The sequence below is a fragment of the Variovorax sp. YR750 genome, from assembly GCF_900109805.1.
Taxonomy (GTDB): Bacteria; Pseudomonadota; Gammaproteobacteria; order Burkholderiales; family Burkholderiaceae_C; genus Variovorax; species Variovorax gossypii.
In genome coordinates this window covers 1-54,872 of record NZ_FOBJ01000025.1, presented here as the reverse complement: position 1 = coordinate 54,872, position 54,872 = coordinate 1, and the positions used below count along the sequence as shown (strand labels likewise).

The 54,872-nt window shown below is 65.1% G+C and carries 56 protein-coding genes (1 of these 56 running past the window's edge); 33 read left to right on the top strand and 23 right to left on the bottom strand.

Annotated elements, in window-relative coordinates; translation table 11 throughout:
• The 6 genes in view from BMY35_RS35310 to BMY35_RS35285 are tightly spaced (at most 48 nt apart) and all read right to left on the bottom strand, a layout consistent with a single transcriptional unit that may run on beyond the window.
• Window positions 1-14, bottom strand: partial view of an ABC transporter ATP-binding protein gene (locus BMY35_RS35310; RefSeq protein WP_093209487.1) — the 5' portion only. 835 nt of this gene lie to the left of the window's left edge; 14 of the gene's 849 nt are visible here — the first part of the coding sequence; the start codon lies at window positions 12-14; the stop codon falls past the left edge of the window.
• Window positions 11-829 carry an ABC transporter permease gene (locus BMY35_RS35305; RefSeq protein ID WP_093209485.1) on the bottom strand — a complete coding sequence of 273 codons (819 nt, stop codon included), beginning with the start codon at window positions 827-829 and terminating at the stop codon, window positions 11-13. The genes BMY35_RS35310 and BMY35_RS35305 overlap by 4 nt, the downstream gene beginning before the upstream one ends.
• 36 nt (window positions 830-865) lie before the next feature.
• Window positions 866-2,278, bottom strand: coding sequence for an ABC transporter substrate-binding protein (locus BMY35_RS35300; protein WP_177213787.1), 1,413 nt, complete (start codon window positions 2,276-2,278; stop codon window positions 866-868).
• Window positions 2,279-2,326: 48 nt separating this feature from the next.
• Window positions 2,327-2,560 carry a 4Fe-4S dicluster domain-containing protein gene (locus BMY35_RS35295; RefSeq protein ID WP_018904228.1) on the bottom strand — a complete coding sequence of 78 codons (234 nt, stop codon included), beginning with the start codon at window positions 2,558-2,560 and terminating at the stop codon, window positions 2,327-2,329.
• A gap of 38 nt (window positions 2,561-2,598) precedes the next feature.
• On the bottom strand, window positions 2,599-4,356 hold the full coding sequence (locus BMY35_RS35290; RefSeq protein WP_093209484.1) for a fumarate reductase/succinate dehydrogenase flavoprotein subunit: 1,758 nt from the start codon (window positions 4,354-4,356) through the stop codon (window positions 2,599-2,601).
• On the bottom strand, window positions 4,353-5,126 hold the full coding sequence (locus tag BMY35_RS35285; RefSeq protein ID WP_093209482.1) for a GntR family transcriptional regulator: 774 nt from the start codon (window positions 5,124-5,126) through the stop codon (window positions 4,353-4,355). The genes BMY35_RS35290 and BMY35_RS35285 overlap by 4 nt, the downstream gene beginning before the upstream one ends.
• Window positions 5,127-5,494: 368 nt before the next feature.
• On the opposite strand from BMY35_RS35285, the gene BMY35_RS35280 reads away from it, so the two are divergent.
• Window positions 5,495-5,734: a hypothetical protein gene (locus BMY35_RS35280; RefSeq protein ID WP_093209480.1), complete on the top strand. Its 240-nt coding sequence runs from the start codon at window positions 5,495-5,497 to the stop codon at window positions 5,732-5,734.
• A 78-nt stretch (window positions 5,735-5,812) separates the two neighbouring features.
• On the opposite strand, the gene BMY35_RS35275 is transcribed toward BMY35_RS35280, so the two are convergent.
• Window positions 5,813-7,180 (bottom strand): replication initiation protein, encoded by a 1,368-nt coding sequence (locus BMY35_RS35275; protein ID WP_093209478.1) that lies wholly within the window; start codon window positions 7,178-7,180, stop codon window positions 5,813-5,815.
• A gap of 548 nt (window positions 7,181-7,728) precedes the next feature.
• Between BMY35_RS35275 and BMY35_RS35270 the strand changes: the two genes are divergently transcribed.
• The 7 genes from BMY35_RS35270 (at window position 7,729) to BMY35_RS35240 (ending at window position 16,450) form a co-directional block, all read left to right on the top strand.
• Window positions 7,729-8,979, top strand: a complete 1,251-nt coding sequence (locus BMY35_RS35270; RefSeq protein ID WP_093209477.1) for an AAA family ATPase — start codon at window positions 7,729-7,731, stop codon at window positions 8,977-8,979.
• Window positions 8,980-9,747: 768 nt separating this feature from the next.
• Window positions 9,748-10,836 (top strand): ParB/RepB/Spo0J family partition protein, encoded by a 1,089-nt coding sequence (locus BMY35_RS35265; protein ID WP_093209476.1) that lies wholly within the window; start codon window positions 9,748-9,750, stop codon window positions 10,834-10,836.
• Between the two features lie 1,069 nt (window positions 10,837-11,905).
• Complete coding sequence (locus BMY35_RS35260) at window positions 11,906-12,115, top strand: hypothetical protein (RefSeq protein ID WP_240652217.1); 210 nt, start codon at window positions 11,906-11,908, stop codon at window positions 12,113-12,115.
• On the top strand, window positions 12,112-13,986 hold the full coding sequence (locus BMY35_RS35255; RefSeq protein WP_093209473.1) for a site-specific integrase: 1,875 nt from the start codon (window positions 12,112-12,114) through the stop codon (window positions 13,984-13,986). The genes BMY35_RS35260 and BMY35_RS35255 overlap by 4 nt, the downstream gene beginning before the upstream one ends.
• 270 nt (window positions 13,987-14,256) lie before the next feature.
• On the top strand, window positions 14,257-15,306 hold the full coding sequence (locus BMY35_RS35250) for a Bug family tripartite tricarboxylate transporter substrate binding protein (RefSeq protein WP_256230504.1): 1,050 nt from the start codon (window positions 14,257-14,259) through the stop codon (window positions 15,304-15,306).
• 11 nt (window positions 15,307-15,317) lie between these two features.
• The gene (locus BMY35_RS35245; RefSeq protein WP_256230502.1) at window positions 15,318-15,704 is read left to right on the top strand and encodes a chorismate mutase family protein; all 387 of its coding nucleotides are present in this window, start codon (window positions 15,318-15,320) and stop codon (window positions 15,702-15,704) included.
• Window positions 15,705-15,835: 131 nt separating this feature from the next.
• Window positions 15,836-16,450 (top strand): hypothetical protein, encoded by a 615-nt coding sequence (locus BMY35_RS35240; protein WP_093209471.1) that lies wholly within the window; start codon window positions 15,836-15,838, stop codon window positions 16,448-16,450.
• Between the two features lie 43 nt (window positions 16,451-16,493).
• Here BMY35_RS35240 and BMY35_RS35235 read toward each other — a convergent pair whose 3' ends face one another.
• Together BMY35_RS35235 and BMY35_RS35230 are read right to left on the bottom strand one after the other, a co-directional pair.
• Window positions 16,494-16,994, bottom strand: a complete 501-nt coding sequence (locus BMY35_RS35235; protein ID WP_143043016.1) for a hypothetical protein — start codon at window positions 16,992-16,994, stop codon at window positions 16,494-16,496.
• An 83-nt stretch (window positions 16,995-17,077) separates the two neighbouring features.
• Window positions 17,078-17,296 carry a hypothetical protein gene (locus BMY35_RS35230; protein WP_093209468.1) on the bottom strand — a complete coding sequence of 73 codons (219 nt, stop codon included), beginning with the start codon at window positions 17,294-17,296 and terminating at the stop codon, window positions 17,078-17,080.
• A 696-nt stretch (window positions 17,297-17,992) separates the two neighbouring features.
• Between BMY35_RS35230 and BMY35_RS35225 the strand changes: the two genes are divergently transcribed.
• The gene (locus BMY35_RS35225; RefSeq protein WP_093209535.1) at window positions 17,993-18,784 is read left to right on the top strand and encodes a transporter substrate-binding domain-containing protein; all 792 of its coding nucleotides are present in this window, start codon (window positions 17,993-17,995) and stop codon (window positions 18,782-18,784) included.
• Window positions 18,785-18,885: 101 nt separating this feature from the next.
• Here BMY35_RS35225 and BMY35_RS38130 read toward each other — a convergent pair whose 3' ends face one another.
• Complete coding sequence (locus BMY35_RS38130) at window positions 18,886-19,065, bottom strand: HU family DNA-binding protein (protein ID WP_093429422.1); 180 nt, start codon at window positions 19,063-19,065, stop codon at window positions 18,886-18,888.
• A 245-nt stretch (window positions 19,066-19,310) separates the two neighbouring features.
• Here BMY35_RS38130 and BMY35_RS35220 point away from each other — a divergent pair, with 245 nt between their 5' ends.
• Window positions 19,311-19,862, top strand: coding sequence for a MarR family winged helix-turn-helix transcriptional regulator (locus BMY35_RS35220; RefSeq protein ID WP_093209467.1), 552 nt, complete (start codon window positions 19,311-19,313; stop codon window positions 19,860-19,862).
• A gap of 327 nt (window positions 19,863-20,189) precedes the next feature.
• Here the strand turns inward: BMY35_RS35220 and BMY35_RS35215 are convergent, their stop codons facing one another.
• The 5 genes from BMY35_RS35215 to BMY35_RS35195 all read right to left on the bottom strand — a co-directional run bounded on the left by BMY35_RS35215 (window position 20,190) and on the right by BMY35_RS35195 (window position 27,408).
• Window positions 20,190-20,891, bottom strand: coding sequence for a methyltransferase family protein (locus BMY35_RS35215; protein WP_218153041.1), 702 nt, complete (start codon window positions 20,889-20,891; stop codon window positions 20,190-20,192).
• A gap of 175 nt (window positions 20,892-21,066) precedes the next feature.
• Window positions 21,067-21,633, bottom strand: coding sequence for a hypothetical protein (locus BMY35_RS35210; protein WP_093209465.1), 567 nt, complete (start codon window positions 21,631-21,633; stop codon window positions 21,067-21,069).
• Between the two features lie 22 nt (window positions 21,634-21,655).
• Complete coding sequence (locus BMY35_RS35205) at window positions 21,656-22,735, bottom strand: hypothetical protein (protein ID WP_093209464.1); 1,080 nt, start codon at window positions 22,733-22,735, stop codon at window positions 21,656-21,658.
• A 3-nt stretch (window positions 22,736-22,738) separates the two neighbouring features.
• On the bottom strand, window positions 22,739-22,960 hold the full coding sequence (locus BMY35_RS35200; RefSeq protein WP_093209462.1) for a hypothetical protein: 222 nt from the start codon (window positions 22,958-22,960) through the stop codon (window positions 22,739-22,741).
• Between the two features lie 11 nt (window positions 22,961-22,971).
• Window positions 22,972-27,408 carry an RHS repeat-associated core domain-containing protein gene (locus BMY35_RS35195; RefSeq protein ID WP_093209461.1) on the bottom strand — a complete coding sequence of 1,479 codons (4,437 nt, stop codon included), beginning with the start codon at window positions 27,406-27,408 and terminating at the stop codon, window positions 22,972-22,974.
• 530 nt (window positions 27,409-27,938) lie between these two features.
• Between BMY35_RS35195 and BMY35_RS35190 the strand changes: the two genes are divergently transcribed.
• From BMY35_RS35190 to BMY35_RS35155, 9 genes are all read left to right on the top strand, one after another.
• The gene (locus BMY35_RS35190) at window positions 27,939-28,577 is read left to right on the top strand and encodes a hypothetical protein (RefSeq protein WP_143080816.1); all 639 of its coding nucleotides are present in this window, start codon (window positions 27,939-27,941) and stop codon (window positions 28,575-28,577) included.
• Between the two features lie 167 nt (window positions 28,578-28,744).
• Window positions 28,745-29,212 carry a hypothetical protein gene (locus BMY35_RS35185; RefSeq protein WP_093209458.1) on the top strand — a complete coding sequence of 156 codons (468 nt, stop codon included), beginning with the start codon at window positions 28,745-28,747 and terminating at the stop codon, window positions 29,210-29,212.
• A gap of 103 nt (window positions 29,213-29,315) precedes the next feature.
• The gene (locus tag BMY35_RS35180; RefSeq protein WP_093209456.1) at window positions 29,316-29,945 is read left to right on the top strand and encodes a DUF2268 domain-containing putative Zn-dependent protease; all 630 of its coding nucleotides are present in this window, start codon (window positions 29,316-29,318) and stop codon (window positions 29,943-29,945) included.
• Between the two features lie 207 nt (window positions 29,946-30,152).
• Window positions 30,153-30,542 (top strand): hypothetical protein, encoded by a 390-nt coding sequence (locus BMY35_RS35175; RefSeq protein WP_093209455.1) that lies wholly within the window; start codon window positions 30,153-30,155, stop codon window positions 30,540-30,542.
• Between the two features lie 143 nt (window positions 30,543-30,685).
• On the top strand, window positions 30,686-31,279 hold the full coding sequence (locus BMY35_RS35170; protein ID WP_093209453.1) for a DUF4272 domain-containing protein: 594 nt from the start codon (window positions 30,686-30,688) through the stop codon (window positions 31,277-31,279).
• Between the two features lie 121 nt (window positions 31,280-31,400).
• A complete protein-coding gene (locus tag BMY35_RS35165) occupies window positions 31,401-31,781 on the top strand; it encodes an armadillo/beta-catenin-like repeat-containing protein (protein WP_093209451.1) in 381 nt (126 codons plus the stop codon).
• 136 nt (window positions 31,782-31,917) lie between these two features.
• Window positions 31,918-32,742: a ribonuclease HI gene (locus BMY35_RS35160; protein WP_177213786.1), complete on the top strand. Its 825-nt coding sequence runs from the start codon at window positions 31,918-31,920 to the stop codon at window positions 32,740-32,742.
• Between the two features lie 176 nt (window positions 32,743-32,918).
• Entirely contained in the window at window positions 32,919-33,164 is a 246-nt protein-coding gene (locus BMY35_RS38125; RefSeq protein WP_143080815.1) for a hypothetical protein, read from the top strand.
• Window positions 33,165-33,291: 127 nt separating this feature from the next.
• A complete protein-coding gene (locus tag BMY35_RS35155; protein WP_093209448.1) occupies window positions 33,292-33,675 on the top strand; it encodes a hypothetical protein in 384 nt (127 codons plus the stop codon).
• Between the two features lie 861 nt (window positions 33,676-34,536).
• Here BMY35_RS35155 and BMY35_RS35145 read toward each other — a convergent pair.
• Window positions 34,537-36,372: a sigma-54-dependent Fis family transcriptional regulator gene (locus tag BMY35_RS35145; protein ID WP_093209445.1), complete on the bottom strand. Its 1,836-nt coding sequence runs from the start codon at window positions 36,370-36,372 to the stop codon at window positions 34,537-34,539.
• A gap of 243 nt (window positions 36,373-36,615) precedes the next feature.
• Between BMY35_RS35145 and BMY35_RS35140 the strand changes: the two genes are divergently transcribed.
• The 4 genes from BMY35_RS35140 (at window position 36,616) to BMY35_RS35125 (ending at window position 40,424) form a co-directional block, all read left to right on the top strand.
• Entirely contained in the window at window positions 36,616-38,091 is a 1,476-nt protein-coding gene (locus tag BMY35_RS35140; RefSeq protein ID WP_093209443.1) for a benzaldehyde dehydrogenase, read from the top strand.
• A 37-nt stretch (window positions 38,092-38,128) separates the two neighbouring features.
• On the top strand, window positions 38,129-38,896 hold the full coding sequence (locus tag BMY35_RS35135) for a coniferyl-alcohol dehydrogenase (RefSeq protein WP_093209442.1): 768 nt from the start codon (window positions 38,129-38,131) through the stop codon (window positions 38,894-38,896).
• 6 nt (window positions 38,897-38,902) lie between these two features.
• Complete coding sequence (locus BMY35_RS35130) at window positions 38,903-39,907, top strand: alpha/beta hydrolase (RefSeq protein ID WP_093209440.1); 1,005 nt, start codon at window positions 38,903-38,905, stop codon at window positions 39,905-39,907.
• A 277-nt stretch (window positions 39,908-40,184) separates the two neighbouring features.
• On the top strand, window positions 40,185-40,424 hold the full coding sequence (locus BMY35_RS35125; RefSeq protein WP_093209439.1) for a hypothetical protein: 240 nt from the start codon (window positions 40,185-40,187) through the stop codon (window positions 40,422-40,424).
• Window positions 40,425-40,559: 135 nt separating this feature from the next.
• Here the strand turns inward: BMY35_RS35125 and BMY35_RS35120 are convergent, their stop codons facing one another.
• Together BMY35_RS35120 and BMY35_RS35115 are read right to left on the bottom strand one after the other, a co-directional pair.
• Complete coding sequence (locus tag BMY35_RS35120) at window positions 40,560-40,967, bottom strand: nuclear transport factor 2 family protein (protein ID WP_093209437.1); 408 nt, start codon at window positions 40,965-40,967, stop codon at window positions 40,560-40,562.
• A gap of 28 nt (window positions 40,968-40,995) precedes the next feature.
• Window positions 40,996-42,606: a bifunctional 3-(3-hydroxy-phenyl)propionate/3-hydroxycinnamic acid hydroxylase gene (locus tag BMY35_RS35115; RefSeq protein ID WP_093209436.1), complete on the bottom strand. Its 1,611-nt coding sequence runs from the start codon at window positions 42,604-42,606 to the stop codon at window positions 40,996-40,998.
• Window positions 42,607-42,740: 134 nt separating this feature from the next.
• Between BMY35_RS35115 and BMY35_RS35110 the strand changes: the two genes are divergently transcribed.
• The gene (locus tag BMY35_RS35110) at window positions 42,741-43,850 is read left to right on the top strand and encodes an alcohol dehydrogenase catalytic domain-containing protein (protein ID WP_093209434.1); all 1,110 of its coding nucleotides are present in this window, start codon (window positions 42,741-42,743) and stop codon (window positions 43,848-43,850) included.
• A gap of 9 nt (window positions 43,851-43,859) precedes the next feature.
• Entirely contained in the window at window positions 43,860-44,402 is a 543-nt protein-coding gene (locus BMY35_RS35105; RefSeq protein WP_093209433.1) for a cupin domain-containing protein, read from the top strand.
• Window positions 44,403-44,438: 36 nt separating this feature from the next.
• On the opposite strand, the gene BMY35_RS35100 is transcribed toward BMY35_RS35105, so the two are convergent.
• Window positions 44,439-45,026 (bottom strand): NADPH-dependent FMN reductase, encoded by a 588-nt coding sequence (locus BMY35_RS35100; RefSeq protein ID WP_093209431.1) that lies wholly within the window; start codon window positions 45,024-45,026, stop codon window positions 44,439-44,441.
• A 34-nt stretch (window positions 45,027-45,060) separates the two neighbouring features.
• On the opposite strand from BMY35_RS35100, the gene BMY35_RS35095 reads away from it, so the two are divergent.
• A complete protein-coding gene (locus BMY35_RS35095; RefSeq protein ID WP_093209430.1) occupies window positions 45,061-45,786 on the top strand; it encodes a GntR family transcriptional regulator in 726 nt (241 codons plus the stop codon).
• A gap of 62 nt (window positions 45,787-45,848) precedes the next feature.
• On the opposite strand, the gene BMY35_RS35090 is transcribed toward BMY35_RS35095, so the two are convergent.
• A complete protein-coding gene (locus tag BMY35_RS35090) occupies window positions 45,849-46,883 on the bottom strand; it encodes an alpha/beta hydrolase (RefSeq protein ID WP_093209428.1) in 1,035 nt (344 codons plus the stop codon).
• 252 nt (window positions 46,884-47,135) lie between these two features.
• Between BMY35_RS35090 and BMY35_RS35085 the strand changes: the two genes are divergently transcribed.
• From BMY35_RS35085 to BMY35_RS35060, 6 genes are all read left to right on the top strand, one after another.
• Window positions 47,136-47,996 (top strand): fumarylacetoacetate hydrolase family protein, encoded by an 861-nt coding sequence (locus tag BMY35_RS35085; protein ID WP_093209427.1) that lies wholly within the window; start codon window positions 47,136-47,138, stop codon window positions 47,994-47,996.
• 85 nt (window positions 47,997-48,081) lie between these two features.
• The gene (locus tag BMY35_RS35080; protein WP_093209425.1) at window positions 48,082-49,053 is read left to right on the top strand and encodes a tripartite tricarboxylate transporter substrate binding protein; all 972 of its coding nucleotides are present in this window, start codon (window positions 48,082-48,084) and stop codon (window positions 49,051-49,053) included.
• Between the two features lie 44 nt (window positions 49,054-49,097).
• The gene (locus tag BMY35_RS35075) at window positions 49,098-49,676 is read left to right on the top strand and encodes an amino acid synthesis family protein (RefSeq protein WP_093209424.1); all 579 of its coding nucleotides are present in this window, start codon (window positions 49,098-49,100) and stop codon (window positions 49,674-49,676) included.
• Window positions 49,677-49,678: 2 nt separating this feature from the next.
• Window positions 49,679-50,683 carry a zinc-dependent alcohol dehydrogenase family protein gene (locus BMY35_RS35070; protein ID WP_093209422.1) on the top strand — a complete coding sequence of 335 codons (1,005 nt, stop codon included), beginning with the start codon at window positions 49,679-49,681 and terminating at the stop codon, window positions 50,681-50,683.
• Window positions 50,680-51,282 (top strand): VOC family protein, encoded by a 603-nt coding sequence (locus BMY35_RS35065; RefSeq protein WP_371287237.1) that lies wholly within the window; start codon window positions 50,680-50,682, stop codon window positions 51,280-51,282. Before BMY35_RS35070 ends, BMY35_RS35065 begins: the two co-directional genes overlap by 4 nt.
• A 499-nt stretch (window positions 51,283-51,781) precedes the next feature.
• Window positions 51,782-52,258 carry a phage integrase family protein gene (locus BMY35_RS35060; RefSeq protein ID WP_256230491.1) on the top strand — a complete coding sequence of 159 codons (477 nt, stop codon included), beginning with the start codon at window positions 51,782-51,784 and terminating at the stop codon, window positions 52,256-52,258.
• A 71-nt stretch (window positions 52,259-52,329) separates the two neighbouring features.
• Here BMY35_RS35060 and BMY35_RS35055 read toward each other — a convergent pair whose 3' ends face one another.
• From BMY35_RS35055 to BMY35_RS38120, 3 genes are all read right to left on the bottom strand, one after another.
• Window positions 52,330-52,908, bottom strand: a complete 579-nt coding sequence (locus BMY35_RS35055; protein ID WP_218153040.1) for a response regulator — start codon at window positions 52,906-52,908, stop codon at window positions 52,330-52,332.
• A 673-nt stretch (window positions 52,909-53,581) separates the two neighbouring features.
• Window positions 53,582-53,803, bottom strand: coding sequence for a hypothetical protein (locus tag BMY35_RS35050; RefSeq protein ID WP_143080814.1), 222 nt, complete (start codon window positions 53,801-53,803; stop codon window positions 53,582-53,584).
• A 189-nt stretch (window positions 53,804-53,992) separates the two neighbouring features.
• Window positions 53,993-54,250, bottom strand: a complete 258-nt coding sequence (locus BMY35_RS38120) for a hypothetical protein (RefSeq protein WP_143080813.1) — start codon at window positions 54,248-54,250, stop codon at window positions 53,993-53,995.
• A 50-nt stretch (window positions 54,251-54,300) separates the two neighbouring features.
• Here BMY35_RS38120 and BMY35_RS35045 point away from each other — a divergent pair.
• On the top strand, window positions 54,301-54,872 hold a 572-nt coding region (locus tag BMY35_RS35045), incomplete at its 3' end, for a cysteine peptidase family C39 domain-containing protein (protein ID WP_256230490.1).

The following is a 54,872-nucleotide window of genomic DNA, read 5'->3' as shown; positions in this document are numbered from 1 at the left end:
ACATCCGCCTTCATCGCTTCGCCTCCTGCACAGCGCGCCAGGGCATCAACAGTTGGCCGGCACGACGCACCAGCGCACTGCTGCCCATGCCGAGCACACCGATGAAGAGCATGCCCACCACGATGTCGGCGTAGTTCTGGATCGTGTACGACATCCACGTGTAGTAGCCGATGCCGAACTGGCCCGAGATCATCTCGGCCGTGACCAGGCAGAACCATGCCGTGCCCATGCCGATCGCCAGGCCCGTGACGATGCTTGGCAGCGCGCCGGGCAGGACGACCTCGCCAAACACCGCCAGGCGGCCCGCGCCCAGGCTGCGCGCCGACGCGACGAGACGCGCGTCCACCGCCTCCACGCCGTGCACGGTGTTGAGCAACACGGGAAACAGCGCCCCCACGAAGGTGATGAACACCATCGAAGCCTCCGAGGACGGAAACATCAGGATCGCCAGCGGGATCCACGCCACCGCAGGGATCGGCCGCAGGACTTCCAGCGGCGGCAGCAGCGTGTCCTCGGCCCAGCGTGCGCGGCCGACGGCCAGGCCCAGCGCCACACCCACCACGGTGGCCAGCCCGAAGCCGATGAACACGCGGCGCAGGCTCGCTCCCAGGTGCTCCAGCACCAGCGGTGATCGCGCGAGCGCCCACGCCGACTCGGCCACCTCGCGCGGTGAAGGCACGTTGCGGAAGGTGATGAAGCCCAGATCGACGCGCTGGACGGTGGCAAGGTGCCACGCGAGCAGGCAGCCGAGCAATGCGACGGTGCGCAAGGCGGCGCGCGGCAGGCCGGCACGCAGGAGCACAAATGAGGAGACGGAGGAACTGGCCATGGTGAGCGCGCGAGGTTTCGTGCCGCCCGCGGGAGCTCAGCCGGCCAGCGCGGCGCGTACGCCAGCGAAGTCGGCCACCCTGCCGCCATGCTTCGCCGCCCAGCCTTCGGCCTGTTCCTTGAGCAAGAACGCATCGACCTCACCCTTGGCGCCGAGGACGAACCATGCGTCAGCCGCCAGCAGCTTGTTGCCGCTGTTGCGGTCCTGCGCATAGACCACACGCGCCTTCTTGCCGGCCTTCTCCAGTTTCTGCAGGTCGCCGAAAGCGTTCTCCGGCGAGGCGTAGTGCCGCACCAGCGGCTCGCCGGCCACCCAGACCTGCGCCACGCGGCCCACATCGGCGATGGGCTTGCCCGTCGCGGCGTCCTTCGCGACCAGCGGTGCACGGGCATAGTTCTTCAACTGCCTGTCGTAGTCCAGACCGGCCTCCTTGAAGGCGGCTCGGATGTAGCCGTCCTGCACGAAGGCATTGGCATCGATGTCGTTGTCGGTGCGCTTGAGCAGGCGCAGCGTGTCGAGCGAAGTCTTCACCGCCTGGCGGTACTCGGGCTTCCAGCTCAGGTCGCGCGTCTGCAGGCCGAGCGGACCGTGGAACAGGTAGTTGACCTCGGCCTCGATGCCCGTGACCTTGGCGATGAGCTCGCTGTACTTCTCGGGCTCTGCCGCCACGAGGCGGTCGGCCTCGAGCGCCGCGCGCAGGTAGGCGACGACCACCTCGGGGTACTTCTTCGCATAGTCCTCGTCGACCAGGCTGCCGTGGAAGGTGGGCGCATTCGCCTGCGAGCCGTCGTAGATCTTGCGCGCGAAGCCGCGGTACGGAAAGAGTTCGGCAAAGGGCACGAAGTCCGCGTGCGCCTCGACCTTGCCGGCCTGCAGTGCCGGGCCCGCCACCTCGGGCGCCTGGGTCGTGATGTTCACGTCCTTCAGCGGATCCCAGCCCTGGGCCTGGACGGCGCGCAGCAGCATGCCGTGCGAGGTCGACGCGAACGGCACGGAGATGGTCCGGCCCTTGAGCTCGGCGAGCGACTGCACCTTCGAGTCCTTCGGCACGACGATGCCGTTGCCGCTGCCCGTGGTGCTGCCGGACAACACGGTGATGAAGATGCTCTTGCGCCCTGCTTTCTGGAAGGCCGCGCCGTTGAAGCTGCCGGGGAAGTCGGCCATCGAGCCGAGGTCGAGCTTGCCCGCGACCATCTCGTTGGTCAGCGGTGCCCCGGAGGTGAAGTTCTTCCACTCGATCTGGTACTGCGCATCCTTGTACTTGCCGGTGCGCGGCAGGTACTTCTCGAGCAGCTTGAGCTCGCGGATCAGCAGGCCGCCGGTGGCGCAGTTGATGGTGGTGTCCTGCGTGCCGATGGCGATGCGGATGGTCTCGGCCTGTGCCGCCGGCAGCGCCAGCAGCAGGCCGAGGGTCGCGCCCCACAGGGCCAGTCTTCTCGTGGTCTTCATCGTGATAGCTCCGGTTGATGCACTTGAAAGGCGGCGACCGCAGCGCGGTCAGCGCAGCAGGTAGGGGATGTCGACGGTGACCGCTCCGGTGGGACAGTCCTTCTCGCAAGGCATGCAGTACCAGCATTCGTCGAACTTCATGTAGGCCTTGCCCTTGCTGAGGTCGATGGCGAGCACATCGAGCGGGCAGACATCCACGCAGACGGTGCAGCCCTTGTGGGCGATGCACTTGTCCTCGTCCACGCGCACGGGCACGCTGGTGGGATTGAAGGCGAGGGGCATGTGGGACTCTCTTGTTCTCTTTCTTGGGGAAGGTGGCCTCAGGCCTCGACAGGCTCGCGCGCGAGGGTGGCGCCAGGCACGCGCAGGTGCTGGTAGGCCGACATCTCGTGCGCATCGAGCGGCACGATGTAGGGGTCGACGGGCCGCTTGAAGCTCGCCATCGCCTCCCCTCGCTTCTGCAGCTGCGTGTGGCAGAACCATTCGCGGTCGTTGCGCTCGGGGAAGTCCACGCGGCGGTGATAGAGGCCCCAGCGGCTTTCGGTGCGGTAGAGCGACGCGCGCGCGGCCATCTCGGCGCAGTCGCGGATGGCATGCACCTCCATCGCGCGCATCAGTTCGTGCGGGCCGGCAGCACTCAGCCGTTGCAGGTCCTCGTGGATCTGCTCGAAGCGCGAGAGGCCGATTTCCATCTTGCGCGTCACCTTGGGCGGCTGCAGGTAGTCGTTGACCATGCGACGCAGCTTGTATTCGACCTGCGCAGGCGGCAGGCCTTCCCCGGACGGATTGCTGCCGCGAAGAAGTGGCGCGCTCACGCGTGCGTGCTCGCGTGCGACCTGCTGTGGGTCGAGGACAGGCAGTTCGTTTTCTGCGCAGTACCGCGCCGCGCTTTCTCCCGCGAGGCGCCCGTAGACGAAGGCACCGAGCATGTAGTTGTGCGGCACGCAGGCCAGGTCGCCCGCGGCATGAAGGCCAGCCACCGTGGTGCGCGCGTGCTCGTCCACCCACACACCCGAGGCCGAATGGCCGCTGCACAGACCGATCTCCGAGATGTGCATCTCCACCATCTGCGCGCGGTAGTCGGTGCCGCGCCCCGCGTGGAAGCGCCCGCGGCTCGGACGCTCGTTGGTGTGCAGGATCTGCTCGATGGTGGCGATGGTTTCCTCGGCCAGGTGGTTCAGCTTGAGGAAGACCGGTCCGTTGCCGCCTTGGAGCTCGTTGTAGAACTCCATCATCATCTGGCCGCTCCAGTAGTCGCACTCGATGAAGCGCTCGCCCCGGTTGTTGGTGGTGTGACCGCCGAAGGGGCCGGTCACATAGGCGCAGGCCGGGCCGTTGTAGTCCTTGATCAGCGGGTTGATCTGGAAGCACTCGATGCCCGACAGCTCGGCGCCCGCGTGGTAGGCCATGCTGTAGCCGTCGCCCGCGTTGGTCGGGTTCTCGTAGGTACCGAAGAGGTAGCCCGAGGCCGGCAGTCCCAGCCGTCCGGCGGCACCGGTGGCCAGCACCACGGCCTTGGCGCGGATCACGTGGAATTCGGCCGTGCGGCAATCAAAGGCCATGGCGCCCGCGATGCTGCCGTCGGCCGCGGTGAGCAGGCGCGTGACCACCAGGCGCTGCGACATCTCCACGCGCGTGCGCTTCAGGCGCCGGTACAGCACATTCTTGATGTTGTGGCCCTCGGGCATCGGCAGCACGTAGGTGCCCATGTGGTGGACCTTGCGCATCGCGTAGTCGCCGGTCTCGTCCTTCTCGAACTTCACACCCCAGCGGTCGAGCTCCTCGATCATCGAATAGCTGTTGCGCGCATAGGCCATCACGGTCTTCTGGTTGACGATGCCATCGTTGGCAGTCGTGATCTCCTTGACGTACTGCTCGGGGGTGGCGAAGCCGGGCACCACCGCGTTGTTCAGGCCGTCCATCCCCATCGAGATGGCGCCGCTGCGCTTGACGTTGGCTTTTTCCAGCAGCAGGACTTCGAGCGCCGGGTTGGCTTCCTTCGCCTTGACGGCGGCCATCGGACCGGCCGTGCCGCCGCCGATGACCAGCACATCGACGGTGCGGGTGATGATGTTCATGGGTTCACCTTGGTCGACGGGATGGCGCGGGCGATGCGAAGCCGGTGCTGGAAGGCGTCGCCGCGGAAATAGAGGTCCTCGAAATCCAGCGGCGCGCCGTCGGCCGTGTAGGTCAGGCGTTCCACGCGCAGCACGGCCGTGCCTTCGGCCACGACCAGTGCCCGCGCGAGCACCTCGTCGGCCAGCATCGCGTCGATCTGCAGGTCGGCGTGGCCGAGCGCGATGCCGTAGTCGTTCTCCAGGATCAGGAAGATGTCGCGCCCGGCCAGGTCCGCCTGGCGCAGCCGCTCGCCGATCGCATGCGGGAGGTAGGTCACCTCGTAGGACACCGGAGCGCGATTGAGGTGACGCACGCGCTTGATCTGTGCGACCGGGTTTCCCTCGGCCAGGCCCAGGCGCTGCGCCACGCGCGGCGAAGCGGGCACGGTCTTGTGGCTGGTGACCTGGTTGCGGATCTCGTAGCCCATGCGCTCCATCGCCTCGGCAAAGCCCTCGAGCTGTCCGAGATGCTGGAAGGCCTTGGGCTTGGCGACGAAGGTGCCCTTGCCCGGGATCTTGAAGATCAGGTTTTCGCGCTGCAGGTCGCTGAGCGCCTGGCGCACCGTGATGCGGCTGACCTTGAACAGCGAAACCATCTCGCTTTCCGAAGGCAATTGCGCATGCGGTGCGTAGGTGCCGTCGAGGATGCGCTCGCGCAGCGTTTCGCGCACCTGGGTGTAGAGGGGCACAGGAGAAAAGGCGACGGGTTCGAGTGCCTTGGCGGGAGACATGCGGCTGACCTGTTATGACCGGTTGAATGAGACCGGATGCTAGGCAGCGATGCATCTTTCGCTAAATAAGTAAATCGTGCATCGATATGCGGGAAATGCTCGGGCCACGTCCGCATGGGCTGCGGACCGATCACAACCACGCGCCGTCGGGTCGGCTCGCTGCTGCAGCAGGTGCTGCGGCGCCCTTCACGGAATCTCCACCCGATCCCCATGCCGCCTGCATCCTCCCGGCGCATCCTCGCGCCCCAGTCGCAGGCATCGCGGCAGCAACAACCGGAGGCAGGTTCGCGTGGCGCATCGCGAGTTCGCTGTCGACAGCCCTCGAACTTCAGCGATTTCGAGGGCCTTCCCCCTGCCCTGCCCTTGCAATGAACAGAACAGAGATCTTGGCAACCATCGTCGACATGGGGCGCGCGGGCCTGGGGTTCACGCCCGTGGACGCGCTCGATGTCATCGCCGAGCTGATCGCCAGGGAGGACCCGCGGGGCAGCTCCTACGACATCAACGTCGAGCGACTCCTGCGCCTGGGGACCACCATCTGGAGCCTGAGGCACCGGCTCTTCCTGCCGGTCGAGGGTCACACGGACACCCGCACCGATGCCCTTTGACGGCTCGGCCTGCTCGATTCGTCGTGCGGAAGCCGTGTCGAGGCATCGGGTCGGACGCGCCCTTCCCGACCGCCGCGGCTACATGCCCGCGACGCCCTGGGCCAGCGCGAAGTCGAGCAGCACGCGATCCGAGGGCTCCTCGGGCCACGTGACCTGTGCCAGCCAGCGGTGGAAGGTGGTCGCCGCGATGCGGCTGGCGGGCCCGTCGCGGCGCCAGGCCCGGGCGATGGGCGCGGCGATCTGCCCGAGCCGATCTGCCTCGAAGCGCGACCGCATCTCGGCCTGCATGGCTTCGGGCATCTCCTGGTAGAGCAACTTGGCCTTCTGCATGCGATCGTTATCCCAGAGCTCCCGGATGCGATGCATGCGGTCCGCGCCGCTGGATGCGGTCACGGGCCGGGCGTGGCCCAGCGCGGGCGCTGTCTCGGGGATTTCGATCGTCCCCTTCACGCCGGCGTATCCCTTCTTCAGCGCATCCTTGAAATAGGCTGCCGGCGACTTGAGCGTCGGCAGGGACTGGCTGCGAAGCCGCTGCTCGACGTGCTCGAGCGTGCCGCGCAACTGGCCTTCGTCGGTGGTCGCATACAGGTCTTGCGCCTCGTCCTGTTTGAGGCCCAGTGCGATCAGCTTGCCCACGAGCTCGAGGTCGAAGACGTTGCGGCTGGGGTCATCGGCAGCGCCCAGGCGCTGCTGAAGCTTGGGAAGGACACGGAACTGGATTTCCTCGATGCGCCGGCCTCGCTTGTGCTCGATGAGTTCGAGGCTGAAGTCCTCGCAGAGGGCGTCGATCTCGGCCAACGCCTTGCTGATCACGTCGCGCTTGAGGAAGCGGTAGTCGACTTCCGTGATGTCGCTTCGCCCGGTCAGTACAGCGGCCCACCACAGCACGTCCTCGCGCATGGACAGCCGGCTCGGCGAGGAGAGGTAACGAGCCCCTATCTCGTAGAGGACGGCAGCGGGGTAACTGCGCATCTGGCCGCTGATTTCCAGCAACACACGGGTGTACTGGTGCGGCTTGACCAGGCGCTCGCGGATTTCCTCCGGGTAGCGCCAGGTGATCGTGCAGGGCCGGCCCCTGCCCTGCTCTTCGAGCGTGACGGTGCCCAGCAGCTGGGAGGAGACCCAGCGCTTGAGGCCTGCGCCGCTGGTGGACCATTCGATGGTGGTCGCCTGCATGTCGCGCAGGTGGGACTTCAGCAGTTCGGTGTTGTTGGAATTGAAGCGGGCGTCGCCGATGAGCTCGCTGAGGGCGAGCTTGTAGACGGGCTCGTCCACACCCTGACGCTGCGAGTGGTAGAGCAACGCGTTGTAGATGCGGCGCGACAGCAGCGTTAGGCGACCGCGCTTGGGACGGATCGCGATGGCTTCGTTGGCCTTCGCGACGCTTTGCTCGTCGGGGGCCGGGGATGGCTTGGGCGGCTGTCGCGGAACTTCGCCGTCTTCCATGTGGCCTCTTTCAGGGATCTGTAGTTTCACATGATGCCGATGTTTTGTGAAATGGTCAATTTACAAATCCACGAAGCATCCCTTGAGACTTTGAAAGGAAACACTTGGAGAGATTGAAGAATTGACGGAGCACTTTTTCGAAGCCTGACAAGGACTTGCAGAAGATTCTGTGAGGACCTCTGGGATTTGATGTGAGAAGGTTTGGGATTGAGTGTGAGATCGAATGGGATTTGAAGGCGTTGGACGTGTGAGTGGTTGGGATTTGAGGTGAGTGGACTGGGGATGCGTCGTGCGGCTGGGGGTGCGGCGGCGGTGCAAGGTGCCGAAATGCGTGTCGCAGGGGCGCCGAACGCCATCGACAGGTCCGTTCGACATCCATTTCGGGCATCCCGAGCGTCTGATCCGTACGAGAATCCCAATGAACCTCACCTTGGTCCCCAAACCCTCTCACAATTGACAGGGGTTCAAGAGTGAGGTTCTAGGCGGTTCTTGTTCATTCGACGGAATCCCATAGAATGGCCAAATTCTGTTGAATAAGGCTGTTCTTCATGGCATTGCCCGCTCCCAGCGGCGCTGGAAACCAGGTTTCCACGCCTCCCCTCCCGCTCTCTTCTTCCCCCTCTTCTGCACGCGCGCGGATCGACATGCCGCGCATCGCGGCGCTGGCCGTGCGTGCCGGCTCGATGGTCGAGCAGATCCGCGGTCGCCTGCTGGCGCCGGAAGCGCGCAAGGTCGCGCCGATCTACTCGACCGCCCAGCTGGCGGCCCTGTGCGGTGTCGACAAGGCGCATGTGGCCTACCGCATCACCAAGGAGGATCTGCCAAGCGGGCGGCTGACGCCGGCGGGCGGCAAGCGCAACTTCGAACTCAGCGAACTGCGCACCTGGACCCGCACCTACCGCGCCGACAAGATGCGCCCCGACGGGAAAAAGGCATTCACCATTGCCGTCGGGAATTTCAAGGGTGGCGTTGCCAAGACCACGACGGCCATGGTGCTGGCGCAGGGGCTGAGCTTGCGTGGCCACCGGGTGCTGGCCATTGACACCGATCCGCAGGGTTCGCTTACCACCTTGCACGGCCTGCTGCCTGAAGCGGAGATCAGCGAGGACATGACCATCGCTCCGCTGTGTGACGGCAGCCAGTCCGATATCCGCTACGCGATCCGGTCGACTTATTGGGACGGGCTGGATCTGGTGGCTGCGGCCCCCTTCCTTTTCTCGGCCGAGTTCGCGCTGCCTGCGCGCCAGATGCAGGAGCCTAACGCTCGCTTCTGGGATGTGCTCAACGCGGGGCTGGAGAGCGTGCGTGATCTCTATGACGTGATCATCATCGACACGCCTCCATCGCTTTCCTACGTGACCATCAATGCGCTATGGGCCGCCAACGGAATCGTCGTGCCGGTGCCTCCGTCCGGCCTGGACTTCGCATCGTCGGCGCAGTTCTGGTCGCTGCTGGCCGATCTGGGCGCCAACCTCGATGCACAGGGTGGCGACATGGCCGGCAAGGCCTTCGACTTTCTGCATGTGCTGCTCAGCCGGGTCGACCCGAGCGACCCGGCCACTCCTGCAGTCCGGCAATGGATCCAGGCCACCTATGGCGAGTACACGCTGCCGGTGGAGATCCCGAAGACCAGCGTGACCAGCAACAAGGCGGCCGAGTTCGCCACCGTCTATGACGTGCAGAAATATGAGGGGGCTGCGAAGACCTACAAGCGTGCTTCCGACGCTTACGACGCGTTCGTTGATCTGGTCGAGCAGTCGGTGGTGAGCAGTTGGGCAGACAAGGCGCAGGTCCAATGAGAGCCTTGGCGCTTCAGCTGAAGAGGGTGCAGGGGCGGGGTGGAAACCAGGTTTCCACCGTTTCGTGGCCATGTCGCGCACAGCACCACGCCGCACTGGTCTGCGCTGACGCGTGGAAACCAGGTTTCCACTTCCTCGCGTCTGACCCGGTACCTCACGTGGAAACCAGGTTTCCACGCGATCTGTTGCGCGTGATATCGACGCTTCCGTCGCGCCGCGCGCGCGTGCTGCCTGTTGCGTGGAAACCAGGTTTCCACGCAACAGCGTCTGATGTGTCACGGCACCTGGAAACCTGGTTTCCACGTGATCCGTTGCGGGCAGCTTCGCTGCGGCCCTGCCGGATGCACGGTCCGCTCGCGGTGTGGAAACCCGGTTTCCACTTCCTCGCGTCCGACCCGGTACCTCATGTGGAAACCAGGTTTCCACACGATCTGTTGCAGGCGATGTCGTCGCTTCCGTCGCGTCGCGCGCGCGTGCTGTCCGTTGCGTGGAAACCAGGTTTCCACGCAACAGCGTCTGATGTGTCACGGCACCTGGAAACCTGGTTTCCACGTGATCCGTTGCGGGCAGCTTCGCCGTGGTCCGGCCGGATGCTCGGTCCGTTCGCTGTGTGGAAACCAGGTTTCCACTTCCTCGCGTCCGACCTGGTACGTCATGTGGAAACCAGGTTTCCACATGGCCCGTTGCGCGCGATATCGTCGCTCCCATCCCGCCATGTGCGCATGGCGCTCGGCTGGAAACCAGGTTTCCACCGCCTCGGAGGTTCCAATGGCTAGTACCCGCAAGCGCCTCGAAGCCCTGACCGCTGGATTGTCGATTCCCGAGCCGACGCCGGCCGCAGCACCGACTGCCCACGCGATCATTGCGCCTCCGGCATCACTTCCCGGTGTTGCTGCCGCGCACGCGGTGGAAACCAGGTTTCCACCAGCGCAGACCAGCTCGCTTGCTCCGCGCACCGGTCCAGGCCAGATGCTGGCCTTCCGGGGCCAGATGCAGGCGGTGGAGGGCGAGCTGGCGGCCCTGCGCGATCGGCTGCGCCAGCACGATGGCTCGACGCCGACACGCAAGCTCGATCCTGCAATCATCCGTGCTTCCCGCTGGGCCAACCGCCATTCAGCATCGTTCGAGACAGCGGAATTCGCGGGGCTTAAAGCCGACATCGAGCAGGCCGGCGGCAACGTGCAGCCGATCCTGGTGCGTCCCGTGGCAGGCGAGCCCGGACAGTATGAACTGGTGTTTGGACACCGGCGCCACCGTGCATGCTTGGACTTGGGCATCCCGGTGCTGGCGGCCATCTGGCTCGACGAGCTCGGGGACATCGAGCTGTTCACGGCCATGGACCGCGAGAACCGGGAGCGCTCGGATCTCTCTGCGTATGAGCAGGGCGTGATGTACCAGCGCGCGCTCGACGAGCAACTGTTCCCGACCCAGCGCCAACTGGCCGAGAAAGTCGGCAGGAGCCACACCTGGGTGCGCAAGGCGTTGATGGTGGCGCAGCTCCCCTCGGCCGTGGTGGAGTGCTTTCGCAGTCCGCTGGAAATACAGCACCGGCATGCGGAGCAACTCAACGCGGCCCTCGACAAGGACCGCCGCAGCGTCTTGAAGCGCGCGGAGAAGGTCCGTGGCCTGAAGCTTGCGCCGGCAGCGGTTGTAGCGCGCCTGCTGGGGCTGGACGTGACGGCGAAGCCGGAAAAGCTCGCCATCCAGAGCGACGGCAAGACGGTTGGCGCCTGCGTGCGGGCAGCCGACGGGACTGTCACGCTGACCCTGCTGCCGGGTGCCGTGTCCGAACTTGCGTCGGACGCTTTGCTGAAGTCCATGGCCGAGACGCTGCAGAAGGTCCGGCTGCTCGGCTAGCGCAAGCGCGCGGCCGGTCATGTGAGCACCATTGGGAAATGGTGCTCACAGCGGCAAGGGGAGGGGAGGCGGGAGGATTCTCTGGCCCCAATGTCGTCTTCCTCCTTACGTCTGAATGCCGACGTTGAATCGGCCCGAGTCGCTTCCCTCGGCACAGCCTCTGCCCTGGGAAGATCGAGTCCAGTGCCTCATGCGATTCACAGCTCAGCCGGGCGTGCTTGAGAGACTGCTTTTAGAAAGCTTGTACTCACTTCCATGGAGCATCCGGATCCCAATTCCCAATCAGTCGCACAGTGGCGGGGCGGGTGCCCTGATGGAAGCCGGGACAGCAAGGGGCGTGATCCAGGTTGTCGACCCCATTCAAGGGGCCCATGCGGACGGTGGATGCCGAGGACGGGCCTTCGTTTTGTCGACAGAAGCATCAGGCTGATAGCCCTGGGTTGGGAGGCGGGTCCCGCGTCGCGATAGGCAAGCCCGGGTGCCGGGGCGATAGCGTCGCGGCCCAAGCCCGGCGGTTCGATGAAGAGACGCCCAGGAATATTCAATGCGAGCGGCCACTTACGGCGAAGACCGAAGCCAAATGCTCAACACGACGGCGCAAGCGCATTCCACGGTACTGGCCCGGCGCATGGCGGCCTGGGAAAAGTCATTCTGAATCAATCACTTGCGCGCGATCCTGAGCCTGCCTTCTCGGATTTGCGCTCATCGACATCGCAAATTATCATTGATGATTATGTGAGTCTGGATCTCTCTTCGGATGAGACGGATCCAGACAGGGAGTGGAAATTGGGAAGGCCAGCATGCTGGCCTTCCCCGTGTTCGCGCCTGGCGCACCGGTAGCATTGAAGGCAAACAACACAATGAGGGTCTCAGTGAGCACGATGATTTGCAGGGGGATGACCGCAGTTGAGCGGCCAGGCAGCCGCGGTCGCGCGGGCGATTTCGGAGGTCCGCATCCAGGTCCGATCGGCGGGGGCCGAGCCGCTGCCCGGCGCCGGGCAGGGGACATGAGCCGATGAGCCGCCACCCCGTTCCGAGTCCGGAGGAACTGGCCGGACTGGATGACGAAGTGCTTGAGCGCCTGGCCATCGAGTGGCGGGCCCGCGCCTCGCGCGGCACGAAGCAGGCCTACGGCGTGGCCCATGCGCTGGAAGTCGAATGGCGCCAGCGCGCGCGTGTCAGCCGCGCCCAGCAACTGCCGCAGCCTGTGGTCGCGCCGCGCCGCTGGTGGAAGTTCTGGCAGTCCTCGCCGGGGCCCGGGTCGCCCCCTTCACCGTGAAGAAAACGTCCCCGCGCAAGCTTCATCGCGGCCACTTCGCCTTCATGCGTGCGCTTGCGCAGGGCGTCGACGAACGCGCCAGCTGGGAGCGCTACCTGCGGCTGGAGGGCGAGCATGTCGATCTGCGCACCGTGCGTCGCACGATCGCCTGGATCCGGGATGCCTTCGCCGCGGCCGCGCGTCGCGAACGCAGACCCGGCACGGCGCGTCTGATCCTGCTCGATCCCGAGCGCTTCACGGCCCCCCCGGCGCTGCCGAGCCTGGCCGAGTTCGCGCAAGCCCAGGGCCTGGAGGATTTCTCGGAGGCGGAGCAGGTCGAGGCCTACGAAGCGGCCTTCCCGCAAGGCGGCGGGGCGTCGGGCCGGGGCCGCGGCCAGCCCTCCCGGCGCGCGCGCGTCATCGAGCGCCAGCTCGAGGCGCTGCACTGGCTGGAGCGCCTGGTCGCCCAGGATCCGCGCCCGGCCGACGGCGTGTCCGCCTGGCTGAATCCCGTGCTGGCCGCGCGGCTGGAGCGTGCAGGGCTTTTGACGCTGGCCGCGCTGGTGGCGCGCATCAACGGTGCCGGGGCGCGCTGGTGGGTCCAGGTGCCGGGCGTCGGACAGCGCAAGGCCACGCGGATCATGGACTGGCTGCATGCCCACGAGCAGGTGCTGGGCCTGCGGGTGGGCGCGCACGCCGCCGCGCCGCGTGCGCAGCTGAATCCATCCGCCCTGGCATCGGTGGTTCCGGCAGCCACCGCATTGGTGCCCTACGAGAAATTCGTGCTGCCCGCGAACCTGGATGGTCGCGCGGGTACCTGCCGTGCCCCGCGGGAGGTCTGTCGGCTTGCGGCGACCGACGACCATGAGGCCGTGGGCGCGTGGCTCGCCTCGAAGGGGCGCGCCGGGCCCGCGCAGGCGCCGCTGACGTCCACGCAACGCTCGTACCGCAAGGAGGCGGAGCGGCTGCTGCTCTGGGCGGTGCTCGAGCGCGGCAAGGCCTTGTCCTCCCTCACCAGCGAGGATGCGCAGGCCTACCAGGCCTTTCTCGAGGAGCCTCCCGCCGAGTGGTGCGGCGCGCGCCACCACCAGCGCTGGTCACCGATGTGGAGGCCGCTCGAAGGTGCGCTGACGCCGGTGGCGCTGCGCCAGACGCTGATCATTCTTCGAAGCCTGTTCGCCTTCCTGGTGGTGCAGGGCTACGTGGTGGGCAACCCCTTTGCGCAATCCGCCTTGCCGGCGGATGCGCAGGGCCGGCTCGGGGCGAATCGCACGCTGAGCTTTGCGCAGTGGGATCACATCGATGCGCTGCTGCAGGTCCACGTGGACACCGAGGCCGGCCGGCGTCTGCGCCGGGGCATGCGCTGGTTGTATGCGACGGGCCTGCGCCTGGCCGAGATCACCGGCGTGTGCTGCGAAGACCTGCGACCGGGAATGCCGTCGACCGCCGACGGGCTCGGTTGCAGCGACTGGCTGCTGTCGGTGACCGGCAAGCGTGGCGGGCGCCGCGAGGTCGCGGTGCCCGTCGAGCTGGTCGACGAGTTCGGCCAGGAGCTGGCGCGCCACGGCTTCGACCGGCAGGTGAATGCACCCGGCAACCACGGCGTTCCGCTGCTCGCGCGCTTCGGTGGGGGCGCCGAGCATCCCGCCGGCTGGTCGTCCTCGGGGCTGTACCAGGCCATCAAGGCATTCCTCGCGCGCGCCGCGCAGGGTCTGGGCGCGGCCGATGCCGCGCAATTGAGAAAGGCCAGCACGCACTGGCTGCGGCATTCCCATGGGGCCCATGCCCTGCGCGGAAGGGAAGGGCGTGCGCCGGTGTCCTTGGCGGTGGTGCAGAACAACCTGGGCCACGCGTCGTCCACCACCACGTCGATGTACCTGTCGAAACCCTGATCGGGCAAACGCTCGCGCGGGAGCACGCGTGGCGTTCGGTGGCCACGCGAGCGCGCTCCGGCATGTCTGCATGCATCGGCCACGCATTTGCGTTTGGCAGCGAACTTGCACCACAGGCAAGCGCACCGTGGCCAGGATCGTGCGCTGTCCGCCGGCAGACAGGGCCTGCGCAGCGCGGCGCTGATGCGCAGCTTCTTGCGCACCAGGCAGGAGTTGATCGGGGGGGCGGTCGAGGAAAGACTGGCGCCCCCGTTCCCAACTTCCATCACCATGTCTTTCCTCCTGACTCGATCGCCTTTCACTCGCCTGCTGTGTCTGGTCGGCGCACTCGTGTGCGCCGGCACGGCCTGCGCGCAGGCCTCCAGCGCGGCGCGCGCCGATGCCCGATCCTCGGGCGCCTCGGGTCCTCCCGGCGAGGCGCTGAACTGGCCGACGCGGCCGCTGCGCCTGGTCGTGGGCTTTGGCGGCGGCTCCTCGCCCGACTTCGTGGCGCGTGTGCTTGCCGAACCGTTGGCGAAGGCGCTGGGCCAGCCCGTGATCGTCGAGAACCGACCCGGTGCCAGCGGCAACATCGCGGCGGACGTCGTCGCGAAGTCCACCGACAGGCACACGGTCGGCATTCTCATCAACGGCAACATGACCATTGCCAAGGTGCTGAATCCGTCGATCTCCTATGACCCGCAGAAGGACCTGATGCCCCTGAGCATCATCTGCACGGCGCCCCTGGTGCTCGCCGCGGCGCCGGAGGTCGTGAGGACCGATGCACGGGGCTTCCTCGACGCAGCGCGTGCGGCCGGCAGCCAGTGGAGCTACGGGACGCCCGGCATCGGCACGATCGGCCACCTCGGCATGGAACTCCTGAAGGCCCGCACCGGCATCGGCGCCGTGCATGTGCCCTACCAGGGCAACCCACAGGTCATCACCGGTCTGGCCAGCGGGCAGCTGCAGCTCGCACTGCTGCCGCCGGGCCTTGCCGAACCCCAGGTCAAGGCCGGCAAGCTGCGTGCGATCGGCGTGACCTCGGCGCGCCGATCGGCGCTCGTGCCGGACTACCCGAGCCTGCAGGAAGCGGGGCTGAAGGGCTTCGAGCTCGAGATCTGGACCGCAGCCGCAGCGCCTGCCAGCCTGCCGCCTCCCATCGCGCGGCGCCTGAACGAGGTCCTCGCGGAAATCATCCGCTCGCCGCAGGTGCAGCAGAAGCTCTTCCAGCACGGCTACGAGGCCGTGGGGATATCGGGCGAGGCGCTGGTCCACCGGGTGAAAGCCGATACGGCGGCGCTTGCCCAGATCATCGCCAGCCAGGGCATCAAGCTGGAATGAGGAGCGCTTTCATGAACTCGGAACAACGGCGCCCGCATGGGCAAGACGACCGCATGACCACGGTCCACGACGCCATCCCGCTTCCTGTGGGCAGCCACGATGCCGCCGAGCGCATCCTGCAGTCGCTGCGCGACGAACTCGACAGCCTGGACAGGACCCTGCTCGAGACCCTGAGGCAACGGCTGAACTGCTGCTGCCGCATCGGGCTGCACAAGCGCGATCACGCGATCCCGATGATGCAGCCCCAGCGCATCGGCGTGGTCCAGGCGCGCGCGGCCGCCTTCGCCGCCGAGCACGGCATGAGCCCGGCGTTCCTGCATGCCCTCTATGAACTCATCATCGCGGAGACCTGCAGGCTGGAGGACGAGATCATCGGCGCACCCGCGACCTCTGAATGAGCGCGCGCATCCTTCACTGGGTCACCAGCCGGCCGAGACAGTGCCTGGGTCCTTCCCGATGCCGCAGGCCTGGCAAGGCGCATCGCCGTGAGCGACCATCCCCTGGCCATCTTGCCTTGCCGCTGAAGCACATGATCATCTTTTCGACACTGGGCCCGCGGGGCAGCAACCATCACTTCGTCCTCGGGCAGTACCTTGCCGCGCACGGCCTCGCCCATGCCGCGCGCATCACGCTGTTCGACGACTTCCACAGCGGCGCGCGCGCATTGATCGCCGGTGAGGCCGACTACCTGCTGCAATGTGCCGTGCATCCCGCGGCGGCGGAGATCACGGGCACCTACCGCAGGGAGATGGCGGTGGTCGATGCATTCATCTCTCCCAGCCAGCCGATGGCGCTCGTGCAAGCCAGGGACGGCAGGGAAGGCGCGGGCAAGGTGGGCGTGCAGCCTGCCACGCAAAGCTATGCGGACCTGAGCGCCTGGCCGGATGTGGTCCACGAACCCACGGTGCTCGCGGTCCAGTCGGGCCTGGAAGAAGGCCGCTACGGTGCCGGCATCGTCTTCGCGTCGTTCGCGGCATCGCGCGCCGAGCGCTTCGAGGTGATCGAGCCCATCGGCACCGTGTGCGACGCCTGGATCGTCTACGGGCGTGCAGCGATCGACGAGGGCAGGGCGGTGGTCCGGAAGGACAGCCCGGTGGCACGGCAGTTCCGGCAGAGGGTCGGAGGACTGCCTGAACGCGGATGAGGCCTGCCCGAACATCGGGTCGCCGAACCGCTTGATGCGGGTCTCAGGCGCCCATCACGGCCAGGTCGCCTTGTTGTCCGAAATATCGCCTGGCCTTGGCCGAGAATCCGAAGGCATAGGCCCACCATGCAATCAGCGACGGCATGAGGACGAACTGCGCAAGCAGGCCCCCTGCTCGCTCTGCCTCGCTGTCATAGGTGGTTGTGTCATGCCCGAAGAGGCTCGTGACGGCAAGAAGCGCCAACACCAGCAGCCCCAGCCAGCGTCCCCATCGCCTTGCCTTGAAGATACCTGCCGAGACGATCAAGATCACTCCTAGGATGGCGAGGCGAAAGCCCAAACCCAGCAGGATGCTCCATTGACCAGGGATTTGCCTGACATAAGGTGCGAGCAGGAAGATTTCCTGTGCGATCCCGACTGCAAGCGCGATCCCCATCAGTGCCAAGAGGGTCAGCAAGAGCCACGCCGAGATGGGCCGCGGACTGCGCCGGGCAGGTGTTGCAAGGACGACGCTTTCAGGAGGACTGTAGGGATTGGGCTGCATGGATGGTCCGCGTGACCGGGTGTGGGTTGAGTGTATGCGTCGCATCACATCGTCTGCATGCCATCAAGGCCCTTCCCGATCAGCTAGCCGGGTGCCTGCCCAACATTGCCGGCGAACCATCGGAAGATGTTCGTCTGGCTCCTTCCGTTGCTCAACCGCACGAACAGAAAGCCGCGCTCCGCGTTGCCCAGCGAGTCCACTGGGATGCCGGCTGCCCGCAGGGCGGTGAGTTCTGCACTGGCGCCGATGTCGGACGGCAGTTTCAAGGTCACGGTCGCGTTGTGGATGGTCCGCTTCGGCATTGCACTGGTTCCCATGCTTTCTGTCGACCCCGAGTGGAATCGAAGAGGGCCGTGATCGGCATCCCGCGTTCATAGGAGGTCTGGCCCGAGGTGATGCACAGGCGCAGTCCTGTAGGCGCTGCAGTCTTTGAGTCACTCCCGGTACAGCGCGCAGGTCGCCCCGGCTGGCGGTGCTCCTGCCCAGACACCCTCCATCCTCGCAATGCCGGCTGCACCGGAGGTTTCTCGCACAAGCCAGACGAGAAACCTCCGCCGCGATGCAAGCGTCGAGAAGCAGGCGCGAGCGTGGGAGCTCCGCGGACAAGCCAACGACCGTGGCGCAGAGCGCCTGCCCAAGCTGCGCTGGAGGCGATGTGGTGAGACGTGTCAGTTCCGGGCGCTGCGAATGCTGCGGATCGGTCCCGAGCGTTCGATAGCAAAGGAGGCGAACTCGCCCGCTTCACGGCGCCAACCCGATAGCGCTCAACCACCCATTCGGCTTCGTACGACAGCCGGTCTGGTGATTCCCCAATGTGGGGCATGGATCCCCGATTCGGGGCCGGCTGGCACCTTGCGCACCACGGATGTTTCGATTGAAGGTGTATGAGTCTTGTATACCAATGGCACGATTCGTGCGGCAAGAGGCCTGCGTGGCCTTCAGCGACCGGTCGTGCGCTCGAGATCAAACCTACAACCGCTCCTCATCGTTTGGGCATCATGGGAATTAGCAGATTGCAAATCGTCCTGGGCCTGGCGCTCAGCGGCTTCATGGCAGCCGGCGCAGTGCATGCCCAAAGCGCGTTGGACACGATCCTGAAGAACAAGAAGATCGCGATCGCGGTTCCACCTGATTTCCCACCCTATGGATCCATGGACCGGGACTTCAAGATGCACGGCCTGGACATCGACATGGCCAACTATGTCGGGGCCAAGCTCGGCGTAGAGGTCGATCTGATCCCCGTGACCAGTGCGAATCGCATTGCGTACCTGCAGAAGAGAAAGGCTGCGCTGGTCATCTCTACCTTGGGCAAGAACCCCGACCGCGAGAAGCAGATCGACTTCACCGCTGCGTACTCGCCCTTCTATCAAGCCATCTTTGGTGCGAAAACGCTGAGCATCAAGAGCTTTGCCGATCTGTCGGGCAAATCGATCGCTGTCACACGCGGCTCGGTCGAGGACCAGGAACTCAACAAGGTGGCTCCGGCGGGTACCGACATCAGGCGTTTCGAAGACAACACCAGGACCGTCGCGGCCTTCGTGTCCGGACAGGCGCAATTGATCGCCACGGGTGCGTCGGTCGCGAACACCGTCATGACCAGCAACCCGTCGCTGGGAACCACCTACAAGCTGCTGTTGAAGGAAAGTCCGAACTACATCGGAGTGCCCAAGGGCGAGGATTCGCTGCGCTTGAGGGTGAACGGCATCATCGAAGAGGCGAAGAGAAGCGGCGAACTGGACAGGTTGTCGATGAAATGGCTGGAGCGCCCGGCCGGCGAGCTGCCGCAGTAGGTCTGAAAGCGATGGCACGCGAATGTCGTTGAAGCATCACTCGCGTCGTGTGTGCCAGGAGGAGCCCGATTCTCGCGTCGAGCCGACAGGAGCGGCTGCTTTCACGCGAGTTCCTTGGAAGCGCGAATGAACCGGACGGAGATCTTGGCCGCGGCGATCAGCATGGCGCGCGACGGCCGCGGGTTCACGCCGACCCGTGCGATCAACTGTTGGCGCAGTCCACCCAAGATTTTCTTGAAGCAGCAACTGCTGTTCTCTATCGCACCTTCGGTGTTCTGCATCGGTCGGTTGCAAGCATGGCGCCGTGCGAATGCGCCGGCCCGCGTTGTGGCAGATGACTGTCCAACCGTTGCGCATCACGCTGAGCAGTACCTGACATACCCGATGGGGCCGTGTACTTTGAGAGAAAGAGCTCGCCGCCCGGCAGAAGTTGCCGCACATTTCAAGCTGCAGCCTGGTACTGAAACAACGCTAGCTACTGACCAAGTCAACTGCCCGACGGTCGGGCCACACGCAATCGATTCCTATGCAAGCCTTTCCTGATACCGCAGCGCTGCGCGCGCCACGTGCCCTGAGCGATCTCCTGTTGTACCGGCTGTGGCGTGCCACCCGGACGAGCAGAGGGGTGGCAACGCGCATCGTCGAAGGCGGCTTCGGTATTACCCATCGCGAGTGGGGAATGATCGGCATGCTCGCGCAGGTCGGCGAAATTCAGCCCTCCGCGCTCGCAGAGCGCTTGCAACTGGATCGGGTGAGCACCTCGCGGGGCCTGCGAGGCCTCGCAGAGAAGCAACTGATCGAAAGACGCCGGGATGCCGACGATGGGCGCGAAGTCCATGTGCAACTGAGCGCCGCTGGCCGGCGGCTCTTCGATGAATTGCTCCCGCGCATCGCTGAGCTCAACATCGATCTTCTCGAGGGCATTGATCCTCAGCACCATGACGTCTTTCTTGAGTGCCTCCGCCAGCTCGAGTTGCGCAGCGACGCATTGAATGCACGGTGCGCCATTCCGGAGAAGGCCGACCGTCGCTCGGGTGGTACCCGTCACCACTGGCCGAGGTCGATCCATATCGCCTGATTGGGGCCCGCTCGAAGAGGCCGAGCCTGATCCGCGGATCCGGGGCATGGCCTGTCATCCGGACCCGGCTCTCCCGGGTCATTCTTGAAGACGTACCCTTGGCTTCGCAGGGGATGAGAGGCGGTCGGCCAGCATCAGCACTGATGCCTTTCGTTGTCGCGTGCGCAGGGGCGAAAGCCTGCCTTGAGGCACCTGCCAATTCCCGGCGCGATGCCACCAGGGGCCGGGGGCTCGGTCCATATGAATCGGCCTGTCGCACGAACGAGCCGGCCGCCGTCGGCGGCCCCACGATCGCGTTGCGACGAACGGTGTCGCGGAACTCGCCCTTCACCAGAGGCCTGGAAACAATCTCCAGCGAATGCGGCGGGCGTAGTCCGCATATCCAGAAAGTTCAGCCTGCAACAGGCGATCTTCCCAAGAGGTCCGTAAGACCAGGAAGGCCGAGGCGAGTGTGGCGGGGGCGAGTGCCCAGAAAGAAGTCAGCGCGAGGGCCATACCGAGGAACAACGCAAGTGCCGCCGAATAGCCCGGATGGCGGACGAATCGATAGGGACCTGTATCGATCACGAGTTGGCGGCGCTCGGACTGGATGCGCACGCCGGGTTCGAAGAACGGATTCACAGCCTGTGCCCACGCAGTCACAGCAATCCCTGCAAGAACCGCGACATAGCCCAGCACCACGAGCCAGCCTGGCACTTCCGACCAGCGATAGCGCCCGGCATCCAACGCCGCCACGGGCAGGATGGCCACCATCATGGGCAGGATGACCGCCAGCAGTGCCTTGTCCCAGCCTTTGGTTCCCGGCTGGATGCGACTGCGCGCGCGGTAGATCATCGGATTGACCCGTGCGAGCACCAGCGCCGAGATCCCGAAACCAAGCACCAGCACCGCAAGGAATACCCATCCCGGAGCCCAGCTGAGCGAGCCCGCAGGCAGGAAGACGAGCGCAAGCAATGCAAGTGGCAACCCGATCGCATAGGCGATCGCCGCGCGAGGCGAGATCGAAGGTGGCTCTTTGGGGGCTTCCATGGCGTGCCTACTTTGACACGATTTTCGCCATCTCGAGGCCCTTGCTCGAGTAAACCCACCCGTTGTCGCGCCAGCTCACGAGCTTCATGAAGGCGCCGTCGAGCGCGGTACCGGCCGAGCTTGGACCTTCGCTTGGTCAAGCGCTCGCATGGGCAGGGGTGTTCATGCGGACGGCTCATTTCTCTCGATCTCCAGGCAGGAGATCCCAGCCAAGTCCTGCCGCCCATCCGATTCCGACCAGCCAAGCGGTGGACTGAGTGGAATCGACGCCCGGGGCGATCCAGTGAAGAAGCAAGGCCAACAGGAGCCCTGCAACTGCCCCGACAAACGCGAGCGGTGAGGCAAGCGCTTCGAACATCATCGGTCGCCCTGCGCTGTTGCACAACGGTCCGATCCTCTTGTACGCATTCTGTTTCCTGTCGAGTAACGGCGCGTGCGCGTCAGAGGGTACGGCTACCGACCATGGCTCCGCGATCTTGTCGATGATCACCTGGATGAGCTTGTGTCCGTCGCCCGTGCTGGCCCAGTAGGTGAAGTGCGACCGGGGCCTCGCCATCCGGAAACCGGTGAGCATCAATCCATCGATCGACTTGTACTTGGCATCTAAGGAAGGTGCGGTCATCAGGTATTCGCGCGCCAACTCGGCTTCGCGCGATGTCGCTGCTGAATACCAGGCAACTGCGAAGCCGCCAACGCCCGGCATTGCTGCGCCGATGAGCGAACATTTGGCCTGCCAGCACATTTGTGCGCACTCCGTCGCCTGCTCATCCAGTCCTCACCGTGTCGCGCTGCGTGGGCGGTACGCTGGGCTGCTCCCAATTCTGCGGCTGTGGCCCCCATGGCGGTGAAGGTTCTTTCTCGAGCAGCGCGCAAGCCAGCGCACCCAGATCGATGTGGAGATTCTCACGGGCGGATGCCGCTCCCGCATCCGAAGCGTCTGCATCGAGCACGAATCTCTTGAAGGCCTCCCAGTCGCTTGCGAAATGGCTCACGATCAGCCGGGCGAGATCGTAGGACAGCATGTTTCCATCGTCGGTGCGCTTGAACGACTCACCCGACCAGAACTCCTGGATCTCCTGTGGTCCCCAGAAGCCCAGGTGCTTCCTGCGCAGTTCGTGCGCGCCCGGGTAGCTCCCGGAGCCGCCTGTAATACGAAGCTCGGTATTCACTGCCAGTCCCTCGTTCAACCATAGCGGAAGCGGCAGGTGCGCCAGGCAGCTGTGCGTCATTTCATGCGCGATCACCGGCTCGATCGCGCTGAGGTCTGCCTTGACCGTCACGAAATGGGCACACCCATCGTTGATGTACATCCCGCTGCTGAATGCGAACTCACCCTGGTCCGGGTAGTAGTGCGAGACGTACCTGTAGTAGCTTTCCGCATCGTCGAAGACGATCAGGATGTCCTTTCCCCATGACGGGATCTGCGCGAGACCATCGAGCGTCGCTGCAACACGTGCGAGCGTGCGCACCATGTAGTTGAGGGTCGCCCTTGCAACGCCGTCGTCCAGCGATGACAGAAGCATCGCACTCTCGGCTTCGCGAAGCTGGAACGCGGGACCAAGTGCCTGCCGGAAATGAAGCAGCCAGGCTTTTTCCGCGGCCTCCCATGCATGCGCCTGGGCTGCCGGTGATTCGGTGTCCGAGAGCCATGACTCGACCTCCGCCCACTTCATCGCCGGAAAGCCTTCGTGAAGACTCAGGTGTTGGGAAAGATGGAGATCGGGCAGTCCGTCGGCGGAGATGACGGCGGGAGGTAACAGACCCTGCTGGGCGGTTGGCTCAACGTCGCCGGAAATCGGCCGACCTGACTTTCCCCCGAACAGGGTGCGCAGGAAATGCAGCATGCCCTATCTGGATTTCCTGGAGTGCTTGTAGAGCGCGTGTCCGATGATGCCCATCCCGATCAAAAGTATCGGCAAGCCGCCTGCCCATGATTCATACGCGGCGGGCAGGAGCATCTTGAACACGTTGTCGATCCAGCAGGTCGTGCGGCACATGCGCTGCCCAGTTCCCATCAGGACCAATCCGATGAGAACCCCGGCAACACCAATTCCGAACTCGACCTTCAACACTCACTCCTTCATGGACGTATTGCATCCAGCATCCGTCGGATTTGACCATCGCTGTTTCTGTACTTGTCCACCAAGCCAGGCAGGTCCGACTTCGGATCGAAGCTTGGTGGGTTGAAGACGGGCCCCAGCATTGTCTGCGTGCACCGGCAACCTTCCGGCGGAGAGTCCTTGAAATAGGCTGGCGGCAAGAAATCAGTGGGCGACTTGCCGGGTGTGCAGGACCGCTGCGAGCACTCCCACCGCACACACCTGAATCGGTAGTCGCCGGCCTCCGGATCAGGCACAGGCATTTGGGCTGCAGCCTCCCAAGCCGACTGGGTTCCTTCGCCGCGTGGTGTCTGGATGGGCTTGGGTCCGTGCCGCTCCCACTGGCGTCGGTCGTAGGCGTTGCCACCCCGTGTTGCGGGCCGCGCGTTCCTCAGACCTTCCGGATCCGTGAAGCTCAACGGATCCGCATCGACATACCCGAAGCGATTCCACCCGCCATCCAGCCCGATCGGGTCCGGCTGGCTGTAGCGCCCGGTTCTCGCGTCGTAGCTGCGGAAATAGTTGTAGAAGAGGCCCGACTCCTCGTCCGCGTACTGCCCCGGATACCGCAGGTTGAACTTTACCTCGGAGATGCCGGTCGTGCCGGGGTTTGGCGTCACATCGAGGTTCGCGAAGCGATTCTTTGCCAGCGTCGGCTTGTCTTCCCCGAAGGCGCTGTAGCCCCATTGCCAGACGGCCTGTCCATCGGCATTGCTGAGCCTTCTCGGCGTGTTCAGGTGATCGCTGTGCACCGCGTACGTGGCGCCATTGATCACCGCAGCGACCGGCATCGGCCCGTTGGCTGTCGGCAGGTAGATGTAGCGTGCTTCACCGGCGCTGTGCGTGCCGCCGCTGCCGAGCTCGGCGATCAGGCTGCCTTGCTCGTCGTAGACATAGGCGTAGCCGAGCTGCTCGGCCGGCGTCGTCGCCGGGCTCCACAGCTTGGTGAAGAAGGCCACGAGGCTGTTCCAGAAGCCCGGGTCGTTCTCGTCACCTTGGCTGGGCGGGTACAGCGGTTCGGTCTTGAACACGCGCTGGCCCAGTGCGTTGTGCGCATAGCGTGTCGTTGGGCTGACGTCCGTTGCGCCCGTGGTGGCCGTGGCCAGGCGACCTTCCGCGTCGTAGCCGTAGCTCCTGAGGCCGTCGCCCGTCAGGTCGCCGTTGGCGTTGTAGCCATAGGCGACGCTGGTGCTGCTGGCGCCGTTGATGGTCTGGCTGAAGCCGGCCAGGCGGTTGGTGCCGGGCTGCAGGGTGTAGCCGCGGCTGGTCGTCTGGCCTGCCAGCACGCGGGTGCTGGCCGTACGGTTGCCGTTGGCGTCGTAGCCGAAGCTCGCGCTGTCGCCGGCAGTTGCTGTGTTGGAGAAGCTGATGATCCGGCCCGTCGGGCTGTAGCCCACGCTCCAGGTCGTGTCGGCAGCGACGACGGTGCTGTTGCCGGGATTGCTGTCGGCAGGGCCCCAGAGGTTCTGGGTGAGGCTGCCGATGCGGCCGGCCGCATCGTAGGTGTAGCTGCTGAACTCGGTCTGCGCCAGGCGCGCGGCACTGTCGTAGCTGCGGCTGGCCGCCAGCGCCGGACTGGTGGTGGTGAACGTCCAGTTCCATCCCGTGGGCTGGCCCAGTGCATTCCAGGTGATGGCGGAGACCAGCGGGTTGCCGTTCCAGCTCAGGCCCGTGAGGCGGCCCGTGGCGTCGTAGGTGTGGCTGAGCGTGCCGCTGCCGGGGTAGCCGATGCTTGCGAGTGTTCCGGTGGGGTTGTAGGCGTAGCTGACCTGCTGGATGCTTGCGTTGGTCAAGGTCTGCTTCTTGAGCGTGACGCGTCCGTGTTCATCCCGGGTGTACTCGGTGATGCCGGCGCGGTCGACGATCTCGCTGAGGTAACCCATGCTGTTGGGGCTCAGGTCGTAGCGCAGGGTGGTGGTCTTTCCATCGGCGAAGACCAGGCTGGTCGGACGCCCCAATGCGTCGCGGGTGATGCTGGTGGCTTGGCCGAGCGCGTCGGTGACCTGGCTGGGCAGGCCCAGCGCATCGAACTGGCCGCTGCGGGGGCCGCTGTCGGCACTCGCCTCCGCGGTGGCGTTGCCCAGGGCATCACGGCTGTAGCTGGTGGTGATCGCGTTGAAGTCGCTGGCCTGGGTGATGGCATCCAGGGCGTTGTAGCCCAGGCCGGCGTTGGCACTGGCCGCATCGGTGATGGTCTTGACGCGCGCCAGCGCATCCAGGCCCCAGCTGGTGGTCTGGTTCAGCCCATTGGCCTGGGCGATGCGATCGCCATTGGCGTCGTAGCCGAAGCTCTCGTTCTGGCTGCTTCCTTGCGTCTGCGTGGCAATGCGGTTGAGCTTGTTGATGGTGCGGGCGGCTGCCCATGCGACCGAGCCGGATGCATTGAGCGTCTGTTCGGTCAGCTGGTTGCCGGCCGCATCGAGGGTGTAGGCGCCGCTCTCGCCGCGGTTGTTGCTCCAGCCCGTGAGGCGTTGCGCGGCGTCGTAGGTGTAGGCGGTCACCAGGCCGGTCGGCAGGGAGATCGTCGCCACGGTCCCCGTGGGGTGGTAGGTGAGGGTGGTGGTCTGCCCCAAGCCGGAGCCCACAGTGCGCGAGAGCAGCCGGTCGTACGCATCCCAGGTGAAGGTGGTGACGAGCCCGTTCGGGTCGGTCTGGCTCGCGAGACGGTTGGCGGTGTCGTAGGCGTAGGTTGTGACGTGGCCCATTGCATTGGTCGTGCTCAGCACATTGCCGCGGGTGTCGTAGGCGTACGTGGTGACGGCACCGTTGGGCTCGGTGTAGGTGTGGATGAGGCCTTCGGTGGTGTAGGTCCGCTGGCTCGTGCGTGCCGAACCTGCCGTGCCGCCGGTGTCGGTGATCGTTTCGGTGAGTTGCCTGCCGACGGCGTCGTAGGTGTACGCGGTGTCCCGACCCGTCAGGCTGACCAGCGTGGGCACCGGCAGCGTCGTGTCCCAGGTCGTGGCGATGGTCCTCTGCTCGGGCATGCCGAGCGCTTCGGTGCGCGAGGCCTCCAGGCCGCGGGTGTTGTAGGTGAAGCTGGTGACGCTGCCTGTCGCATTGGTCTGGCTCGCCAGCAGGCCTCGCGCGTCGTAGGTGAACGAGGAGTTGCTGGCCGGGCAGCCGGGCGCAGGTTCCCCCTGGATCTGCGAGATGCGCTTGACGCCGTTGACCACGGTGTAGTGGTAGGTCGTGGCGCGTCCCACCGCGTCGGTCACGGTCGTCGTGCCGTCGGCGTTGTAGGCCACCTGCGTGAGTCCGGCATTGCCCGCGTGCGTGGTGCTCGTGGCGCGTCCCAGCGAGTCGTAGGTGTAGGTGGCGAAGCGCACGCCCAGTTCATCGGTGATGCCCGTCAGGAAGCGGGGGTTCGATGTGTTCTCGTAGTGGTACGTGCGACTCGTCACGTTCGCCCCGGCCGTCTTGGTGACGGAGGTCAGCCGGTTCGCTGTGTCGTAGTTGTAGGCGATGCTGAAGTTGGGTGTGGTCAGCGTGCGCGGCTGGAAGTGGGCGTCCTCCGTGTAGCCGATGCTGTTGCCGAACCCGTCGGTCACCGTCACCGCGCCATTGGTGCCGTAGGAGAGGCTGTGGGACCAGCCCTCGGGATGCGTCCGCTTGGTCAGGCGTCCGGTGGTGTTGAACTCATAGCGGGTGTTGTCGACATCGACATAGAGCCAGCCGGTGCCGGTCTGCGTGAGCGTGCCGAGCTCGTCCGCGTCGCGGGTGATGGTGGAGCCGCTGCGCGCGAAGGGTGATTCGCGACCGTTCGCATGCAGCAGCACCACTTCGGCGGTGCTGATCCTCAGACGGGTCGAGTACGAGTAGCGCCAGTAGCCGTCGGCGCTGTTGAAGATGCGCGAGAACTTCAGCGGATGGTGCGCGGAGGCGCTGCGGAAGTCTTCCTCCTCCTGCACCTTGTTGCCCATCGCGAAGTTGATGGGGTTGCCGGTGCACGACTGCGGCCCGTTGCGCTCGGTGCCGTCGCCCTTGTTCTTGCGCGGGATGACGTCCGACGTGTCGTAATAGACCGTCATGTAGTCCGACGCGCTGCAGCCGCCGACGCTGCCCGAGACCGCCAGGTAGTTCGGGCCCGCGCGCAGCGTGACTGGAACGCCGCGTCCCTCGAGAAACGACACGACCGCGGTGAACGAGCCCGAGTAGCTGAAGAAGGGCGATCCGTTGAGGGTGGCGGTTACGGTGCCGGCGTCCCCCGTGGTGGCATCGCCGCCGCCGGTGCCGTATACCGTGATGTTGGGCGAGGTGACTTTCGCGCCCTTGCTCGGCGAGGTGAAGTTCAGGGAGCAGGCGGCATGGACGCCGGCGGAGATGCCCAGCAGCGTGAATGCGGTGGCGCCTTGCAGGGCGAGTCGCTTCATCAGGCGATGGCTCGAATGGCCATGCCCGGCGGTTGCGTCGGAATGCATGTGTGACCCTCGTTCGTTCTTTTGAATTCGGATGCATTGCGTCGTGCGGCAATGCCGGAACGAGCGTAACGACATGTTTTGCGAAGCCCACCAATGGCCTTTTCTGGCTTCTGTGATTGCTCATCGAAAGAATTACTTTGACGGCCGCGAGCGCTCGTCAGCGGGTCCGACGTCGCATCCTGCAGGACCGCAGGTATCGCTTCACGCAACTCCCGCACAGACTTCACGTGGAGTTCGGCGGTGTCGAGCACACTGCGTCTCGACAGCGGTCCGGTGCTGGTAGAGGCCAGGGGGAAATGCTTGGGGGGAATCGCCTCGATGCCGGCCGCTGTCGCTTTTTTCTCAGCGCAGGAGCACTCTCAGAGCAAGCGAGAAGCCGTGCCTCCTGATCGGGTGAATGCTCGACAGCACGCAGCTAGACTTCCTCCGTCGGCCAGGACCACACGGTTGCGACGTCTACGAAAATTCACCTGACTCCGGGCATCTGTGGCGTCGAAGTGATGCGGCGTTGAGCAATTTGCCGGAGGTACATGAATCCAATGAGAGCTCGCTTCACAACCCTTTTCCTTGTCGGTCTTGTCACTGTCGGCCTTTCGCACGCCGAAGGTGCGGCAAATGAACTGTTTCCGCGCATGTCGAATATCGAGAATGCGCAGCGCGATTCAAAGGGGCTGGGCCCGCAGCAAGAGATCGTGGTGGCCCCTTTCTTGGGAGACCTGTCGATCGCGCTGACGTTCGTTGGCAGGGATGGTCAGCCTGTCGCGGCGACCCACGCTGACTTGGAACGCCTGAGCCTCAACCATGACATGGCCCGCCAACTGGCATTGAAGAACTTCAAGACCAGATGCGTTTCGAAGTTCACGAGCTTCGAGGGCAACTTTTGGGCCATTGACGTTCCGTATGCGCCGGAGTGTCAAAGCGCCGTGTATTTGCTCTGGGACGAAATTTGGTTGGACGTCGGAAGAAAGCTGACAAATGGAGTGGTCGCCGCCATGCCAACCGAGGGCATGCTCATGTTTGCCTCGGCTGACGACTCTGCGGCGGTGGCGCGTTTGGAGCGGTTGATATCAAGCGAACAGGCCATGCCGATGGCAAGACCAATGTCATCCCTCATGTACATACACCGCGACGGCAGATGGGCTGTCCTGAATGTCAATAGAGGAAAGTAGCGCGACTTCGCTGAGGTGGTCAAGCATGGTGGCTCAGTAGCCCGCGAGCCATCTGAGCTGACGTGGCAGCAGGCTACAGTCGGCCAGAAACGGGCGTCCGAAGCGCCTGGCCATTTGGCTGCACAGTCAACACGTAAAGCATCGAAAGCTATTGAAAAGGCGAGTCTATGGACGAAGACCATGGCACTGTGGAGTTGCGCAGCAAACGCATGCAGGCCGTTCCGTGGGCGGCGTATCAGACTGCGTATGGTCCGGCCATCGCTGTACCAGGCCAGCTTCTTCGACTTGCAGGGCAGGACGAAAACACCGCGCTCGCTGCAAGCCACGATCTCTGGTGCTCGCTGTGCCAACACGTTTACGCGGCACCCGCCGCCGTTCCCGCGCTGCCGTTCATTCTCGAGGTACTGAATACGGCGAGCGAGAAATTGACCATCGCGATTCTCGACATCCTTCTGGGATTCGTCAGTTGTACGTTGCCGGACGAATCGGCAAGACCAGCTTGGTTGGCCGAGTTGCGAATCGGAGTTGCAAGCGAAAGGCCGCGACTGGAGCTGTTGAGTACACACGCAAACAGCGAGCTCGCCGAACTGGCTTGCGATTTGCTGAAGGAACTGGATTCGCCGCAAAGCTGCTAGAAGCTCCACGCGGCCAACAGCGGACGGCTAAGCGCAGTTCCCGAAGGGCGCACGTACTGCCCGCAAGGCGTTCAAGAATCAGCCAACTCGTACTTAATGCAGCATGACCATCGCTTTTCATTTCCTTGACGCTGGCCGGCAATTGACGCCATGGTTGCCGCGAACGCGCGAACTGCTGTCATCGGTGGAGGGTGATGTAGCGAGGTTGCTCCATGCAGATCGAATTGATGTTGTGACCTATGTGTCTGATGAAGTGATTCCCGAGCTTGGTGTTAATGGATTTTCCGAGGGGCGGCACCTCATGCATCTGAAGCTAGACCCCAGGAACGTTAACTTCGTAAAGCACTTTGAGACGGCGGTTCCATCCCTGTTTGCCCACGAGGTTCATCATTGCATGCGGGAAGGGTGCGTTGGCTACGGTGCGACGTTGCGCGGTGCCTTGATATCCGAGGGCCTCGCATGCCACTTCGAGGCGGAGGTCACGGGACGCGCGCCCTTTTATGCAACCGCGCTGTCGCCTGCGCAAGTCGATGCCATGCTGCAACGCATGTTGCCGCAATTAGATGCGGCTTGGTACAACCATCCTGCGTGGTTTTTCGGCAGTCCGCGCGAAGAGATCCCAAGGAACTGTGGCTACTCGGTCGGGTTCGGCCTGGTAGGCGCCTATTTGACTCGCAATGGTTTAACGGCGAGTGGCGCGGTTGGGGTACCTGTAGCATCTTTCTTCAACTAGGACGCGCATTGTGCAGAAGGCAGAATCCGGCCGAGGCTGTGTGAAAACGCTGCTGCCATGCTGATCTCTTGAAAGTCGACCTCTCAGATCGCGCCAGGATCGACGATCGAGGCTTAAGGAATGGTTTGACCACCCACGAAAACACGGGCGTCGCACGTTTTCACACAGCCTCGGCCATCAGCGGACCTTCGACTCAACCTCCCAATCATGAAATTTGAAGGCCAGAACTTTGCGGCAGTGAGTGCGCCATCCGACCACGTCCTCGAAAGCAGGCTTCTCGCGCTCAAGAGCTATGGTCGGCATTCGTACGCATCGCTGACCGACGTTCAAGGAAACTACCTTCAGGTGGCTGGCGGCGGTGTCACCTGTATGGTTGAACGTTTCGATGTCTCTACCTCAACGAGATTGCGAGCCTTTAACGACAAGCCAAGCCCGGTATTCCCTGACGGCACAGTCCTTGCCTTCGGAGCCGGCGAGCTGCGCCTCAAATCCGACGAATGGTTTCACGCGAGCGCCATCGTGGAAATCTTCCTGTGCTTCAGGCATGGACGCAGCTATCCAGCCACTGTGCATTGGCGTCCGGCGCCACAGACGTGATGGTCACGACGGGCACAATTCGGCCAGAACCGGCCGTTCGCCGAGCCGGCACGATGCGGCCAGAAGCCGACCTTCGTGGTTGAGTCGCAACAAACCGTTGTAAGAGTGCGTGCTCGTTCCTATGCAGGCTATAAAAATCAGTCATGGCCGCACTATCTAAGCAAATTGGCGGAGATGAGGACGACGTCGTTCGCCCACTTCAAGATGTCTTGAATCGCACACTGGTTCTTGGCGCTGTGGTCGCCTCGGCCTTTGGCGCGCCATGTGAAGAACTCATGGATTGGCTCGCTGAAATGAGTCTTTCCGACGAGCTAACGCCGAACGAGCGCGCGCAAATGAAGGGTGCTGCGAGCGAGCAGATGGCCATCAATTTCTCTTGGCAATCTGAACGTTTAGTCGTTCTTCTGTGGGCCTTGAATAAGATTCCCGCGCTTCCGTTTCCGACCCCCGGCGGCAAGGTGGCATTCATCGAGAGACTTCTGCCTCCATACGGTGACGAGTCGGCGTCTCAGTTCTGTGAAACTGCCCGGCTTAGGTCTGACGGTGAACTTTTCGCTGCCGCCTACGAGCTTCAGGAGCTGCATGTTGTAGCTCGACAGCGAGGTTTTTCGCGCCCGGACTATCGTCCGAAGGTTCCGGAACTTGATGCTGAGGTCGTGCAGGAGCGTCACCATGCGATCAATTGGCTTGTTGGCTACTGTGGCCAGTCTTGGGACCAGGTAACGGCGGACACCTAGCGGCCAGAACCCGCCATTCACCCCGCCGGAAAAAGCAGCCGAAAGCGGACCTCGACCGATGCGGGAAGAATGCAGAAAGGCTCGCGCAAAGTGCACATAAAAAGACCAGTCAAAATTCATCATGAACGACCAAGAGTGGACTGAGATCGTTTCCAGGCTCGGAGCGTCAGATGTCGACATGGCCGTGGATGCAGCTGAACAGTTGGATGCACGATCAAGCGTCGATGACGTGCCTCGTTTGCTGACCTTGCTACGGCACGAAGACTTCTTTATCCGCGAGGCTGCCGCTTGGCCGTTGTGTCATCTAGCAGGGCCTCTAGTTTTGAAGGAGCTTTTCGCCGCCTACCAACTGGGCTTTGAACAAGGTCATGACAACGATGGCTTCACTGCCGCCCTACTTGACATGGATCTGGTCACGGCCCGAAAGCCCCTCGGCACATTGCTTGAGATCGGCGATGAGATCGAGAAATCTCACGCGGCTTGGCTACTCGAATTTTGCTAGCGGTTTTGGCCAGAAGCAGACTTCCAACCGGCGCCCGATCTACGTATACGAGTGGTTTGGCGGGCTGTAGGGCAGCTCTTGATCGAAGCGGGGCGAAGCACTAAGGTGCAGAGCGGAGAAGCTCTACGGAGGAATCGTGATCACTCAAGGCGGAATCCATGACGAGGAGGCTTTGAACATCTACACGGATGGCTCGTCTTTCCCCGGCAAGAAGAGAGCAGCTGGTGTGGGTGTGGTGCTAATGTGGGTGGACGAGGCTGGGGACCCGCAGACAAGCGAGCACGCACCGACCGGCTACCAGAGCGCGACTATTGACGAGATGGAGATCCAGGCCTGCACCATCGGTTTGCAGGAAGCCAGGCGCATCTTTCCCGATTTGAGTAGGTTCAAAAGGATCCTACTGTTCTCGGATTCTCAATACGTAACCGAGAATTTCGTCAGTGCGATGAACGTCTGGCCCAAGAGAGCATGGCGGGGCTCGAATGGGACGCCCGTCAAGAACATTGATCTTTGGAAAAGCTTAAAGAGGGAGGTCAATGCGTGCCCGCTTCGCGTTGAAGTACGGTGGGTGAAAGGGCACAAGTCGAACATTTACAACCGAGCAGCCGACAAGCTCGCAAAGAAGTCGGCAGCGAAGCCGTTCAACAAGCCACTGTCAGTTAGTCAGACGACACGCAAATGGTCAGATCGCAAGACCGAGCGAGGCTGCGTCACATTTGATGGCCGCGCAGTCAAGATTCGGATCATTTCTACAAAGTACTACAAGTACGCCAGAGAGTATGAGTATCGATTCGAGGTGATTGACGAGGAGGACGCGTCCTATAAGGACGTGGACTTCGTTTGGTGCAAGGACCTGCTCAGTCGCAACAAGTGCCTTCTGGTGCGACTGAACTCTGATCAAGGTCACCCCGGCATTGATCAAGTGCTCGAAGAACTCAACCCTGACGACTACAGATATTGAGTCTGCCAACGCATTCAGCGCTCTTTATGCGCTCAGGAACGGCAGCTTCCGGCAATCAGCCACTTCCGCTTCGGGCCCCTTCGCGACGGCTACGCGACCGGCTACAGTCGGCCAGAAGCTGACCTTCGCAGCCACGGTGCAAATCGAAGTATTGGGCATGGGAAAGGGAGGACCACTTGATCGCGAAAGAGAAGTACCCCGCAGATTGGCTGAAAAAGGTTCCCGCCGTTGTCTTCGGCTCGCTTGTGAAGGGAGAGATTCGGATCCTTCTGCATCCTGAGAATGGACTTGCTGCTAGTGGTGCGCCGCGTGACGTGCCTGTGGCCAGATTTCCGGCGGGTCTTCACATGCCCAACACCCTCCTCTGGGTCGAACTGGATGAATCCATGAACGTTGCCAGAGTGTGGAGGCGGGACACGTGAATAAATACTCATGGAAGCGCCCTGCCGCAGCGGTTGGGTCCGGCCAGGAGCGGTCTTTGACGACCGTTGGCCTTCCTGACGGCCAGAGGCATACTCGCAGCAATCGAACTAGTGGCTAGACATAGGCATGCCGGATCAAACTAGAAACGCAGCACTGACCGTCGAACTCGTCAAGGCGTTTGCGGGGGAGATGGCGTCAATCGACCCGACTTGGCAACGCGCATTTCTCAGGCTCGCGGCTGAGCCTGGCATGACAGAGGTCAAGGCGTCGCTTGTCGGTACACGCGGCGTCGAAATAGTCGATGTCATCGCGCACAAGCCGTTCTTCCATTGGGCGAATGGAATTGTCGAGGAGCTCCGTGATTCGCTGCCGTCCGCCAGCCCATTCAAGGTAGCGCTCGTCGAACTCAACGCCGATTTTTCGTATGAAGTGAAGTACGAGTTCGACAATGCCCGGCGGTGGGCCATCTCTAAGTTGAATGGCGGATCGGGGCTGCCCTCCGAATACTGAGAGAACGACTGCTTTCCGGCATCGCGTTTGTCAGATCGAAGGACGGCTCAGGGCCCATCTGAGACATTCATCTTTCTTGGAAGCGGTCCGTGGTGTGCTGTCTGGAGCCGCAAAGATGACACAAGACACATTGTCCTTTTCCCACGGCGGGATCTACGCAAAACCATTGAGCGTTGCTGCGACGCGCGTGAGCGTGCGCGCCATGTAGTCGAGCGTGGCTCTGGCAACACCATCGTCCGGCGACGACAGGAGTGTGGCGCTCTCGGCTTCGCGAAGCTGGAACCGGGGCCCGGGCGCTTCCCGGAACTGCAGCAGCCAGGCCTTTTTCCGCCGCTGCCCATGCATTCGCCTGGACCGTGGGTGGCTCCGTGCTGGAGAGCCAAGACTCGGCCTCCTTCCAATTCATCGTCGGAAAGCCTTCGTGGTCGACCAGGTGCTGACGAGACGGAAATCAGGCCGCCTGTCAGCGGAGATTGTGGTGGGAGGCGACAGGCTTTGCTGGACGCTTCGTTCGAGGCCACTGGAGGGTGGTCGATCAGGCTGTTCTACCGAACAGGGGACGCAGGAAATTCAACTTCCATCCGGTTTGCCGAAGAACCCCCTGAGGGCGAGGCAGACATTCACCACCCGAGGCAACACAGGTAGGCCCAGTAGAACAGGGATGCGCATACAAAAAGTGCCCACCATGCAACTCGTGATCTGGAACTGGCCATCGAAAGCTTTCGAAGCTTTGCCGAGCATCCTGACTTGAGGTCCATGCGGGGGGCGCCGCAAGCGGTGCTGACTGGACCCGAGCGATCTCCGTATCCATGAGACGGACATTGACAGGCTTGAGCCTCGTCGGGAGGATTCCGTTGGTGGTCAGCTCGTGATGCCGCGCTTGCGTGCGCGGTAGGCCAGTTGGGGACGCGTGATGCCCAACGCACGCGCTGCGGCAGAGAGGTTTCCCCCGTTTTGTGTCAGCGCGCGGCGTATCAGCGTCTCTTCCACCTGTCCCAGCGAACCGGCCTCTTCATGGTCTGGCATGGCGCGGCTTGCGGGCCCGGCCTGGGAGGGAAGCGGGTCGTCGGTGCAGGCAAGGCGACCATCAGATCGGACCGACAGCACGTTCTTGTCCAGTGGCTCGCCACTCGTGAACAGATGATGAACTTCCAGCAGGCTTCCTTCGGGCGCGACGATCACGGCGCGCTCGATCAGGTTCTGCAGTTCGCGGATGTTGCCCGGATAGTCATAGTTCAGCAGCGCCTTGACCGCGGCCTGCGTGAAGCCCGAAACCTGCCGAGAGTGCTTGCGGCCATAGTGCTGCAGGAAATGGCTCATCAGAAGAGGTACGTCGTCGCGCCGTTCCCGCAGCGGCGGCAGGTGGATCGGAAAGACATTGAGCCGGAAGAACAGGTCGTCGCGGAATCGGCCTTCGCGCACGGCCTGGCGCAGATCGACGTTGGTGGCCGCGATGACGCGCGTGTCGACCTGGATGCTGCGCGTGCCGCCTACGCGCTCGACTTCGCACTCCTGCAGCGTGCGAAGCAGCTTGCCCTGGGCCGCGTAGCTCAGTGTTCCGATCTCGTCCAGGAACAATGTGCCGCCATGGGCGCGCTCGAAGCGCCCCGGCCGGGACGCGCCCGCGCCTGTGTAGGCGCCACGCTCCACACCGAACAGCTCTGATTCGATCAGTGTCTCCGGAATGGCGGCGCAATTCACCGCGACGAAGGGCTTGTCACGCCGCGGGCTGATGCTGTGCAGCATGCTGGCGAACTTCTCCTTGCCGACGCCGGACTCGCCGGTGAAAAGCACCGTGGCCGTGGTCGGCGCCACGCGATGCAAGAGATGGCAGGCCGCGTTGAAGGCGGCGGAGGCGCCCACCATCGCGTCGTTCTTGCGCTGCGCTGCGGGCAGCTGCGCCGCCTGCGGCGCCGACCCGCCGTTCTGCGGTGAGCCGACGAAGTCCCGCGCTCGCAGGTAGCGCATGTCCTTTTCCACGTCGTCCCAACGCTCCGCGGATTTACCGATCACGCGGCAGTGGCTTTCGCCCATCGAGCGGCAGGCGACCTCGCGGAACACCACCAGCCGCCCGAACAGTGTGCTGACGTACCCGGTGGCATAGCCCACCTGCATCCAGCAGGCCGGCGAACCGCCGATGCCGTACGCCGCGATGTGCTCGTCGTCCTCGCTCGAGTGGTGCCAGATGAACTCGCCCTCGTAGTCCGAGGTCTCGGGGTCGTAGCGTGCATGGACCAGCTCGACTTTCACCACGCCCTCCAGGGCATGCAGGCGGGTGCCGGCCATGGCGGCCGCGGCTGGCTCGGCCTCCGGCCAGTGCGCGCGCACCAGCTGCGCGTCGCGCGCGCCGCTGACGTACCCCGCGCGCGTGAACAGGCCCCGGGCCTTCTCCTGGCCCAGGCTGTCGATCAGTTCGCGCCGCAGCGATCCCAGCGCCTCGGTGTGCAGCAGCACCATGCGCTGGTCCTGCAGCCAGATGCGTCCGTCACCGGGCGAGAAGAACAGGCATTCGCTGATGTCGGCGATCGTCGGATGCGCTTCGCTGCCCACGTGGGAGGCCTCGAAGCGGCCCAGCGCGCGTGCCACTTCGGCGCCGTCGAAACGCCCCAGCGCCGCACCGGTGGCACGCGCCACGTCGGCGAGCGAGACGCGCTGCGGGACCGGTGAAGCGGCGGCTTTGGTCAATGTCGACCTCATCTTTTGGTGAAACGAGCGAGCAATTCTTGATGATTTGGTGAAGCCCGAGATCAGGGTAAACCAGTTATTTGAAATAACCAGTAGAGCCTCGGGAATCCACCTAGTCCTCCAGTGAAAACAGCTGCGTGCAGCGACCCCCGGCAACACCTGCGTGGTGCCGCTGGTACGCCCGTTGCGGAAGAGGACGGCGCCGCGGGCATTACCAGCCGCGGCCAGCCGATCAATTTTTCGCAAGAGGTAGTCATGGATGTTTCCGAGAAGCCGGCGTTCCTGGACGCGGCGGCCTGGGCGGGCAAGGTGTTCAACGGCGCCTGGGTCGCGTCCGCGGGAGGTGCGCGCGATGTCGTCGAACCGGCCACGGGCCAGGTGATGGCGAGCGTCGGCATCGCCGACGCGCAGGACGTGGCACTGGCCACGGCGGCCGCGGCACAGGCGCAGAAAGGCTGGGCGCAGGTCCTGCCGCGCGAGAAGGCAGCGGTGTTCCACCGCGCCGCGGCGCTGTTCCAGCAGCATTTCGACGAGCTGGCGTTGCATGTGGCTCGGGAGACCGGTGCGATCCTGCCCAAGGGACAGCACGAGGTGCGCGAGGCCATCACCCTGTGCCATCTGGCGGCGGCCATGCCGCTGCAGGCGCAGGGCCAGGTCCTGCCGAGCGCGAGCGGCACCACCAGCCTGGCGCGGCGCGTGCCGCGCGGCGTGGTGGGCGTGATCTCGCCTTTCAACTTCCCGCTCATCCTCACGATCCGCACCGTGGCGCCGGCACTCGCGGCCGGCAACGCCGTGGTGATCAAGCCCGATCCGCGCACACCCGTGAGCGGTGGCTTCATGATCGCGCGCGTGTTCGAGGAGGCCGGCCTGCCCGCCGGCCTGCTGCAGGTCTTGCCTGGCGATGCGGTCGCCGGCGAAGCCCTGGTGACCGATACGCACGTGCCGATGATCGCTTTCACCGGCTCGCCCGCCGTGGGCCGGCGCATCGGCGAGCTGGCCGGGCGCCACCTGAAGAAGGTGACGTTGGAGCTCGGAGGCGCCAACTCGCTGATCGTGCTGGACGATGCCGACCTGGACATCGCGGCCAGCAATGCCGCCTGGGGCGCCTACCTGCATCAGGGGCAGATCTGCATGGCGACCAATCGCATCCTCGTGCACGAGCGCATCGCCGCCGCGTTCACGCAGCGGCTGGTCGCGAAGGCCCAGCACCTGCCGGTGGGCGACGGTGCCAGCGGGCAGGTGGCGCTCGGACCGCTGATTGACGCGAAGCAGCGCGACCGCGTGCATGCCATCGTGCAGGACAGCATCGCCGCCGGTGCACAACTGCTGGCCGGTGGCGCCAGCGAGGGCCTCTTCTACAAGCCGACGGTGCTGGCGGGCGTGAAGGCCGGCATGCGCGTGTACGACGAGGAGGTGTTCGGCCCCGTCGCCAACATCATCACCTTCGAGACCGATGACGAGGCCGTGGCGCTGGCCAACAACCACCAGGGCAGCCTGGCGTCCGCGGTGATCTCACCCTCGATCGGACGGGCCATGGCCATCGCCGCACAGCTGAACTCCGGCATGGTCCACATCAACGACCAGACCGTCAACGACGAGTGCGTCAACCCCTTCGGTGGCCCCGGCATCGCCGGCAACGGCAGCAGCGTGGGCGGCCCGGCCGACTGGGAGGAATACACCCAGTGGCAGTGGCTGACCATCAAGAACGCACCGCATCCCTACCCATTCTGAACACGACCCCCAAGGCGAACGCACAAGGAGACACTTCATGCAGCTTCAAGGAAAAACCATCGTCGTCACCGGCGTGTCCTCGGGCATCGGCGCCGAGGTGGCGCGCGTCGCGCGCTTCGGCGGCGCCCGCATCATCGGCGTCGATCGCAACGACCCCAGCCTCACACTCGACGGCTTCGTCAAGGCCGACCTGGGTACTGCCGCGGCCATCGACGCGGCCGTGGCGCAACTGCCCGCGCACTTCGATGCGCTGTGCAACATCGCCGGCGTGCCCGGCACGGCGCCGGCCGGACTGGTCGCCGATGTCAACTACCTGGGGCTGCGCCATCTGAGCGAGCAGGCGCTGCCGCGCATCGCGCGCGGTGGTTCCATCGTCAACGTGGCTTCCGTCCTTGGGGCCGAATGGCCGCAGCGATTGGCGCTGCACAAGGCCCTTGCCGCTGCGCAGGGCTTCGAGGCCGGCGCCCGGTGGCTGCGCGACCACCCCGTGCCGCAGCAGACCTGCTACCAGTACTTCAAGGAGGCGCTGATCGTCTGGAGCGCCACGCAGTCGCAGAAGTGGCTGCTGGAACACGGCGTGCGCATGAACTGCGTGGCGCCGGGCCCGGTGTTCACGCCGATCCTGGGCGACTTCGTGAGCATGCTCGGCGAGGAGCGGGTGCAGGCCGACGCGCACCGCATGCTGCGTCCCGGCTTCGCTGACGAGATCGCGCCGCTGATCGCCTGGCTGTGCAGCGACGAGGCGCGCTGGATCAGCGGCGCGAACATCCCGGTCGACGGCGGCTTGGCATCGACCTACATCTGAGGCGCGATGACCCGCACCGCCATCCCTGCCGTGCTCGAGACGGCGCCGCTCGATCCCGCGCTGGCCGGTTTTCTGGCGCAGGCCGCCAGCCAGGGCAACCCACCGCTGGAATCACTGCCACCGGGATTGGCGCGGCAGATCTACCGCGACCTGGCCGCCGGCCTGGGCCTGCCGGCGCCGGCCATCGCGTCGGCGGACGACCGTGTCATCGACGGACCGAGCTGTCCGCTGGCGCTGCGCGTCTACCGGCCCGACGCTGAAGGGGCGCTCCCCCTGCTGCTTTTCGTGCATGGCGGCGGTTTCGTGATCGGCGACCTCGAAACCCACGACACGGTGTGCCGCACCCTGTGCCACGACGTAGCGGCCGTGGTGGTGGCTGTGGACTACCGCTTGGCGCCCGAGCATCCCTTTCCGGCGGCGGTGGACGACGTGGCCTGCGCCCTGCGCTGGGTGGCCGCGCACGCGCGCGAACTGGGCGCAGATGCGTCGCGCATCGCGCTGGCCGGCGACAGCGCGGGCGCGCAGCTCGCCACCGTGGCGGCGCTGCGCGCAGCCGGCGCGATCGTGCTGCGGGCGCTGGGCCTCATCTATCCCCTCGCGCAGCACTACAGCGAGCCTAGCCCTTCGATGGCCGAGAACGGCGAAGGCAAGTTTCTCACCACCGGCGCCATGCGCTGGTTCATCGACTGCTACCTCGGTGGGCGTCAGGAACTGGCGCGGCACGCCGACTTCGCGTTGCTGCAATCGCAGACGCTGCACACACTGCCGCCCACCTGGCTGGCCACCATGGGCCACGACCCGCTGCGCGACGAGGGCCTCGCGCTGGCGTTGCGCATCGCACAGGCCGGTGTGCCGACCGAGCACCACCACTACGCCAGCGCCATCCACGCCTGCCTTCACTTCACCGCCGTTTCGACACTGGGCAGTCAGGTGATGGCTGATCTGGCCACGTGGTTGCGAGCTCAGCTGTCCATAGACGTGCAGGCGAGGCATTCTCGATGCTGGACCTGATGCGAGGCACTCCATCGATTCAACGATTCCGTCGCGCGAGCGGAGGTTTGGAATTTCCCGGTACTCGTCCTGGGGAGGTGGCTCGCACGAACGGGAGCCAAACGAACGCGATCAGTGCGGGAGTCACATCACGAGGTGGGATGCACGAAGGCCGCGGGGCGGCGGGGCCGGATTTGAGACTGTCTGTGCGAGGGGAGGGCGGGGTGTCCGGGCAGATGCAGAAAGCACGGAAATCCCCGGCATCGGAACGCTTTAACTTGACCTCAGGATGCTTGAAATGCAAAAGACCGACGTTCTGGTGACGGTGATCGAGATAGCGCGTGCGAGCCACGGATTCACTCCCACGGGTGCACTGGACTGCATCTCGGATCTGATAGGCCGGCAGGATCCCGAGGATGTGTTCTATGACAGGAATGTGGAGGAATTGCTTCGCCTGGGGGCGTGCATCTGGAGCTTGAGGCAAGGCATTTTTGTGTCGGCATCCACCAGAATCGTTCCTCCGACACGGACGAGGTAAAAAGGCAGCGACGCGGATCGCGCTATCGACTCTCGCTCCTGGAGGATGTCCGGATCTGCCGGATCGACTTCGGTGTTCAGCGCTTTGCCGACGTGGCCCGCATTCGCTCGCCTGCGGATCCCGTACCCCCGGCGCTCAGGTGATGCTCATCTCCAGCGGCGTGGTCTGGAATGCCAGTTGCCGCCAACGGCCTTCGTCATGGGTCCAGACCTGCATGACGCGCGAGTCGATGCGCACCGTGCCGCTGCCGTCCTTTCGCACGGCCACCAGCAACTGGCGCCCGGTCATGAGCGCCGATGTGCCCAGCAGCCGCACCTTCAGGTCCGACCGCTCGATCTGCTGGTAGGTCACATGCGTGCCGCCCGAGCGGAAGTAGCTCTCGTAGTCGTCGGTCTGGCCCTTGGCGTGCACGTGCGTGAGGCCAGGGTGCAGGATCTCGCGCAGCCGCGCGAAGTCGGCGCGCTGCATGGCGTCGCAGCGCTGTGCCTCGAGGTCGAGCAGCAGTGCCTCGTCGGCGCCGAGGGAGGGCGGTGCGGGGTTCATCGGGGGCCTTGAAGAATAGATAAAGGGATCAATCGGACGCCATGCCCAGCCGCGCGCATGCGCGATGAAGCAAGGTCCCGATTTCGCCGATGTCCTTCGCCACGCCGTAGACGACATGGTCCGGTCGCACCAGCGCGGCGCCACAGCCGTGCCGCCCGAACCATTGCGCGAGAAAGCCATCGGCTTCCACGAGCGCGAGAGCGCCCGGCGTGGGGGACTCATCACCCGTGCAGACGACCACCTGCGCCTGCAGCGCAGCCAGCGCTTCCTGCCATTGCGCCAGCTGTGCGGTGGCGGGCGCTTCGCGCAGCACGAGCAGGAAGCCCGGCGGCACGAGGTCGTCCATCATCTGGGCGTCGCCCGCCGTGTCAGCGCCGGCCACGCGCACGATGGGCTGTGGAAATGGCGTGCCTTCGGGCGCTTGTCCGCTGTCGATCAGGCCGTGGCGGATGCCCGGCAGCAGGCTCTGGCGCAACTGCACCCTCACCTGGTTGCCCTGTTGCGCGCGCAGTTCGCGATCGCGTTGTGCCGCGCGCACCGGGTCCCGCTCGCAGATGATCTGCCCCAGGCGCTTGACGGTGGCCGTGACTTCCTCGACCTGAGGGCCACGCTCGGTGCCGTAGCTGTCCAGCAGGCCGTCGCTCGCGCGGCCATCCAGCACGGCGTCGAGCTTCCAGGCGAGGTTGAGTGCGTCGCGCAGCCCCTGGCACATGCCCTGGGCCAGGAAAGGAGGCATCTGGTGCGCGCTGTCGCCGGCGAGCAGCACCGATCCCTTTCGCCATTGCTCCAGCACCACCGCGTGAAAGCGGTAGGTGGCCGCACGCCAGATCCGCGCCTCGGTGGGAGCGAGCCAGGGCGCCAGTAGCTTCCATATCGCGTCATGCGGCATCTCGCGCTGCTCGGCCTCGTCGGGCATCAGCAGGAACTCCCAGCGCCGGTGCGTGCCGGGGCCGACCACGTAGGTGCAGGGCCGCGAGGGATGGCAGTACTGGATGTTGGTGGCGGGCAGGTCCGCGAGCTTGGATTCGTGCACGTGCATGTCCACGACGATCCATGGCTCGTCGAAGTCGAGGCTCTTCAGGCGCAGGCCCAGCCGCTTGCGCATGGGGCTCGTGCCGCCGTCGCAGGCCACCACATAGCGGGCGCGCAGCTGCGAGACCTCGCCCTGCGGTGTGCGCACCGTCAGCACGGCGCCGTCGCAGGCTTCTGGGCTTCTCTCTTCCACATCCGTCACCTCGTGGCCCAGGTCGACCTGCACCGACGGCAGCGCGGCCACCGCCTCGCGCAATGCGGCTTCGAGCGCCGGCTGGTTGAAGGTGTAGGAGGGGGCCCAGGCGAGCGGATAGGGAGAAGGTCCCATGTCGAAATGCTGGATCGGCTCGCCGTCGCAGCCCTGGTAGAGGGTGGGGCGGTACGGCGTCATGTGCGCGGCCAGCGCACCCGCGATGCCGATCTGCTGGAAGGTGCGCATCGCTTCGTGGTCGAGCGCGAACGCGCGGGGCAGCGGGTAGATCTGGTCCGACTTGTCGAAGACGGCCACACGCCGCCCGCGCTGCCCCAGCAGCGCGGCGAGCGAAGCGCCCACGGGGCCGAAGCCGACGATGGCGACGTCTAGGGGGTCGTTGAGGGAAGGAGGCATGTCGTTAATTGTGCAGAATATATGAATTATGCATAAAACATTCAAACATGCATTCAGGGTTCGTACCGATGCGGGGTCGAGTGTGAGGAAGAAAATGCATAAAACGGCACTTATGCATTTTTAAAGGAGACAAGATGTCGATGATGAAAGCCGCGCGCCTGCACAAGGTGGGCGCCCCCATGGAGATCGAGCAACTGCCGATCCCGCAACCTGCCGCCAACGACGTGCAGATCCGCGTCAGGGCCTGCGGCATCGTGCCCAACCTCGGCAACATCCTGGCCAACTGGACCACTTGGTTCCCCGAGTTGCCGCTGCCGCCGCTGCCCGCGGTGTTCGGGCTGGACCCCGCGGGCGAGGTCACCGCCGTGGGCTCGCACGTGCACGCCTGGAAGCCCGGTGACCGCGTGTACGTCAACCCCAGCCTGTACTGCGGCGGCTGCAGGGCCTGCCGCAGCGGCGACCTGATCAACTGCACGCACTATGCCTTCAGCGGCTACTTCGGCTTCTCCGAGAACTCGCTCAAGCTCTACAAGAACTACCCCAACGGTGGGTTGGCCGAATACATGATCGCGCCGCAGTACGCGCTGGTGAAGCTGCCCGACAACGTCAGCTTCAACCAGGCGGCTCGCTTCGGCTACCTGGGCACGATGTACTCGGCCATGCGCAAGGCGGGCATCGGGCCCGGCAAGAGCATGCTCGTCAACGGCATCAGCGGCACGCTGGGCATCGGTGGCGCTTTGTTCGGCCTGGCCATGGGCGCCACGCGCATCCTCGGCACCGGCCGCAACCCCGAGCTGCTCGCGCGCGTGAAGGCGCTGGCGCCCGATCGCATCGAGGTGTTTTCCAATGCCAACGGCGAAGCCATCGACGCCTGGGTCAAGGCGCGCACCGCAGGACTTGGCGTGGACACTTTCATCGATGCGCTGGGCCCGGGCGCCCCGCACGAGACGATGCAGCAGGGCATCCGCTCACTCAAGCGCGGCGGCCGCGCCTTCAACATCGGCGCCATCGCGGGCATGGTCGGGCTGGACCTGCACACCATGATGGACGATCAGCAGAGCATCGAGGGCTCGGCCTGGTTCACCGCCGGGGAGGGCCAGGACATCGCGGACATGGCCGAGGCCGGGACGCTGGACCTTTCGGTGTTCGAGCACGTGTGTCATCCGCTGGAGCGCGTGAACGAGGCCATCTCGGGCATCGCGAGCCGCAACGGTGGTTTCAGCAACTTCGTCATCAACCCCTGAGAGGTGCCCATGCAAGTCAGAAGAGTGGTGGCAGGGATCGGGGCCGATGGCCGCTCCAGGCTGTTCGAGGATGCGACCGCGCCGCGTGCCGTCGAGTTCGAGAGCTCGCCCGGCTTCGCGGCGGCGCTTCTGTGGGCCACGGGCCCCGCGGGACAGATCGAGCGCGGCGCGCCGCGCGACCGCACGGGCTCGGCCACATTCGTTCCGGGGCAGGGGGAGACGTTGCTCATGTTCGTGACCTTCCCGCCGGACAGCACCATGATGCGCGTCGACTTCGACGGTGCGGCGTTCGGCGCGGAGTTCGCGCAGAAGATCCCCGGGCTGGCCGAGACCTTCGAGGCCGACCATCCGGGCATGCACACCACCGACAGCATCGACTATGACGTGGTGCTCGACGGAGAGATCACGCTGGAGCTGGACGATGGCGCACAGGTCCTGCTGCGCCGGCACGACGTGGCCGTGCAGCACGGCAATCGCCATGCGTGGCGCAACCTGAGCGACAAGCCCGCCACGATGCTGTTCGTGCTCATGGGCACGAAGCGCGCGGGCTGAGCCGCGGACGGCGGCATGGCGCGCTGCCTCGGTGCCTCAGGCGCGCTGCCGGTGCGCGCCGGCCAGCATCGCGATTTCGTCGAGCAGCTCTTCGAGCGCCACGCGGATGAAGTCGAGCGTCGGCGCGTCGACCAGCCGGCCGTCCTGGACGCGCGAGGCCACGTTCGCGATCGCCACGTGCTGGCGCACGAGCGGACGTGCGAGCGTGGCGGCCAGCGCGTCGCGGATCTGCGCCTGCGCCCGTACGCCGCCCGCGGTGCCGGGCGACGCGGTCATGATGAGCGCGGGCTTGCCCTTCAGCGGCGAGGCGAAGCCCGGCCGCGAGGCCCAGTCGATGGCGTTCTTCAGCACGCCCGGCATGCCGTAGTTGTATTCGGGCGAGCACAGCACGAGGCCGTCGGCGGCCGCGATGGCGTTCTTGAGCCGTGCGACAGGCTCGGGCGGCGCATCGCCGTCGAGGTCAGCGTTGTAGGGCGGAATGTCGTCCAGTGGAAGGATCTGCAGGATCACGCCGGCTGGCAGCAGCGGCTGCAGGCTGCGCAGCACGGCCGTGCAGTTCGAGGCCCGGCGGATGCTGCCAGAGATGGCGACGAGTTGCACGGTGGGTTGGTCATCGTTGTTCAAGGTGTTCGGCTCCGATTTTTGGGCGGGGGAGTTTATGCATAAAATCGAAACCATGTACAAAAAAGATCCGACCCCGGAGCGGACGGTTCCGCTCGTCGAACAGGCCTTCACGAGGCTGCGCCAGGATGTGCTGTCGGGCACCTACGGCGCGGGCATGAAGCTCAAGCTCGACGAGCTCCAGACCGCCTACGGCTTTTCCAGCAGCCCGTTGAGGGAGGCGCTGAGCCGGCTGGCGCAGGAAGGGCTGATCCGTTCCGACGAGCGCCGCGGCTTCCGGGTCGCGGACATCTCCGCGGAGGATCTCGCGGACATCAGCCGCATGCGTGTCATGCTCGATGTGCCTGCGCTTCGCGAATCCATCGCGAACGGCGACGACGCATGGGAGGCGCTGGTGGTCGGCGCCTACCACCGTCTCGAGAAGATCGAGAGCCGCATCGGCGACGGGCCCGTCGTGCTCGATGACGACTGGACCCAGGTCCACTCCGCGTTCCATGCGGCGCTGCTGGCGGCCTGCCCGTCCGAGCGCATGCGCAACTGGAGCGCGAGCCTCTTCGACCAGGCCGAGCGCTACCGCCGCTATTCCGCGCGCTTTCGCAAGACGGCGCGTCGCAAGTCGAACGAACACCGCAAGATCATGGACGCCACCTTGCGCCGTGACGCGCAGACGGCCTGCGCATTGCTCGAGGAACACATCCTGAGCACGCAGCGCAACGTCATGGCGGTGCTCGGTTCGGCCGCCGAGAGGGCCGGCAGGAGCTAGCGGCCGCAACAGCCACAACAGCGACGGCGTCCGCTTTCGGGCGCGCGCCGATCGCGGACGCCTCAGTTCCTCAAGCCTTGTCTGGCCAGCCACTGATCGATCAGCGCGGCGATCTGGTCGGAGTTGCGATCCATCATGAGCATGTGGGAGTTGCCGGTGATGCCGATCTCCGGCAGCACGATGCGCTCACCCTTGCCGCCGGCGCGCACGAGGCTGTTGCGGAACTTCTCCTGCTGCGCCGCGATGCGCTCCCAGAACGCGAACTTGCCCAGGTTGTCGCCCCAGACCCAGAGCATGGGCACGCCCTTGACGCGCGAGAAGTCATAGGTGTCGGGGTTGGGCGAGCCCGAGTTCTCGACGGCGACCAGCGCCTTGACCTTCTGCGGATACTTCAGCGCGGAATTGAAGGCGAAGTTGCCGCCCTGGCTGTGCACGACGATGACGCAGGGACAGACCTTGTCCACGTAGGCGTCGTAGGCGGCCTGCGTGGCTGCGTCGTTGGTCCCCCAGCGCGGGATCGCCTGCTTGGCGAACTGGTCGAAGGCGGCCACGGGGAACTGCGTGCCCGGCAAGGCGCGGCGCCTGGCGGGATCGGTGGCGTACGAGTCGGTGTCGCCGATGCGGAAGAGCTCCCAGGCCTCCTTCTTCGGGCGGAAGAAGGGCTCGCTCTTGAAGATCTCCGGGTAGCGGGCCCACGACGCGCGACCGCGCTCGACCGCGTCGCTCACGTAGACGTCGTAGCCCGCGCGCAGGAAGAAGTTCTCCCAGCCGGGCTGCCCGTCCGGCTTGGTCTCGAAGGTGGTGCCCGCCAGCCCGCCGCCATGCCACAGCAGCAGCGGGAATTTCGCCTTGGGGTTGGAAAGCCGCGTGTAGCGCGCGTACAGCGCCTCGACCTCGAAGTCGCCGTTCGGGTCGAGCTTCAGTGGCGGCGCGCCGGGCGTGAACACGAGTTCCTTCGCGGGCAGGCCCGACAGCGTGACCGTCCGGCCACCGACATGAAAGCTGCCCATCTCGGCCACCTGCAGTGAGGGGGCGGCGCAGCCGACGAGCGTCGCGACCGTCAGGGCTGCCGCGGCGCGCAAGAGGTTTCTCGCCATGGTGTTGTCTCCGTTGTCCTTGTTGTTCCGGTTGCGCAGTGTAGGAAGCCGGGCCTGCGCGACGCATCGCGATTGGCGATGGGGGTGTTCTTCTGCGGCCATCGCATCGGGCGCACAGGATTCCCCGTGGAAACCACTATGCATTTATATTGTTTTATGCACAAAAATATCTTCATGCATTAAGCAGTGAGTCGAAACGAGGCCCGCGCAGGGCTGCCGTGCAACGAAACGTCCAACCGAAAGAAGCAACGCATGAAACTGATGTCCTATTCCCTCGCGGGCCGTGAAACCTGGGGCGCCGTCGTCGATGGCGGTGTGGCCGAGCTGGCCGGGCGCACCGGCCACGCCACGCTGGCCGACTTCATCGCCAGCGCGGACTTCGCGCGCCGTGACGCACTGGTCGCCGGACTCGCCGCCGATGTGCCGCTGTCCGACGTGCGTTACCTGCCCGTCATCACGAAGCCCGAGAAGATCGTCTGCGCGGTGCGCAACTACATGGACCACCACCAGGAGGTGCTGGCCGCGGGCATGCATCGCGAGCTCTCCGAGCAACCGCCGATCTTCCTGCGCGTGTGGCGCTCGCAGACACCGCACGAGGGACCGATCGTGCGCCCGCGCGTGTCCGAGTCGCTCGACTGGGAAGGCGAGCTGGCCGTGATCATCGGCAAGGAGGGGCGCGACATCCAGGAGGCCGATGCGTGGGATCACGTGGCGGGCTACAGCTGCTACAACGACGCCAGCGTGCGCGAGTGGCAGTTCCATGCCAAGCAGATCGCCTCGGGGAAGAACTTCGAAGCGACCGGCGGCTTCGGCCCCTGGATGGTCACGGCCGACGAGATCGCGCCCGGGCGCGAGCTCAAGCTCGAGACGCGCCTCAACGGCGAGGTGGTGCAGTCGAGCCACACGGGCCACATGATCTTCTCCGTCCCGCGTCTCATTGCCTATGCCTCCACCATCTTCACGCTGGTGCCGGGCGACGTGATCGCCACCGGCACGCCGGCCGGCGTGGGCTGGAGCAAGAAGCCGCCGCGCTTCATGAAGCCGGGCGACGTGATCGAAGTCGAGATCGAGGCCGTGGGGCTGCTGCGCAACCCCGTGGTGGCCCAGGACTGAGCGCACGCTCTCCTTCGAGCCAGCAGCACAGAAGCAGCATCGCGCGAGACGTCCGCACAAGGGCGCCGCACCAGGAGACAAGACCTTGAAACGAAGAACCCTACTCGCCGCCTGTGCGGCGACGGCCGCCGCATGGCCGGCCTGCCAGGCCCTTGCGCAGGGCTATCCGGAGCGTGCAGTGAAGCTCTACCAGGGCTTCGCCCCGGGCGGCAACGCGGATGCGATCGCCAGGGCCGTGGGCGTCGAGATGGGCAAGGCGCTCGGCCAGCCGATCGTGGTCGAGGCCCAGCCGGGCGCGGGTGGCACCATCGCGGCGGCCACCGTGGCGCGCGCCAAACCCGACGGCTACACGCTGCTGCTGGCCACCGGCGGGCATGCGGTGGCAGGGGCGCTGTACAACACGCTGCCCTACAAGACCGTGGCCGACTTCGAGGCCGTGTCCACCGTCACTTACTTCCCTTTCCTGATCGTCGTCAATGCGGGCTCGAAGGCGCAGGGGCTCGCCGAGATCCTCGCCTCGGCCAAGGCCGCGCCGGGAACGGTCGCGTACGGCACCGCCGGCATCGGGTCGACGCACCACCTCGCGGGCGAACTGCTCACCAAGATGGCCGGCGTGTCGATGATGCATGTGCCCTACCGGGGCGACGCCGCGTCCGTCACCGCGCTGCTCGGCGGCGAGGTGCCCTTCATCATCGCACCGCCCACGGCGGTGCTCTCGAACATCCAGGCCGGCAAGCTGCGCGCCGTGGCGACGACGGGGCCGCAGCGCTGGCCGGGCCTGCCGAAGGTGCCGACGGTTGCGGAGCAGGGCGTGGCGGGGTATGACGTGCGTTCGTGGGCTGGCCTCCTGGCACCGGCGGGCACGCCGCGCACGATCGTCGATCGGCTCAATGCCGAGGCGCTGCACGCGCTGCAGGCCCCGTCGGTGCGCCAGCGCCTGGAAGACATGGGCGGCGAGGCGCGCGGCAGCACGCCCGAGGAAATGAAGGCCCTCGTGGCCCGGGAACTCGAGAAGTGGACACAGGTGGTGGCCGACGCGAAGATTCCCAGGCAATGAACGAATGAACGGACAAACGAAATGAAGAACGAAGGAATCAAGCCATGTCACTGATCGCGCTGCGCAAGAGAAGCCTCACCGTGGAGACTGTCTTCCACGAAGGCGGCCCGGCACCCGCGAAGCCGCTGCGCATCGCCGCCGCATGTGCGGTGATCCGCAATCCCTACGCCGGGCGCTACGAACCCGACCTGCTGCCTTTCATGGCGGAACTGCGAAGCCTCGGCACCTCGTTGGCCGAGGAACTCGTGGCCACGCTGGGCAAGGACAAGGTCGAGGCGTACAGCAAGGCGGCCATCGTCGGCGTCAACGGGGAGCTGGAGCACGGCGCGGTCTGGCACGAGGCCGGCGGCTGGGCCATGCGCCAGGTGCTGGGCGATCCCAAGGCCATCGTGCCTGCGGCCAAGGTCGTCGCGGCCACCGGCTATCGCCTCATGGTGCCGCTGCACTACATCCATGCCGCCTACGTGCGCAGCCACTTCAATACATTCGAGGTAGGTATCCAGGACGCGCCGCGGCCCGACGAGATTCTCTTCGCGCTGGTGATGGCCGACGGCGGACGCGTCCACGCGCGCCTGGGCGGCCTGGCCAAGGAGCAGGTCTCGGTGCACGACGGGCAGCGTTGAGCATGACGAAGCACACCATGCGCGCCGTGCAGTTGTCCGAAACGGGTGGTCCCGAGGTTCTGCGGCTGGTCGAACTGCCACTGCCCGAGCCGGGCCCGGGCCAGGTGCGCGTGCGGGCCGCCGCGATCGGCGCGGGCGGGCCGGACGTGCTCATCCGCAACGGCACCTACAAGTGGATGCCGCCGCTGCCGGCGATCCCGGGCAACGAGATGGCAGGGACGGTCGATGCGGTCGGGGCCGGCGTCACCCGGCTCGCCGTGGGCGATCGGGTGCTCGTGAGTGCGCGCGAGCTCGCGCAGCGCGGCGGCTGCTATGCCGAGCACATCTGCGTGGGCGAATCGGTGCCCTTCGCGCTGCCCGCCACGCTGGCCTTCGAAGACGCCGTGAGCCTGGGCAACTTCCAGCTCGCCTTGGCCCTGCTGGCGAGCAACGGCAATCTGCCGGCACGGACCATCCTCGTGCCGGGCGCCGCGGGCGGCGTCGCGACCGCGCTGGCGCAGGTCGCGCGTGCGCGCGGGCTGCGCGTGATCGGCACGGCTTCTTCCGAGCAAAAGCGCGCCTTCGCGCTGGAGAACGGCGTGAGCGAGGTCATCGACGGCGACCCGGCGACGCTGCCCGAACGCGTGATGGCGCTGACCGACGGACGCGGCGCCGACCTCGCGTTCGACCACGTCGGCGGTGCGCTTTTCATCGCCTGCCTGCGATCGCTCGCGCCCTTCGGTATGGCGGTGTCCTACAACATCCTCTCGGGCCCGCCCGCGAACGACGTCTTCGACGAACTGCGCAAGCTGCTGGGCCGGAGCCTGGCGATCCGCACTTTCTCGATCCACACCGTCGACAGCGACATCGCGCAGCGCCGCGGGCTGATGGAGGACGCCATCGCGCTGATGGCGGCAGGGAAGGTGCGCGCACCGCGCGCCACCCGCATGCCGCTGGCCGAGGCGCGGCGCGCGCACGAGCTGCTGGACCGCGGTGGCTCGCTCGGCAAGCTCGTGCTGATCCCGTGAATCCAACCGCATCCCATCGAACCCAGACCGAGGCCATCGTGAACGCTCCCTACATTCCCAACCTGTCGCACTGCGGCATCTTCTGCCGCGACCTGGTGGTGATGAAGCGCTTCTACACGGGCGTGTTCGACATGCAGGAAACCGACCGAGGCATCGGCGGTACCTTCCGCTACGAGCTCGTGTTCCTGAGCGGGCGCGATGACCAGCACCACCAACTGGTGCTGGCCGGTGGTCGTGCTGCGGACGCGCCCAGCACTGTGATGCAGCTCTCGTTCAAGGTGAAGACCATCGACCACCTGCGCGAAGCGCGACGGCGCGCGCTGTCGCTGGGCGCGACGAAGATGCGTGGCCTGAACCACGGCAACGCGCTGTCCATCTACTGCATGGACCCGGAAGACAACACGGTGGAGGTCTACCTCGACACGCCTTGGTACGTGAGCCAGCCGCACGGCGATCCGCTGGATCTCGACGAGGCGGACGAGGCGATCTGGGCCCAGACCGAGCGCGTGGTGCGCTCGGACCCCAGCTTCATGCCCGCCGAGGAATGGGCGGCCCGCTTCGCCCGGCGCAGCGAGGCATTGCGCGCTGCGAGCAATTGAATGCGGCGAGCACTCCGGAATCCTGTCCGCCTCGGTAGAGGCACGCTGCGCGGCGCCCACCATTGAGTGGCAACGGCCGAAGCGGTGCGGCTCGGTCTTCGCGACACCACGTCCCCTTGTCCCTGAAGCCCAGGGATGCCGCACTGCGCGTCGATGCGTGCTGCCGCGACTCGGCCAGGCATGACCGCCAGCACCTCATCGGCGTTCGGCAGGTCCGCCAGCGGCTGCAATGGGACGCAGCCCACCCCAACCCCTCTGTCTGGTAAATACTGATCGGCACTCAGACACATGTCCGAATATTGGACATGCAGTTTGTCTGAATGGCGCGCATCGGCTGCCCGGTGCATGAGAAACACCTTGGGGATCAACGCGCGGATGCCTGGCATGTCCCGTGCAGGGATTACTCGATCTGATCCACGGTACGCGCGGATCGTCGGGGTAGGCGCATTCGTGCGTGCTCCGCTCCGTTCGCGCACGAGAACCCTGACACAGGAGACACATGACAAGCATCCCGCAACTTGCCGCGCAGGATGAGGGGGCGGCTGCGGGCTGGCTCCATCACCCTCCGAGCGCTCGGAAAACCAGAACGTCCCGCATACGGGCGGTCGACATCGAGGCCGGCGGGCTGGGAGGGCCACACGCCGTCGCGCCGGCGTATCCCGCGCAGAACGTTCGATCGCGCGCGGAGGCGCCGCAGGCACACGACAGCGTGGCGGTCTGGTTCGCTCCCTTGTTGTCCGAAAGGCTTGCGCAGGCGGGCTTCGGCACGCTGGAGCAACTGGCGCAGCGCATCAACGACACGGGCACCACCTGGTGGTATCCGGTGCGCGGCATCGGTGTGCGGCGCGCCGAGCGCGTCGTTCAATGGCTGCATGAACAACAGGAGAGCACAGGCATCCGCATGAACCCACGAAACCTGCAAGCCCGCGGACACGGCCCATGCAGCAAGGCGGCATCGGAGCACGCGGCTGGATGAGACGGTCGGGGCGTGGTGCGCGCCGCGATCCTGCCTCTTTGAGGCCCGTCCGCGTCGCCGGGCAGGGGGCTTCAGTCCGGAAGGTCGTGGCGCGTTCCCTCTGCGGTTGCCCGAGGCCTGAGCTCGAGTTTCCGGCAGGCGCTGAAGTCGTCCTGCGCCTGGAGGTCGGCGCTCGACTGCGCAAATGTCTCGGCGAGCATGGCCAGCAGATGTCCAGCCACTCGCGGGTCCAGCGCAATGCCGGTTGCAAGCGAGCGCAGGGTGTGCGCGATCTCGGCATCATCCGCGTCCCTCACCAGATAGCCTGTCGCGCCTGAGGCGAAGGCCGATATCACCAGTCCCCTCTCGTCCGTATCCGACATTGCGATGACCTGCGTACGCGGCAGCTTCGCGCGGATGTCGGCGATCAACGCCGCTGCGTCGCCGATCGGATAGAGCTGCATGTCGACGAACACAAGATCGAAGGGCAGTGCGGCCAGCATCGCGTTGGCCTCCTCGCACGTGGGTGCGAGCACCACGCGGCGCCCCGGGGCGAGCAGGCCCAGGATGCGCTTCATGCGGTGCGCGACGGCCGGATTGCTTTCCACGACAAGGGCGCCAAAAAACAGCTTGGGTTCGCGATACATCCTCGAGGCGGTGTAGGTGGGCATGGGATCGAACACGGGCATGCTTTCTTCGAAAGTGGAAGGCCGTTGGCTGCTTGGCTGATGGTGCCCCAAGGTTGCTGCGGTGACATTGCCCGAAGATTTCGCTACTTTGCGGCTTGTTGCGCAGGCGGTGCGGGGCTGAACATGGCATCGCGCACCGTGCGGACCGCGTTCTTTCATTCCCCTCTAACGGGGCTCGAGCTCACGGGCCCGATGCCATGTCGGGCCCGTTCGGTCCGGCAGCCATTCCTCGCTCGATCGACCGCTGCAGGCGCCGGATCGCGAACATGCACGATGCCTGTTTTCGCGAGATGGGACCGTGGGGATGCGCGACCATGTGGTGGGCCTTGCGCAACATCACCCATGCGAGAAAGCACGAGGCTGGCAGCCAGGAACCACTGTGGTCGGCTCCGCGTGAATCTGCCGGGCCCGAGCGCATCGGTCATCGCGTGCCACCGCCGCGACTGTCCGCAGCGAAGTGGGTCACCGGCGACGTGTTGGCCTGCTGTCCCGTGGCTTGGCGGGAGGCCCTCTGGCAGCGTGCTGCGAATTGCGTCAGCCCGGTGCGGTGACGTCGCGCCGAAACCCCCTTCAGGCCAGGACCAGGGCGAGGGGCGCTTCCCGACGGATGTGGCAGAGCACCTTCCTGCGAGCCGGGCGGGTCAGGAGCTTGGGGTCACCAGGGCTTCCACCAGCGTCGCTTGACGTGCCGATGCTCGAGCGGTCGCAAGTCCAGCGTGTCGTAGTCGGGAGGGAGGGCGCCAGCACGTCGGCGCAGTTCGCTTTCCAACTGATGGGCAACGCCGCGGGCATGCAGGTCGCCTTGCAACGCCCGCCGGCGCCACTTCGTGGCCTGGGCGCCCAGTTCTTCGTCGGGCAGCGTCTCTGTCTCAATCATGGTGTGGATGGTGATGAGGGCTGAGGACTTCGTCGAGCCCACACGCCGGTGCGTTCCTGAGCGTACGGATTTGCAGCGTTTCTTCATCGCCGGAACATGGGATGCAGTGCGAGTGGCTCGGGACTACCCGGGTGCTCATCATGGGTTGACGGTTCGCGAGTCTTTCGGGTCCTTTGGGGAGCACGCGAGTCAAGAGAGAACGCCCCCGTTGCTGGGATGTTGGTCGCTCGCGTACGGAACGGCTGTGGTGATTTGCTCGGCGGATTTTCGTGCGTCTAAAAGTGAGTTGATGAATCTCATATTTCGATGGAATGCTGAGGTCGTTGCCATGCAAAGTCGAATTTCTTTTCGGGAAATCAATGCCTTAGGCGCATCGTCTTCAACAAAGATAGGATGAATTTGGTAGGTATCTAGGAGGCTTCTGGTCGAGCCGCCGTTGTCAGTCATTTCCTACTCAGGTATCTTGATGTTTCAAAATAACATCGAAGGATTACGTGATGGGAGCGGTCGAGACGGCTGGAAAGCCGTGCGGGGAAGGGGGCGCGGTTTCTCCAAGAGCGCCTGAAGCAGGGCCTGCTGCGAACCCGTCTCTCATCGCGCTATGCACCCTCGCCCGCTTCCACCAGATCGCGGCCGATGCCTCGCTGCTGTCGCATCAACTGGGCCTTGCATCTTCCGAGGGTGTCGACACCGCCACGCTGCTGCGCGCAGCCAAACACCTGGGCCTGAAGGCCAAGTCGTCCCGCACCACACTTGATCGCCTGTCCCTGACGCCGCTGCCGGCATTGGCAGTGCTTCGTGGCGAGGATGGCGCCGAACGCTTCGTCATCCTGGCCCAGTGCGATGCGCAACGCGTCCTGCTGCAAGACCCTTCTTCTGCGAACGGCCGCCCGGTCATCGAACCCCTGGAAGTCTTCGCCTCGCACTGGACAGGCGAGCTCATCCTCATCACCAGCCGCGCAAGCCTCGCAGGCGAACTCGCCAGGTTCGACTTCTCCTGGTTCATCCCCAGCCTCGTCAAGCACAGGAAGCTGCTGGGCGAAGTGCTCTTCATCTCCTTCATCCTGCA

Coding starts and splice junctions, on each gene's coding strand:
- BMY35_RS35305 (WP_093209485.1), bottom strand. CDS start 829: ATGGCCAGTTCCTCCGTCTCCTCATTTGTGCTCCTGCGTGCCGGCCTG.
- BMY35_RS35300 (WP_177213787.1), bottom strand. CDS start 2,278: ATGAAGACCACGAGAAGACTGGCCCTGTGGGGCGCGACCCTCGGCCTG.
- BMY35_RS35295 (WP_018904228.1), bottom strand. CDS start 2,560: ATGCCCCTCGCCTTCAATCCCACCAGCGTGCCCGTGCGCGTGGACGAG.
- BMY35_RS35290 (WP_093209484.1), bottom strand. CDS start 4,356: ATGAACATCATCACCCGCACCGTCGATGTGCTGGTCATCGGCGGCGGC.
- BMY35_RS35285 (WP_093209482.1), bottom strand. CDS start 5,126: ATGTCTCCCGCCAAGGCACTCGAACCCGTCGCCTTTTCTCCTGTGCCC.
- BMY35_RS35280 (WP_093209480.1), top strand. CDS start 5,495: ATGAACAGAACAGAGATCTTGGCAACCATCGTCGACATGGGGCGCGCG.
- BMY35_RS35275 (WP_093209478.1), bottom strand. CDS start 7,180: ATGGAAGACGGCGAAGTTCCGCGACAGCCGCCCAAGCCATCCCCGGCC.
- BMY35_RS35270 (WP_093209477.1), top strand. CDS start 7,729: ATGGCATTGCCCGCTCCCAGCGGCGCTGGAAACCAGGTTTCCACGCCT.
- BMY35_RS35265 (WP_093209476.1), top strand. CDS start 9,748: ATGGCTAGTACCCGCAAGCGCCTCGAAGCCCTGACCGCTGGATTGTCG.
- BMY35_RS35250 (WP_256230504.1), top strand. CDS start 14,257: ATGTCTTTCCTCCTGACTCGATCGCCTTTCACTCGCCTGCTGTGTCTG.
- BMY35_RS35245 (WP_256230502.1), top strand. CDS start 15,318: ATGAACTCGGAACAACGGCGCCCGCATGGGCAAGACGACCGCATGACC.
- BMY35_RS35240 (WP_093209471.1), top strand. CDS start 15,836: ATGATCATCTTTTCGACACTGGGCCCGCGGGGCAGCAACCATCACTTC.
- BMY35_RS35235 (WP_143043016.1), bottom strand. CDS start 16,994: ATGCAGCCCAATCCCTACAGTCCTCCTGAAAGCGTCGTCCTTGCAACA.
- BMY35_RS35230 (WP_093209468.1), bottom strand. CDS start 17,296: ATGCCGAAGCGGACCATCCACAACGCGACCGTGACCTTGAAACTGCCG.
- BMY35_RS35225 (WP_093209535.1), top strand. CDS start 17,993: ATGGGAATTAGCAGATTGCAAATCGTCCTGGGCCTGGCGCTCAGCGGC.
- BMY35_RS38130 (WP_093429422.1), bottom strand. CDS start 19,065: ATGCAGAACACCGAAGGTGCGATAGAGAACAGCAGTTGCTGCTTCAAG.
- BMY35_RS35220 (WP_093209467.1), top strand. CDS start 19,311: ATGCAAGCCTTTCCTGATACCGCAGCGCTGCGCGCGCCACGTGCCCTG.
- BMY35_RS35215 (WP_218153041.1), bottom strand. CDS start 20,891: ATGGAAGCCCCCAAAGAGCCACCTTCGATCTCGCCTCGCGCGGCGATC.
- BMY35_RS35210 (WP_093209465.1), bottom strand. CDS start 21,633: ATGTGCTGGCAGGCCAAATGTTCGCTCATCGGCGCAGCAATGCCGGGC.
- BMY35_RS35205 (WP_093209464.1), bottom strand. CDS start 22,735: ATGCTGCATTTCCTGCGCACCCTGTTCGGGGGAAAGTCAGGTCGGCCG.
- BMY35_RS35195 (WP_093209461.1), bottom strand. CDS start 27,408: ATGCATTCCGACGCAACCGCCGGGCATGGCCATTCGAGCCATCGCCTG.
- BMY35_RS35190 (WP_143080816.1), top strand. CDS start 27,939: ATGAATCCAATGAGAGCTCGCTTCACAACCCTTTTCCTTGTCGGTCTT.
- BMY35_RS35185 (WP_093209458.1), top strand. CDS start 28,745: ATGGACGAAGACCATGGCACTGTGGAGTTGCGCAGCAAACGCATGCAG.
- BMY35_RS35180 (WP_093209456.1), top strand. CDS start 29,316: ATGACCATCGCTTTTCATTTCCTTGACGCTGGCCGGCAATTGACGCCA.
- BMY35_RS35175 (WP_093209455.1), top strand. CDS start 30,153: ATGAAATTTGAAGGCCAGAACTTTGCGGCAGTGAGTGCGCCATCCGAC.
- BMY35_RS35170 (WP_093209453.1), top strand. CDS start 30,686: ATGGCCGCACTATCTAAGCAAATTGGCGGAGATGAGGACGACGTCGTT.
- BMY35_RS35165 (WP_093209451.1), top strand. CDS start 31,401: ATGAACGACCAAGAGTGGACTGAGATCGTTTCCAGGCTCGGAGCGTCA.
- BMY35_RS35155 (WP_093209448.1), top strand. CDS start 33,292: ATGCCGGATCAAACTAGAAACGCAGCACTGACCGTCGAACTCGTCAAG.
- BMY35_RS35145 (WP_093209445.1), bottom strand. CDS start 36,372: ATGAGGTCGACATTGACCAAAGCCGCCGCTTCACCGGTCCCGCAGCGC.
- BMY35_RS35140 (WP_093209443.1), top strand. CDS start 36,616: ATGGATGTTTCCGAGAAGCCGGCGTTCCTGGACGCGGCGGCCTGGGCG.
- BMY35_RS35135 (WP_093209442.1), top strand. CDS start 38,129: ATGCAGCTTCAAGGAAAAACCATCGTCGTCACCGGCGTGTCCTCGGGC.
- BMY35_RS35130 (WP_093209440.1), top strand. CDS start 38,903: ATGACCCGCACCGCCATCCCTGCCGTGCTCGAGACGGCGCCGCTCGAT.
- BMY35_RS35125 (WP_093209439.1), top strand. CDS start 40,185: ATGCAAAAGACCGACGTTCTGGTGACGGTGATCGAGATAGCGCGTGCG.
- BMY35_RS35120 (WP_093209437.1), bottom strand. CDS start 40,967: ATGAACCCCGCACCGCCCTCCCTCGGCGCCGACGAGGCACTGCTGCTC.
- BMY35_RS35115 (WP_093209436.1), bottom strand. CDS start 42,606: ATGCCTCCTTCCCTCAACGACCCCCTAGACGTCGCCATCGTCGGCTTC.
- BMY35_RS35110 (WP_093209434.1), top strand. CDS start 42,741: ATGTCGATGATGAAAGCCGCGCGCCTGCACAAGGTGGGCGCCCCCATG.
- BMY35_RS35105 (WP_093209433.1), top strand. CDS start 43,860: ATGCAAGTCAGAAGAGTGGTGGCAGGGATCGGGGCCGATGGCCGCTCC.
- BMY35_RS35095 (WP_093209430.1), top strand. CDS start 45,061: ATGCATAAAATCGAAACCATGTACAAAAAAGATCCGACCCCGGAGCGG.
- BMY35_RS35090 (WP_093209428.1), bottom strand. CDS start 46,883: ATGGCGAGAAACCTCTTGCGCGCCGCGGCAGCCCTGACGGTCGCGACG.
- BMY35_RS35085 (WP_093209427.1), top strand. CDS start 47,136: ATGAAACTGATGTCCTATTCCCTCGCGGGCCGTGAAACCTGGGGCGCC.
- BMY35_RS35075 (WP_093209424.1), top strand. CDS start 49,098: ATGTCACTGATCGCGCTGCGCAAGAGAAGCCTCACCGTGGAGACTGTC.
- BMY35_RS35070 (WP_093209422.1), top strand. CDS start 49,679: ATGACGAAGCACACCATGCGCGCCGTGCAGTTGTCCGAAACGGGTGGT.
- BMY35_RS35060 (WP_256230491.1), top strand. CDS start 51,782: ATGACAAGCATCCCGCAACTTGCCGCGCAGGATGAGGGGGCGGCTGCG.
- BMY35_RS35055 (WP_218153040.1), bottom strand. CDS start 52,908: ATGCCCACCTACACCGCCTCGAGGATGTATCGCGAACCCAAGCTGTTT.
- BMY35_RS35050 (WP_143080814.1), bottom strand. CDS start 53,803: ATGATTGAGACAGAGACGCTGCCCGACGAAGAACTGGGCGCCCAGGCC.
- BMY35_RS38120 (WP_143080813.1), bottom strand. CDS start 54,250: ATGACTGACAACGGCGGCTCGACCAGAAGCCTCCTAGATACCTACCAA.